44 protein-coding genes (2 of these 44 only partly in view) are annotated in these 57,671 nt (G+C 54.5%); 37 read left to right on the forward strand and 7 right to left on the reverse strand.

What is annotated here, in order from left to right:
- From pilQ to FIU95_RS01100, 7 genes are all read left to right on the forward strand, one after another.
- Window positions 1-970: the final stretch of a type IV pilus secretin PilQ gene (gene pilQ / locus FIU95_RS01070; RefSeq protein ID WP_152450683.1), read on the forward strand. Its footprint begins 1,220 nt before the window's first position; 970 of the gene's 2,190 nt are visible here — the last part of the coding sequence; its start codon lies beyond the left edge, outside the window; its stop codon occupies window positions 968-970.
- Window positions 967-1,491, forward strand: coding sequence for a shikimate kinase AroK (gene aroK / locus FIU95_RS01075; RefSeq protein WP_256366399.1), 525 nt, complete (start codon window positions 967-969; stop codon window positions 1,489-1,491). The genes pilQ and aroK overlap by 4 nt, the downstream gene beginning before the upstream one ends.
- 78 nt (window positions 1,492-1,569) lie before the next feature.
- Entirely contained in the window at window positions 1,570-2,655 is a 1,086-nt protein-coding gene (aroB, locus tag FIU95_RS01080; protein WP_152450685.1) for a 3-dehydroquinate synthase, read from the forward strand.
- A gap of 344 nt (window positions 2,656-2,999) precedes the next feature.
- On the forward strand, window positions 3,000-7,448 hold the full coding sequence (gltB, locus tag FIU95_RS01085; RefSeq protein ID WP_152450687.1) for a glutamate synthase large subunit: 4,449 nt from the start codon (window positions 3,000-3,002) through the stop codon (window positions 7,446-7,448).
- Window positions 7,449-7,468: 20 nt separating this feature from the next.
- Window positions 7,469-8,887 carry an FAD-dependent oxidoreductase gene (locus tag FIU95_RS01090; protein ID WP_152450688.1) on the forward strand — a complete coding sequence of 473 codons (1,419 nt, stop codon included), beginning with the start codon at window positions 7,469-7,471 and terminating at the stop codon, window positions 8,885-8,887.
- 159 nt (window positions 8,888-9,046) lie between these two features.
- Window positions 9,047-10,126 (forward strand): uroporphyrinogen decarboxylase, encoded by a 1,080-nt coding sequence (gene hemE, locus FIU95_RS01095; RefSeq protein ID WP_152450690.1) that lies wholly within the window; start codon window positions 9,047-9,049, stop codon window positions 10,124-10,126.
- Window positions 10,127-10,298: 172 nt separating this feature from the next.
- Window positions 10,299-11,654, forward strand: coding sequence for an HD-GYP domain-containing protein (locus tag FIU95_RS01100; protein ID WP_152450692.1), 1,356 nt, complete (start codon window positions 10,299-10,301; stop codon window positions 11,652-11,654).
- 54 nt (window positions 11,655-11,708) lie between these two features.
- On the opposite strand, the gene asd is transcribed toward FIU95_RS01100, so the two are convergent.
- Genes asd through rsgA form a run of 3 tightly spaced genes read right to left on the reverse strand, consistent with a single transcriptional unit; the run spans window position 11,709 to window position 14,430 of the window.
- On the reverse strand, window positions 11,709-12,572 hold the full coding sequence (asd, locus tag FIU95_RS01105) for an archaetidylserine decarboxylase (RefSeq protein ID WP_152450694.1): 864 nt from the start codon (window positions 12,570-12,572) through the stop codon (window positions 11,709-11,711).
- A 26-nt stretch (window positions 12,573-12,598) separates the two neighbouring features.
- Entirely contained in the window at window positions 12,599-13,393 is a 795-nt protein-coding gene (locus FIU95_RS01110; RefSeq protein ID WP_152450696.1) for a sulfurtransferase, read from the reverse strand.
- Entirely contained in the window at window positions 13,390-14,430 is a 1,041-nt protein-coding gene (gene rsgA, locus FIU95_RS01115; RefSeq protein WP_152450698.1) for a small ribosomal subunit biogenesis GTPase RsgA, read from the reverse strand. The genes FIU95_RS01110 and rsgA overlap by 4 nt, the downstream gene beginning before the upstream one ends.
- An 86-nt stretch (window positions 14,431-14,516) precedes the next feature.
- Here rsgA and orn point away from each other — a divergent pair, with 86 nt between their 5' ends.
- Window positions 14,517-15,059 carry an oligoribonuclease gene (gene orn / locus FIU95_RS01120; RefSeq protein ID WP_152450702.1) on the forward strand — a complete coding sequence of 181 codons (543 nt, stop codon included), beginning with the start codon at window positions 14,517-14,519 and terminating at the stop codon, window positions 15,057-15,059.
- Between the two features lie 81 nt (window positions 15,060-15,140).
- Here orn and queG read toward each other — a convergent pair whose 3' ends face one another.
- Window positions 15,141-16,250 carry a tRNA epoxyqueuosine(34) reductase QueG gene (gene queG, locus FIU95_RS01125; RefSeq protein ID WP_152450705.1) on the reverse strand — a complete coding sequence of 370 codons (1,110 nt, stop codon included), beginning with the start codon at window positions 16,248-16,250 and terminating at the stop codon, window positions 15,141-15,143.
- A gap of 134 nt (window positions 16,251-16,384) precedes the next feature.
- On the opposite strand from queG, the gene FIU95_RS01130 reads away from it, so the two are divergent.
- From FIU95_RS01130 to FIU95_RS01190, 13 genes are all read left to right on the forward strand, one after another.
- Window positions 16,385-17,866: an NAD(P)H-hydrate dehydratase gene (locus FIU95_RS01130; protein ID WP_216646289.1), complete on the forward strand. Its 1,482-nt coding sequence runs from the start codon at window positions 16,385-16,387 to the stop codon at window positions 17,864-17,866.
- Window positions 17,867-17,868: 2 nt separating this feature from the next.
- Complete coding sequence (tsaE, locus tag FIU95_RS01135; RefSeq protein ID WP_152450707.1) at window positions 17,869-18,357, forward strand: tRNA (adenosine(37)-N6)-threonylcarbamoyltransferase complex ATPase subunit type 1 TsaE; 489 nt, start codon at window positions 17,869-17,871, stop codon at window positions 18,355-18,357.
- Window positions 18,358-18,413: 56 nt separating this feature from the next.
- Entirely contained in the window at window positions 18,414-19,724 is a 1,311-nt protein-coding gene (locus FIU95_RS01140; RefSeq protein ID WP_152450710.1) for an N-acetylmuramoyl-L-alanine amidase, read from the forward strand.
- Window positions 19,725-19,779: 55 nt separating this feature from the next.
- On the forward strand, window positions 19,780-21,669 hold the full coding sequence (gene mutL / locus FIU95_RS01145; protein WP_152450712.1) for a DNA mismatch repair endonuclease MutL: 1,890 nt from the start codon (window positions 19,780-19,782) through the stop codon (window positions 21,667-21,669).
- A gap of 70 nt (window positions 21,670-21,739) precedes the next feature.
- The gene (gene miaA, locus FIU95_RS01150; protein WP_216646337.1) at window positions 21,740-22,663 is read left to right on the forward strand and encodes a tRNA (adenosine(37)-N6)-dimethylallyltransferase MiaA; all 924 of its coding nucleotides are present in this window, start codon (window positions 21,740-21,742) and stop codon (window positions 22,661-22,663) included.
- 189 nt (window positions 22,664-22,852) lie between these two features.
- Window positions 22,853-23,137 carry an RNA chaperone Hfq gene (gene hfq / locus FIU95_RS01155; protein WP_020413623.1) on the forward strand — a complete coding sequence of 95 codons (285 nt, stop codon included), beginning with the start codon at window positions 22,853-22,855 and terminating at the stop codon, window positions 23,135-23,137.
- Between the two features lie 136 nt (window positions 23,138-23,273).
- Entirely contained in the window at window positions 23,274-24,611 is a 1,338-nt protein-coding gene (gene hflX, locus FIU95_RS01160) for a ribosome rescue GTPase HflX (RefSeq protein WP_152450718.1), read from the forward strand.
- Window positions 24,612-24,773: 162 nt separating this feature from the next.
- Window positions 24,774-25,916 (forward strand): FtsH protease activity modulator HflK, encoded by a 1,143-nt coding sequence (gene hflK / locus FIU95_RS01165; RefSeq protein ID WP_152450720.1) that lies wholly within the window; start codon window positions 24,774-24,776, stop codon window positions 25,914-25,916.
- An 11-nt stretch (window positions 25,917-25,927) separates the two neighbouring features.
- Window positions 25,928-26,800 carry a protease modulator HflC gene (gene hflC, locus FIU95_RS01170; RefSeq protein ID WP_152450722.1) on the forward strand — a complete coding sequence of 291 codons (873 nt, stop codon included), beginning with the start codon at window positions 25,928-25,930 and terminating at the stop codon, window positions 26,798-26,800.
- Window positions 26,801-26,995: 195 nt separating this feature from the next.
- Entirely contained in the window at window positions 26,996-28,189 is a 1,194-nt protein-coding gene (locus FIU95_RS01175; protein WP_152450725.1) for an ATP phosphoribosyltransferase regulatory subunit, read from the forward strand.
- A 127-nt stretch (window positions 28,190-28,316) separates the two neighbouring features.
- On the forward strand, window positions 28,317-29,639 hold the full coding sequence (locus FIU95_RS01180) for an adenylosuccinate synthase (protein WP_152450727.1): 1,323 nt from the start codon (window positions 28,317-28,319) through the stop codon (window positions 29,637-29,639).
- Between the two features lie 143 nt (window positions 29,640-29,782).
- Window positions 29,783-30,436 (forward strand): hemolysin III family protein, encoded by a 654-nt coding sequence (locus FIU95_RS01185; protein ID WP_152450729.1) that lies wholly within the window; start codon window positions 29,783-29,785, stop codon window positions 30,434-30,436.
- Between the two features lie 170 nt (window positions 30,437-30,606).
- Window positions 30,607-31,827, forward strand: a complete 1,221-nt coding sequence (locus FIU95_RS01190) for a lytic murein transglycosylase (protein WP_152450731.1) — start codon at window positions 30,607-30,609, stop codon at window positions 31,825-31,827.
- 7 nt (window positions 31,828-31,834) lie between these two features.
- Here the strand turns inward: FIU95_RS01190 and FIU95_RS01195 are convergent, their stop codons facing one another.
- The 3 genes from FIU95_RS01195 to FIU95_RS01205 form a co-directional block, all read right to left on the reverse strand.
- Complete coding sequence (locus FIU95_RS01195; protein ID WP_152450733.1) at window positions 31,835-32,857, reverse strand: succinylglutamate desuccinylase/aspartoacylase family protein; 1,023 nt, start codon at window positions 32,855-32,857, stop codon at window positions 31,835-31,837.
- An 82-nt stretch (window positions 32,858-32,939) separates the two neighbouring features.
- Complete coding sequence (locus tag FIU95_RS01200) at window positions 32,940-36,020, reverse strand: DUF6531 domain-containing protein (RefSeq protein WP_152450735.1); 3,081 nt, start codon at window positions 36,018-36,020, stop codon at window positions 32,940-32,942.
- Window positions 36,021-36,043: 23 nt separating this feature from the next.
- Entirely contained in the window at window positions 36,044-36,907 is an 864-nt protein-coding gene (locus FIU95_RS01205) for a Stp1/IreP family PP2C-type Ser/Thr phosphatase (RefSeq protein WP_152450737.1), read from the reverse strand.
- Between the two features lie 190 nt (window positions 36,908-37,097).
- Between FIU95_RS01205 and FIU95_RS01210 the strand changes: the two genes are divergently transcribed.
- The 16 genes from FIU95_RS01210 to tssF form a co-directional block, all read left to right on the forward strand.
- The gene (locus FIU95_RS01210) at window positions 37,098-37,817 is read left to right on the forward strand and encodes a transposase (protein ID WP_152450738.1); all 720 of its coding nucleotides are present in this window, start codon (window positions 37,098-37,100) and stop codon (window positions 37,815-37,817) included.
- 70 nt (window positions 37,818-37,887) lie between these two features.
- Window positions 37,888-39,387, forward strand: a complete 1,500-nt coding sequence (locus tag FIU95_RS01215) for a type VI secretion system contractile sheath domain-containing protein (RefSeq protein ID WP_152450740.1) — start codon at window positions 37,888-37,890, stop codon at window positions 39,385-39,387.
- Between the two features lie 148 nt (window positions 39,388-39,535).
- Complete coding sequence (gene tagH, locus FIU95_RS01220) at window positions 39,536-41,320, forward strand: type VI secretion system-associated FHA domain protein TagH (RefSeq protein ID WP_152450742.1); 1,785 nt, start codon at window positions 39,536-39,538, stop codon at window positions 41,318-41,320.
- A gap of 23 nt (window positions 41,321-41,343) precedes the next feature.
- On the forward strand, window positions 41,344-41,961 hold the full coding sequence (tssJ, locus tag FIU95_RS01225) for a type VI secretion system lipoprotein TssJ (RefSeq protein WP_253868788.1): 618 nt from the start codon (window positions 41,344-41,346) through the stop codon (window positions 41,959-41,961).
- Between the two features lie 66 nt (window positions 41,962-42,027).
- Window positions 42,028-43,365 (forward strand): type VI secretion system baseplate subunit TssK, encoded by a 1,338-nt coding sequence (gene tssK / locus FIU95_RS01230; protein ID WP_152450746.1) that lies wholly within the window; start codon window positions 42,028-42,030, stop codon window positions 43,363-43,365.
- A 1-nt stretch (window position 43,366) separates the two neighbouring features.
- On the forward strand, window positions 43,367-44,233 hold the full coding sequence (gene icmH / locus FIU95_RS01235; RefSeq protein WP_152450748.1) for a type IVB secretion system protein IcmH/DotU: 867 nt from the start codon (window positions 43,367-43,369) through the stop codon (window positions 44,231-44,233).
- A gap of 53 nt (window positions 44,234-44,286) precedes the next feature.
- Entirely contained in the window at window positions 44,287-47,826 is a 3,540-nt protein-coding gene (gene tssM, locus FIU95_RS01240; protein ID WP_152450750.1) for a type VI secretion system membrane subunit TssM, read from the forward strand.
- 6 nt (window positions 47,827-47,832) lie between these two features.
- The gene (gene tagF / locus FIU95_RS01245; RefSeq protein ID WP_216646290.1) at window positions 47,833-48,513 is read left to right on the forward strand and encodes a type VI secretion system-associated protein TagF; all 681 of its coding nucleotides are present in this window, start codon (window positions 47,833-47,835) and stop codon (window positions 48,511-48,513) included.
- Between the two features lie 23 nt (window positions 48,514-48,536).
- Window positions 48,537-49,262, forward strand: coding sequence for a SapC family protein (locus tag FIU95_RS01250; RefSeq protein ID WP_152450752.1), 726 nt, complete (start codon window positions 48,537-48,539; stop codon window positions 49,260-49,262).
- Between the two features lie 229 nt (window positions 49,263-49,491).
- On the forward strand, window positions 49,492-50,274 hold the full coding sequence (locus FIU95_RS01255; protein WP_152450754.1) for a hypothetical protein: 783 nt from the start codon (window positions 49,492-49,494) through the stop codon (window positions 50,272-50,274).
- Between the two features lie 187 nt (window positions 50,275-50,461).
- Window positions 50,462-51,754 carry a type VI secretion system protein TssA gene (gene tssA, locus FIU95_RS01260; RefSeq protein ID WP_152450756.1) on the forward strand — a complete coding sequence of 431 codons (1,293 nt, stop codon included), beginning with the start codon at window positions 50,462-50,464 and terminating at the stop codon, window positions 51,752-51,754.
- Between the two features lie 44 nt (window positions 51,755-51,798).
- Window positions 51,799-52,320: a type VI secretion system contractile sheath small subunit gene (gene tssB, locus FIU95_RS01265; protein ID WP_152450758.1), complete on the forward strand. Its 522-nt coding sequence runs from the start codon at window positions 51,799-51,801 to the stop codon at window positions 52,318-52,320.
- A complete protein-coding gene (tssC, locus tag FIU95_RS01270; RefSeq protein ID WP_152450760.1) occupies window positions 52,317-53,804 on the forward strand; it encodes a type VI secretion system contractile sheath large subunit in 1,488 nt (495 codons plus the stop codon). The genes tssB and tssC (FIU95_RS01270) overlap by 4 nt, the downstream gene beginning before the upstream one ends.
- A 108-nt stretch (window positions 53,805-53,912) precedes the next feature.
- Window positions 53,913-55,424: a type VI secretion system contractile sheath large subunit gene (tssC, locus tag FIU95_RS01275; protein ID WP_253868790.1), complete on the forward strand. Its 1,512-nt coding sequence runs from the start codon at window positions 53,913-53,915 to the stop codon at window positions 55,422-55,424.
- A 7-nt stretch (window positions 55,425-55,431) separates the two neighbouring features.
- Complete coding sequence (gene tssE / locus FIU95_RS01280; protein ID WP_152450762.1) at window positions 55,432-55,905, forward strand: type VI secretion system baseplate subunit TssE; 474 nt, start codon at window positions 55,432-55,434, stop codon at window positions 55,903-55,905.
- Window positions 55,905-57,671, forward strand: partial view of a type VI secretion system baseplate subunit TssF gene (tssF, locus tag FIU95_RS01285; RefSeq protein WP_152450764.1) — the 5' portion only. Its footprint extends 63 nt past the window's final position; the window shows 1,767 of its 1,830 coding nt (coding positions 1-1,767); its start codon is at window positions 55,905-55,907; its stop codon lies off the right edge, out of view. The genes tssE and tssF overlap by 1 nt, the downstream gene beginning before the upstream one ends.

Below are 57,671 nucleotides of genomic sequence, written 5' to 3' on the forward strand. Positions count from 1 at the left end.
CTCAGGTCAAGGCGGCTTTACCGGTGGGGGAGCTGATGGAGCCAATAACAATGCGACTATTCTTTCACAGAGAGGTAGCGCCATAGTTGATGAACGTACAAACACAATTATTCTTACTGACACAGAAGAGAAGATTGCCCAGTTTCGCGAGTTGATAGAGGTTATTGATGTCCCAATCCGTCAGGTCATGATTGAGGCTCGGATCGTCACTGCTAATACTGATTTTAAACGAGAGCTTGGTGTGACCTGGGATTATATTGGTACAACTGAGCTCACTGACGAAGCCCTCGGAGTTGTTTCAGGAAGTCAAAATGGAGTAGGGGTAGGCGGTACAGGGCAGAATCTTTCGACAACACTAAGCGGACATGATCCTCTAATGGTAGACCTAGGGGTTGCATCTCGAGCGGGTAACATTGCATACGCAATATTAAAAAATGATTTCTACTTGGGCCTGGAGCTCTCTGCGATGGAAGATGTGGGTATGGCAGAAATCGTATCACAGCCGAAAGTTGTAACGGGAGATAAGCAGGAAGCAACGATTCAATCAGGGGTGGAAATACCTTACCTTGAAGCTACCTCTTCAGGCGCCGCTTCGGTAACATTCCGTGAAGCGGTACTTGAACTTCAGGTTCTTCCCCAAATTACCCCGGATAACAATATTATTATGGCGTTGAATATTGAACAGAATTCCGTTGGCGATTACTTTAGCGTTAGTAGCAGTAACCAAATTCCATCTATTAATGTGAATACTTTACAAACCAAAGTGCTGGTGGGTAATGGAGAAACCATCGTCCTCGGTGGAGTTTTTGAGAGTAATATGCTCGAAGGGGAAACTAAAGTTCCTCTATTGGGAGATATTCCATATCTGGGTAATTTATTCAAGAAAACTATTAGAACCGATGATAAGCGCGAGATACTGATGTTTATCACCCCGCGAATCATAGAAAACGAGACTTTTTTATCTAAGTGATTAACCGCTCCATCTTTCTAGTCGGCCCTATGGGGGCCGGCAAATCTACGATCGGCAAATTGTTGGCGGCTCAATTACAGCTGCCTTTTGCCGATACCGATAAGGTGCTGGAGGAGCGCACAGGGGCGGATATTCCCTGGATATTTGATGTCGAGGGCGAAGCTGGTTTCCGTCGCCGCGAAAGTGAAGTACTGGAAGAGCTCTGTCAGGGCGTCTGCCAAGTTATTGGCACCGGTGGCGGGATCGTGCTTTTAGAGGAAAACCGGAGGCTGCTACAAAAGTTTGGTCATGTGGTTTACCTGCAGGCTGGGGTGCAGCAGCTGCTTGAGCGCACTTCCAAGAACAGCAATCGGCCTCTTTTACGAGTGCCCAATCCACGCGCGCGCATAGAAGAAATTTTGCAAGAGCGCGCCCCCCTTTACCGCGAAGTGGCGGATGTTATCTGCGACACTGATGACCTGACCCCCAAGCAAGCATCAGCTCTGGTTGCTGAACGTCTACTGGAAAGCCTCTCCCAATAACCTCTTTTCACTCTGTGCTAAAGTGCGTCTCATTAACTCAACGCGTTAACTATCGGCGCTAGTGGGAAGGAGAGTATTGTGCACTGTTTTAATGTGGAGCTGGGGGAGCGCAGTTACCCTATCGTGATTGGGTCCAAGTTACTCGGAGACTCTCAATACCTGTTGCCTTATATACGCGGGCGCCAGATATGTGTGGTGACCAATGAGACTGTAGCCCCCTTGTATTTATCCCGCTTACTGCAGGGGCTCTCTGATTTCGACAAGGTGGATGTGGTCGAGCTACCCGATGGGGAAGCCTTCAAATCCCTGGATACCATTAATCGAATTTTTGACACGCTATTGGAGCAGAGGCACAACCGTACCACTACGCTGATTGCTCTGGGTGGCGGTGTCGTTGGAGATATGTGCGGTTTTGCGGCGGCCTGTTATCAGCGGGGCGTCGATTTTATCCAGGTGCCCACCACGCTCCTCGCCCAAGTGGATTCCTCTGTCGGAGGAAAGACCGGCGTTAATCACCCTCTGGGCAAAAATATGATTGGGGCTTTTTACCAGCCCCGATTGGTACTTGCCGATATGGATACCCTGACGACTTTGCCAGACCGGGAGTTCTCTGCAGGTATTGCGGAAGTGATTAAATACGGCTTGATTTGCGATGCACCATTTTTTCACTGGATTGAGGCCAATATCGATGGGTTGTTATCTCGGGACCCCCAGGCCTTGGCTTATGCGGTGGATCGATGCTGTCGGGACAAGGCGGAAGTTGTCGCCAGTGACGAACGAGAGGCCGGTCGGCGCGCCATATTGAACTTTGGTCATACCTTCGGGCATGCGATAGAGGCTGTGCAGGGCTATGGGCGTTGGTTGCATGGTGAGGCGGTGGCTGCCGGGATGATGATGGCGCTGGAGCTCTCGCATTTACTGGGGAATGTGGACAGCGAATTAGTTCAGCGAGTCCGTATGCTGCTGAAAAAGGCACAGCTGCCTCAGGAGTCTCCTGCCGATATGAGTGCCGATGACTTTCTCCAAGCTATGCAGTTAGACAAGAAAGTATTGGATGGCAGGTTGCGTCTGGTGTTGCTGAGGTCTCTGGGGGATGCAAAAGTTGTTGATGATACTCCCCGAGAGAAAGTTATAGGTGCGCTAAGGAACTGTGGTGCCAGATGACAGGCGCTTCGCGAATGCAGCTTCTTAGGGAGCGCGGTCATTTATAATTTAGCGTATAGGAAATAAATCTGCCTTATTTTTGTTTGACAGTTAAAAAAACTGTAAAACATTGAAAATGTAGTGACAAGCAAGTAATATTGCGCGCCCCCCGGAAATAATGGCGGGGCTAGATGACCGCCAATAAGAACAATAAAGGAAGCCCCATTAGAGGGCTTTTTTTATCTCGGGATCTTTTACCTTGGGACCGCAGGAGAGCGTAGCGCGAGCGTTAAGCCATTTTTGCCCATGACAGGCCGCTATCGACAGTGCCTGTGGTCCCCCAATCGATAGTGACGAGGAATTCTATGGGTAGCAGTCTGTATCAGTTGGATGAATTTAAGGACAACTGTGGTTTTGGTCTGATCGCTCATTTACAGGGGGTGGCGAGCCATAAATTGGTACAGACGGCCATTGAGTCCCTCACCTGTATGACTCATCGCGGCGGTATCGCCGCCGATGGCAAAACGGGTGACGGCTGTGGTTTATTGCTGCAGAAACCCGATAAATTCCTGCGCGAGGAAGCGCGAAAGTTGTTCGCATTGGAGCTTACAGAGGCCTATGCCGTAGGTTCTGTAATGTTGCCGTTGGATGAAGGTGAGGCGCAGAGTGCGCGCCAAACCCTTGAAAGCGCACTGCAGGCACAGGGTATGCGCATCGTTGGCTGGCGCACAGTGCCCACCAATCCCGAGTGTCTCGGCCCTATTGCTCGGGACTGCCAGCCTCGTTTCGAGCAGCTGCTAATCAACGATGCAGAGGAGCCATTGGGTGAAGCCTGTTTTAATGCGCGGCTGTATGTGGCCAGGCGCAAGGCCGAGCTGCAGCTGAGCGGCGATGTTTATATCGCCAGTCTCTCCACTAATGTGCTCTCCTACAAAGGGCTGATGATCCCGGCGGATTTGCCGAAATTCTTCCCCGAACTGGCCGATCCGCGCCTGGAAACCGCTATCTGCGTTTTCCACCAGCGTTTCTCCACCAATACCATGCCGCGCTGGCCCCTGGCCCAGCCGTTCCGCCTGCTGGCTCACAATGGCGAAATCAATACCATCACTGGCAACCGCAACTGGTCGGTGGCGCGGACCAACAAATTCGTCACCGAGCTGATTCCCGAACTGAACGAGCTGGTACCGCTGGTGAATCGCGAGGGCTCCGACTCCTCCAGCCTCGATAATATGCTGGAGATGCTACTGGCGGGTGGCATGGAACTGCACCGGGCGGTGCGAATGCTAGTACCGCCGGCTTGGCAGAATGTTGAGGGTATGGATGCAGACCTACGCGCTTTCTATGAATATATCTCCATGCATATGGAGCCCTGGGATGGTCCCGCCGGCCTGGTGATGACTGATGGCCGCCACGCGGTGTGTACCCTCGACCGCAACGGCCTGCGCCCGTCCCGCTGGGTGATTACCAAAGACGATATTATTACCGTGGCTTCGGAAGTCGGTGTTTATAATTATGCACCGGAAGATGTGGTGGCCAAAGGGCGCCTCGGGCCCGGGCAGATGCTCTCGGTGGATACGCAGGAAGGCAAGCTGTATCACACGTCCGATATCGACAATATGCTCAAACGCGCCCAGCCGTATAAGCGCTGGTTGAAGGACAAGGCGCGTCGTATCCGTTCGACTCTGGTAACTGCACCAGTCGATAACAACTTTTCCCACCAGCAGTTCAAGGTCTACCAGAAACTGTTCAGCTCTTCGTTGGAAGAGCGCGATAAGGTGGTGCGTCCGATGGCGGAAGCCGGCCAGGAGGCGGTGGGTTCCATGGGCGATGATACGCCGATGGCGGTGCTGTCTCGCTACAACCGCTCACTCTACGATTACTTCCGCCAGCAGTTTGCCCAGGTGACCAACCCACCTATAGACCCATTGCGGGAAACGGTGGTGATGTCTCTGGAAACCTGTCTGGGACGTGAGAAGTCCGTGTTCGAGGAGACGCCTGAGCACGCCGACCGCGTGATCCTCTCCTCGCCGGTGCTCTCCCATATGAAATACACCGCGTTGCTTTCGCTGGATCGTCCCGGCTTCGACGCGGAGATATTCGACCTGAATTACGACCCGGCAAAACTGGATCTGCACGGTGCTATTGAACGTTTGTGTGCCAAAGTTGAGGCTTCAGTGCGCGCTGGTACCGTGATTGTAGTGCTGTCCGACCGGGATATTCGCCAGGGCCATTTGCCCATAGACGCACTGCTCGCCACAGGCGCCGTACACCATCATCTGGTGCATGCGGGTTTGCGCTGTGATTCCAACGTAGTGGTGGATACTGCCAGTGCGCGGGATGCTCACCAGCTCGCCTGCCTGGTAGGTGTGGGAGCTACAGCTGTGCATCCCTATTTCTCCTACAGCATTATTAATCACCTGATCGACCGGGGTGAATTGCTGCTGGATGCGGCGGAAGCGCAGAAGAATTACCGCAACGGCATTATCAAGGGCCTGCTGAAGATTTTGTCAAAAATGGGCATCTCCACGGTGGCCTCTTATCGCGGCGCACTCTTGTTTGAGCTGGTTGGTCTTTCCAAGGAAGTGGTGGACCTGTGTTTCCCTGGCGCACCGACCCGTATCGAAGGCGCCGGCTTTGCCGAGTTGCAGGCAGATATGGCCGCGCGCGCGGAAATCGCCTGGAAAGCGCGCAAGCCGGTGTCCCCCGGCGGTCTGCACAAATATGTGCACGGCACCGAATACCATACCTTTAACCCGGATGTGGTGACGGCCTTGCGCCGAGCGGCCAGCACTGGCGATTACTCCGCCTGGCGCGACTACTCCGAATTGGTCAATCAGCGCCCGGTGGCAACCCTGCGGGATATGCTGGTTTTCAAAGAAAACCTCGAGCCGGTGCCATTGGAGGAAGTGGAGCCGGTCGAGCAGATTGTGCGCCGCTTTGACTCTGCGGCTATGTCCCTGGGCGCTCTGTCTCCCGAGGCGCACGAATCCCTGGCCCTGGCTATGAACCGTCTGGGTGGCCGCTCCAATAGCGGAGAGGGCGGTGAAGATCCGGCCCGCTTTGGCACCGACAAGGTCTCCAAAATCAAACAGATTGCCTCCGGCCGTTTCGGCGTGACGCCTCACTATTTAGTCAATGCCGAAGTGCTGCAAATCAAAGTGGCTCAAGGCGCTAAGCCCGGAGAGGGTGGTCAGTTGCCCGGTGGCAAGGTGAATGACCTGATTGCTCGGCTGCGCTACTCGGTGCCCGGCGTCACCCTGATTTCACCGCCACCGCACCACGATATCTACTCCATCGAGGATCTGGCCCAGCTGATCTACGACCTCAAACAGGTGAACCCGGATGCACTGGTATCCGTGAAGCTGGTGTCCCGTCCAGGGGTCGGCACTATCGCCGCCGGCGTGGCAAAGGCCTACGCGGATTTGATTACCATCTCCGGCTACGACGGTGGCACCGCCGCAAGCCCCATCAGCTCTATCCGTTATGCCGGCTCACCGTGGGAACTGGGCTTGGCGGAAACTCATCAGACTCTGCGTGCCAATGATTTGCGCGATAAGGTACGGGTGCAGACCGATGGCGGTCTAAAAACCGGTTTGGATGTGGTCAAGGCGGCAATCCTCGGCGCGGAGAGCTTCGGCTTTGGCACAGCTCCGATGGTTGCTATCGGCTGTAAATACCTGCGTATCTGCCACCTGAACAACTGCGCCACCGGTATCGCTACCCAACGCAAGGATCTGCGCGACGGGCACTATATTGGCACCGCCGAGATGGCGATGAACTTCTTCCGCTTTGTTGCCGAAGAGACCCGCGAATGGATGGCGAGTGTCGGTGTTCGCTCCATGGAGGAGCTGGTTGGCCGCGTGGATTTGTTGCGAATCCTGGAGGGCGAAACCGACAAGCAGAAGAAACTGGATCTGTCGCCGTTGTTACATACCGATGCGCTGCTCGACAGCAAACCGCAAACCTGTCAGCAGGCCAAGAACGAGCCCTGGGATAAGGGCGAGTTGGCAGAGCGCATGGTGGAAGAAATCCTACCTGCCATCGAAAGCCTGTCTGGTGGTGAGTTCAGCTTTAAAGTGACCAACTGCGATCGCTCCCTGGGCGCGCGCCTCAGTGGTGAGATTGCCAAGCGCCATGGCAACCAGGGCATGGTGGAGGCGCCGATCAAACTCAACCTCATAGGGGTTGCCGGGCAGTCTTTCGGCGTCTGGAACGCCGGAGGCCTGGAGATGTATCTCGAAGGGGATGCCAACGATTATGTGGGTAAAGGCATGGCCGGCGGCAAGCTGGTTATTCGCCCGCCTGAGGGCAGTGATTTTGCCTCCCAGGACACCAGCATCGTCGGTAATACCTGCCTGTATGGCGCCACTGGCGGCAAGTTGTTCGCCGCAGGCCGCGCTGGCGAGCGCTTTGCCGTGCGCAATTCCGGTGCCTTTGCCGTGGTGGAAGGCGCCGGTGATCACTGCTGTGAATATATGACCGGTGGAATGGTCGCGGTGCTGGGGCGTACCGGCTACAACTTTGGCGCCGGTATGACCGGTGGTTTTGCCTATGTACTGGACCTGGAACGCGATTTCTTCGACCGCTGTAACCACGAGCTGATCGAATTGCGCCGTATCAGTAGTGAAATTCTCGAGCCGCACCAGAGTCACCTGCGCGAGGTGATCGAAACCTATGTCGCGGAGACCGGCAGCGCTTGGGGTGAAGAGCTACTGGATAACTTCGATGATTACCTGAGCCGATTCTGGCTGGTTAAACCCAAGGCGGCGAGCCTTGCGGATCTTCTTTCTGACGTGCGCAAGCGCGGCGAATAAGGCTGGGGTGGAGAGACAGTATGAAAGACAGACTGAACAACGATTTCCAGTTTATTGACGTTGCCCGTATAGATCCGCCGAAGAAAGATATCATCGCGCGTACCAGTGAATTTGTGGAGATTTACCAGCCATCCAGTGAAAACCAGGTGGCGAGCCAGGCACACCGCTGCCTGGACTGCGGCAACCCCTACTGTGAGTGGAAGTGCCCGGTGCATAACTACATTCCCAACTGGCTGAAATTGATCAGCGAGGGGAATGTGATTGAGGCGGCGGAGCTCTGCCACGAGACCAACACCCTGCCGGAAGTTTGTGGACGCGTTTGTCCCCAGGACCGGTTGTGTGAAGGCGCCTGTACCCTTAACGATGGTTTCGGCGCCGTGACCATCGGTAATGCAGAAAAATACATTACCGATACCGCCTTCGCTCTGGGTTGGCGTCCGGATCTCAGCCATGTGGAAAAGACCGGTAAAAAAGTCGCGATTGTGGGCGCAGGCCCCGCCGGACTCGGATGCGCCGATATCCTGATACGCAACGGTGTGCAGCCGGTAGTCTTCGACAAGCACCCGGAGATCGGCGGCCTGATCACTTTCGGTATTCCGGAATTCAAGCTGGAAAAGTCGGTGATGGAAAAGCGCCGCGAGGTGTTTGTCGAGATGGGGGTGGAGTTCTGCCTCAATACCGAGGTGGGCAAGGACATCAGCTTCGAGCAGTTGCTCAATGACTATGATGCCGTCTTCCTGGGGATGGGCACCTACAACTACATGAAGGGCGGCTTCCCCGGTGAGGACCTGCCAGGCGTGCACGACGCCTTGCCGTTCCTGGTGGCCAACGTCAATCGCAATATGGGTTGGGAGAAGGATCCCGCGGAATTTGTTTCGGTGGAAGGCAAGCGCGTAGTGGTGCTGGGTGGTGGTGATACCGCCATGGATTGTAACCGCAGCTCTATTCGACTGGGAGCCAAGAGCGTGACCTGTGCCTACCGTCGCGATGAGGAGAATATGCCGGGCTCCCGCCGTGAAGTGGGCAACGCCAAAGAGGAAGGGGTGCAGTTCCTGTTCAACCGCCAGCCGGTGGAAATTGTCGGCGATGGCACGGTCTCTGGGGTGAAAGTGGTCACTACCGAGCTGGGTGAGCCCGATGAAAACGGGCGCCGCCGCCCTCAGGTGGTATCCGGTTCCGAAGAGATCATTCCGGCAGATATCGTGCTGGTTGCCTTCGGTTTCCGCCCGAGCCCGGCGGAGTGGTTTGCCGAGCACAATATCGAAGTGGCGGACTGGGGCGGTGTCGTAGCCCCGGAAGAACAGAAGTACAAGTTCCAGACCTCCAATGAGAAGGTCTTTGCCGGTGGCGATATGGTGCGCGGATCCGACCTGGTGGTGACGGCCATTTGGGAAGGGCGTCAGGCCGGCGAGGGTATTCTCGATTACCTGGATATCTGATTTCCCTGGCTGCGGATGGGAGGCTTAGTGCCTCCCATTTTTATACCTTTGTATATCAGCACCAGCTCCCAACTTGCCTGAATGATATTTTTGCCACGCTGTATCTAGTGGCCCCGCCCCCTGTACAATGGCCGTTTTTTTAGCCCGCTCGGTGTGCCTATGTCTGATACCAAACCGTCCGAATTGAAAAACGACCGCTTTCTCCGCGCCCTGCTGCGCCAGCCCGTGGATCGAACACCAGTGTGGATGATGCGCCAGGCGGGTCGCTACCTACCCGAGTACCGAGCCAGCCGTGCCGAGGCTGGTAGCTTTATGGATCTGTGCCGTAATACCGAGTTGGCGTGTGAGGTCACCCTGCAGCCATTGGAGCGCTACCCTCTCGATGCGGCCATTTTGTTCTCCGATATCCTCACCATTCCCGATGCTATGGGCCTCGGTCTCTATTTTGCCGAGGGCGAAGGCCCTAAATTCCATAAGCCACTGCGCACTGCCGCTGATATCGAGGCATTGGAAGTAGTCAACAGCGAACGGGATCTGGACTATGTGATGAATGCGGTGTCCACCATTCGCCGCGAGCTGAATGGTCGTGTGCCACTGATCGGCTTCTCCGGCAGCCCCTGGACTTTGGCCACTTACATGATTGAGGGCGGCTCCAGCAAAGACTTTGCCCGCAGCAAGGAAATGCTCTACAACCGCCCCGAGCTGATGCACCAGCTGCTGACCGTACTCGCCGATTCGGTGACCGACTACCTGAATGCACAGATTCGCGCCGGTGCCCAGGCGGTACAAATTTTCGATACCTGGGGCGGCGCCTTAAGTCACAGTGCCTACCGCGAATTCTCTCTGCAATACATGCAGCGTATTCTCAGCGGTCTGATCAAAGAAGCTGATGGCCGCCGGGTGCCCGCTATCCTGTTCACCAAAGGGGGTGGTCAGTGGTTGGAAGCGATGGCGGATACCGGTGCCGATGCCTTGGGGCTCGATTGGACCACCGATATCGGCAGTGCCCGCGCCCGAGTTGGGGATCGCGTTGCCCTGCAGGGTAATCTGGATCCCTCCGTGCTCTACGCCAGCCCGGAGCGCATCCGCCAAGAAGTGGAAGCTGTGCTGCAGTCCTTCGGCCAGGGTAGTGGCCATATTTTCAACCTTGGCCACGGTATTACCCCGAAAGTCGACCCAGCCCATGCCGGCGCCATGATCGAGGCAGTGGTAGAGCTTTCCGCAAAATATCACGCTTAACTGTGGCATCTAGTGTCTGAGTCTGTGAATACAGTCTCACTTTGTATAGGTGCTCGCCAATATCTGTCCGTGATATAAATGTGCGCTTGCCCGAGGGGCCCCAGAGATAGAGCGGGGGCCCTTGTTGAGGGCGGTCTCCAGGCATTTATCACAGTGGTCGGTACCTCCCCAAGTGGCACTCGAACAGGCAAAAATCTCCGTCGGTGATCTCCAGCGCGGTATGTTTGTGTCCAGGCTAGACAAGCCCTGGGCCCAGACGCCATTCGCGCTACAGGGGTTTTATATCCGCGATTTGGAGGAGATTCGCCAGCTGCAGAAATACTGCCGTTTTGTCTATGTGGACGTGCACAAGACGGTAGGTAGTGCCGGAGTCACCTTGCGTCGCCTGGTCGGCGCCAGTGGTGCAGGCTCTAAAAGGCATGGTCGAGCTGCCATGCGCGTCACTATTCCCTGTCGCCCCGTTGCAGTCTCACACAAAGCTTATCCACCCCCTCAGCCCGCCCAGCGCGAGGCCGGCAATGCGCGCAAGTTGCATGGTCAAATACTGCGCGGCATGGGTGAAGTTATGGGACTGGTAGCCAACAATCGACCACTGCCAGTGCCACAGATGAACCGGGTGGTAGAGGATCTGGTTGAGAGCGTGCTGCGCAGCCCGGATGCCTTTGCCTGGCTGGCGCGAGTGCGCGACAGGGATGAGCACACTTACAGCCACTCGGTGCGTGCCAGTATCTGGGCGGTGTTGTTTGGCCGGCATATCGGCTTGGCTCGGCACGAGCTGGTGCAGCTGGGGGTGGCCACCCTGTTAAAGGATGTGGGCAAGTTATCAATTCCGGCAGAAGTGCTGCAGATGCTCCAGCGCGACCCGCGCAGCGAACTGGAGTACCGCAAATTTGTGCAGCACAGTGTGCAGATGCTATCGGCGGATGCCCAGGTTGACCCCCAGGTAATCGATATTGTGCGCGCTCATCGCGAGCGCCACGACGGTGGTGGCTATCCCGGCGGTTTACGCGGTGACAAAATCCCTGTATTGGCACGCATGTGCGGCATCGTGACTTTTTACGATGAAGCAACGAATCCCCGTGGCGTCAGCCAGCCCATTGCGCCTTCCAAGGCCGTGGCGGAACTCTATGATCTGCGTGGCATCGCCTACCAGGAACAGCTGGTTGTCGAATTTATTCAGGCGATAGGTCTCTATCCCACCGGTACCCAGGTAGAACTCTCTAGCGGCGAAGTGGGTGTCGTGGTAGAGCAGACTTACGACCGTCGTTTGCGCCCGAAGGTGATGATTGTGCTGGACGCGCACAAGCGCCAACTGAGCAAACCGCGCCTGTTTGACCTGGCAGCTGCGGAAGACCGCGCGGAAAAGCTGATTGAGCGGGGCAAGATGCGCCCGGAGGAAAAGATCAGCATAGTGCGGGATATAGAGCCAGGGGCTTACCCGGAGGTGAATACCTCGGCGGTGCGGGACGATTACCTTTTCAATAGTGGCGGGCAGTTGTCCCGGTTTTTCTCGCGGCTGGCCAGGTAGTAATTCCTTGAGGGAAGCCTTGAGAGCGGCGCAGCTTACCGCTCTCACGGAAAATTAGCCGGCGTCGGCTATCATGCTGCCGAAATACTCACCCATGCGCACAGGGGTTTCCGCCTCAAGGCTGTCCAGCCAGCGTACCTGATCTGCTCCAAACAACATGACCACTGTGGAACCCAGTTTAAAGCGACCCATCTCCTCGCCCTTTTTCAGCTGAACAGGTGCATTCTCCAGATAGTTGGTGGTGCGTACATCGCGAGTATGGGGAGTCACTTGACCGGCCCAAACGGTCTCGATTCCGGCAACGATCATGGCGCCTACCAAAATCATGGCCATAGGCCCGGCGACGGTATCGAATACACATACCAGGCGCTCGTTGCGGGCGAACAGGCGCGGCACATTTTCCGCGGTCACTGTATTGACCGAGAACAGCTGGCCCGGCACATAAGTCATGCTGCGCAGTGTGCCGTCGATAGGCATATGCACCCGGTGGTAATCCTTGGGTGACAGGTACACGGTGGCGAAGTGGCCGTCGTCAAACTGGGCCGCCAACTCGGGATCACCGCCCACCAGTTCCAGCAGGCTGTAGTCGTGCCCCTTGGCCTGGAACACGCGGCCATTGTGGATAGCACCTAGCTGGCTAATAGCGCCGTCTGCCGGGCAGGCCAGGCTATCTTCGCTACTGACAATCGGCCGTGCGCCCTCTTTGAGTTCACGGGTAAAAAAGTCGTTGAAGGTGCGATAGGCGGTGCAATCGGTCTCTTTGGCCTCCTGCATATCGACACCGTACTTCTCGACGAACCAGCGGGTAAAGGGGTCCTTGATCGACTTGATCTCGGTATTCGCCAGCCAGCCCGCAGCGCGGGAAAGAGCGTGCTGCGGAGTCAGGTACTGCAGGGCGGTAAAGAGTTTTGGATTCATACGGGTACAACGTTTTCCGGTAATGCTTACTGTTCGACGGGCGTATTGGGCAGGTTGCCCCACTCACTCCAGGAGCCTGGGTAGGCGCGAATATCAAAACCCAGGGACTTACCCACCAACCAGGTAAAGCCGGAGCGGTGATGACTCTGGCAGTGGGTGACGATTTTATGCTCTTCAGTTATGCCGAGCTTGGCGAGTAACTCGCGCGCATCGGTGCGGATACGCAGGTCGCGCTGAGGGTCCATCAGCTGGGTCCACTCGCAGTTGATCGCGCCGGGAATATGACCACCCTTGGTAGCCAATACCCTTTCTCCGCAGTATTCCTGGGGGGAGCGGGCATCCCAAACGAGGAAGTCGGGGTTGCCCAGATGCTCCTGGATTTCCTGGGCATTCATGGCGGCATCGGTATCGATCGAGATCTCGATATCGCTTGGGGTAACCTGTGATTCTTCATTGGTAAGCGGCAAGCCGGCGCCGCGCCAAGCGTGCATGCCGCCGTTCAAGTAGCTGTAATTGCGGTGGCCAACACACTCCAGGGTCCACAGAAAGCGTCCGGCCCAGCCGCCGCCCTCATCATCACAAGCCACTACGTGGGTTTCCGGGCGCAGGCCAATAGCGCGAAAAACTCGGGTCAGCTGCTCGGAGCTGGGGAGTTTACCCGGCGCAGGGGCAGTACCCGCCATCAGTGCCTGAAATGGCAGGTGCAGGGCGCCGGGGATGTGGCCGTTCACATAGTTTTGCAGGGAGCTGAGGTCGACAACCAATAATTCCTCGTGCTCCAGCTCGGCGGCGAGCTCTTCCGCCTCAATAATCAGGTTCAAAATTTATTCTCCGATTCCAGGCTGTTGCGCAGGTGTAAAAAGCTGTTCATACGGCGCTCACTGATGTCGCCGTTGGCCAGTGCCTCGTGAATGGCACAGCCGGGTTCGCCCTGATGGCTGCAGTCGCGAAAGCGGCAGTGACCGATAAAGGGGCGGAATTCCACAAACCCTTCCAGTAGCACGGCCTCCTCCATATGCCAGAGACCAAACTCGCGGATGCCGGGAGAGTCTATCAGATCGCCCCCGCTGGGCAGGTGAAACAGTTCCGCCGCGGTGGTGGTGTGAGTGCCCTTCATGGTTGCCTCGGACAGGGCGCCGGTACGGGCGCCGGCGCTGGGTAGCAGGGCATTGACCAGCGAAGATTTACCCACACCGGACTGTCCGACAAAGACGCTGCTGCCCTTGGCCAGAGTTTCGAGCAGATGTGGCAGGCCCTCACCGGTTTTAGTGGAAAGACGCAGCACTGGGTAGCCGAGGTCGGGGTAGGGGGCCAGTAGGGTTTCGAGTGCCTGGCGGTTGCCATCGTCGATCAGGTCGATCTTGTTCAGCAGCAGGATTGGCGCTATGCCGGTGGTCTCTGCGGCGACCAGGTAGCGGTCGATGGCATTGGCGAAAGGCTCTGGGTAGGGGGCTATTACAATCACAATGCGATCGATATTGGCCGCTACGGTTTTCAGGTCGCCGTAGCGATCCGGGCGCTGCAGCTCTGAGTTGCGCGGCAACCGCGCACCCACAACCCCATAGCCGCCATCGCTATCACTGGTGGCGGGACGCCAGGCGACGCGATCGCCGGTTACCAGGGTGTCGATATTGGCGCGCATGTGGCAGCGCTGGCGCAGGGAGGCATCGCTCTCACTTTCCACCAAAATCTGGGTGCCATAATTGGCGATGACCAGGCCAGTCTGTTCCTGGCCCAGCTGACCGTCGTCCAGGGCCTGCTCTGCGGACTCTTCGCGCTTGCGCGCGCGGGCCTCGCGTTCCTGCTGGATCTTGGCGACGCGCCACTGTTGGCGGCGGTTTAATTTGCGTTTACTCATGCACTGGCACCTGGAGATTAGCGGCGGATTATAGCCATTGCCGGGTAGTTGCGGTAACTTGCGCGGAAAGTTTGAGGAGACCCGCTGTGGATCAGAACAACCTGATCTGGATAGATCTGGAGATGACCGGCCTCGATCCGGACAAAGAGCGCATTATCGAAATCGCGACCATTGTGACCGATTCGCGGCTGAATATACTCGCCGAGGGTCCGGCGATGGTGATTCACCAGAGTAATGCCCTTCTGGATGCCATGGACGACTGGAACACCGAACAGCACGGCGGTTCTGGTTTGGTGGCAAAGGTAAAGGAGTCGAATATTTCCGAGCGGGAAGCGGAGCGGGAGACCCTGGAGTTTCTACGCCACTGGGTGCCGGAGGGTGCCTCGCCCATGTGTGGCAACTCTATCGGCCAGGACCGTCGCTTCTTGGTGAAATATATGCCGCAGCTGGAATCTTACTTCCATTATCGTAATCTGGATGTGAGCTCGGTGAAAGAGCTGGCCAGACGCTGGCGCCCGGATGTATTGGATGGGGTGAAAAAGCACAGCAGTCATTTGGCTCTTGACGATATTCGCGACTCCATCGAAGAGTTGCGCCACTACCGCGAGACCTTCTTCCGCCTCAGTTAAGCTTTCGATTTAGCAAAGTACTCGGCTGAGAGGAGCCTCTTTCTGCCGTCCCGACTCTTTATCTGCGCCTCGTTTAGGGGCTCAGGTTTCACGCTTGATCTTGCGCTTGCGCTTGCGTTTGCGTCCACTGCGCAGCCGCGCCAGGGCCCAATCGATATGTTCTAGCACCAGAGGCGTGGCTATTTGCCGCGCCTTTTCGAGACAGTCGAAAACCTCTTCGTTGGCCGCGCCGTTGCCGAGCGCCACCGCCAGGTTGCGCTGCCAGCGCTCGTAGCCGATGCGACGGATTGGCGAGCCCTCGGTCTTGCGCAGAAACTCCTCCTCGCTCCAGTTGAACAGCGTCAGCAGCTCGCCGTTGTCGAGGCCGTGACGCGGGTGGAAGTCCTGCTCTGCAGTGGGTTTGGCAAACTTGTTCCAGGGGCAGATTGTCTGGCAATCGTCGCAGCCAAAAACCCGATTGCCGATGGGCTCGCGGAATTCTTCCGGAATAGGCCCCTTGTTTTCGATGGTCAAGTAAGAGATACAGCGCCCGGCATCTAAGGTGCGCGGGCCGATAAAGGCATCGGTTGGGCAGACTTTAAGGCAGGCCACGCAATCGCCGCACTCGTCGGCAAAATCGCCCTTATCGACAGGCAGGGGCAGGTTGGTATAGATCTCGCCGAGGAAGAAAAAAGAGCCAGCCTTAGAATTGATCAGCAGGCAGTTCTTGCCGACCCAGCCGAGGCCGGCCTTGCGCGCCAGTGCGCGTTCCATCACCGGTGCGCTGTCAGTGAAGGCGCGGCCCTTGGAATCGATACCCTGTTCGGCACAGAAGGCATCAATCTTCTTGGCCAGGCTGGCCAGGCGCTTGCGGATCAGCTTGTGGTAGTCGCGACCATTGGCGTAACGGGAGACATAGGCCTTACTGGAATCCTTGAGCACTTTGATCGGCTGGGTATCCGGTGGCAGGTAGTCAAGGCGCACACTGATGGCGCGCACGGTTCCTTCCTCTAATAGTGCCGGGCGCCAGCGTTTTTCCCCGTGGGCGCCCATCCACTCCATATCCGCGTGGTAGCCCTTATCGATCCAAGCGCGCAGGCGCTCACCGTCCTCCTCCAGCTGGCAGTCGGTGATACCAACCTGCTGGAAGCCCAGTTCCCGTCCCCAGAGTTTGATCAGGTCGGCTAATTCGGCGAGCAGTGATTCGGTCATAGATAAAGCGGCTCGATATCCCATGCAAGCACAATGACTGGCCGGGGCGGTATACTTTGCTGTCAGTGCAGGTGGCAGCGATACAATCGCCCATTTTGCCACAGATGACATCTTCACCACATTGCGGGAGCCGCATGGATACGCCACAACCTTTGTACAGTGCCGAATCGGTACGGGAACTCGACCGACAAACAATCGCCGCGCTGGAAATCCCTTCGATACAACTGATGAAGCGCGCGGCGCGCGCCGCCTTCACCCATTTGCGCGCCCGCTGGGCGGATATTGGCCGCATCCAGGTGTTTTGTGGCGGTGGCAACAACGGCGGTGATGGCTATGTGATTGCGGCTCTGGCTGCGCAGAAGAAGATACCGGTGACGGTGTTTGCCTGTAGCGACCCCGAACTCTTGAAGGGCGATGCCCGCGAGGCCCATGCCTACGCCGTTCGCGAAGGGGTGCAGGTGCTGACCTCACTGACCGAGCTGGACAGTGCCGACGGCAACACCCTGATCGTGGATGCACTGCTGGGGACAGGGTTTAGCGGTGAGTTGCGTCAGGATGTTGCTCATGCCATTGAGCGAATTCGCAAGAGTCCCGGTCCGGTTTTTTCCGTGGATATTCCCTCGGGTTTGAGTGCCGATAGTGGCGGCGCCGATCTGGCCGTTCAAGCCGATATGACCGTGACCTTTATCGGTCGCAAGCTGGGCCTCTACTGTGGACGTGGCCCGGCGCTTTGTGGCGAGGTGATCTTTGCCGATCTCGGCGCCCCCGCACCGGTTTATCAAGCAGTAGAGCCCCTGGCGCAACGGTTTGAGCACTCCAGCCTGAAACGCCTGCCCGAGCGTGCTGCGGACAGCTACAAAAATATGTTTGGCCATATTCTGGTGGTTGGTGGCGACAGCGGTTTCGGTGGCGCAGCGCTGATGGCGGCGCAGTCCTCTGCGCGCAGTGGTGCCGGTCTGATCTCCCTGGCAACCCGCCCGGAACACTTAACTGCCGCTTTGACCCGTTGCCCTGAGGTCATGGCTCATCCGGTTATTTCTGGCCAGGAACTGGAACCACTTTTAGAGGGGCCCGATGTCATCGCAGTGGGTCCGGGTCTTGGCCGCTCTCCCTGGAGCGAACAGTTACTGGCTCGTGCCGGCCGCGCTCAAGTGCCGCTGGTGGTGGATGCGGATGCACTGAATATCCTCGCCGCTGGGCGGGTACTCGCTGGCGTAAAACGCGATGATTGGGTGCTGACGCCCCATGTGGGTGAGGCGGCGCGCCTGCTCGGCTGCGATACCGCCGAGGTACTGGCGGACCCCCGCGCGGCGGCGGTGGCAGTTCAGCAGAAATTCAGTGGTGTGGTGATACTAAAAGGCGCCGGCACTCTGATTGCCCACGAAGGCGGTGTCGATCTGATCAACAGCGGTAATCCGGGTATGGCCTCGGGAGGCATGGGAGATCTGCTCACCGGAATAGTGGCGGCCTTGATCGGTCAGCACCTGCCATTGGTAGATGCGGCGCGCCTGGCAGTCTGGCTGCATGGCGAAGCGGGTAACCGCGCCGCGGAGGATGGTCAGCGCGGCTTACTGGCCACAGATTTATTGCCCTGGATTCGACGGTTGGTGGACTGATAGTGAGTGAACTGAAATTGCATTTAGCGGACGAAGAGGCAACGGTGGCCGGCGGTGAAGCGCTGGGCCGCGCCTGCCTGGCCAGTGGCCTACAGCGGGGGCTCACCCTGTATCTGAATGGCCAGCTGGGCGCCGGCAAGACCACTTTTTGTCGCGGAGTATTGAGAGCCTTTGGGCACCAGGGCGCGGTGAAAAGTCCGACTTACACACTGGTTGAGCCCTACGAACTCGGCCCCCAGCGGGTATATCACTTCGACCTCTATCGCCTGGGAGATGCCGAGGAGTTGGAGTTTATGGGGGTGCGGGACTATTTCGCCGCGCATAGCCTGAGCCTGGTGGAATGGCCGGAACGCGGCGCTGGCGTTTTGCCCGAACCAGATTTGGAATTGACTCTGCAAGTGCCGGACAGCGGCCGCCAGCTGCTGTTGAATACCCACTCCAAACAGGGAGAAGCGGTGCTCGATACCCTGGCAAAGATGCTACATAAATAGGAATTGGCCTGAATTCAGGGACGTGTAAAAACAATAAGTGAAAGGGTTGGGAAGTAATGAGTAGGATGTGGCGCTCGCTAGTGGCCCTGGTAATCGGGCTGACAATCGCACTGCCGTTGACAGCGGCAGAAGTAGAGGGCGTGCGCCTGTGGCGGGCGCCGGACCACACGCGTCTGGTCTTCGACCTGAGCGGCCCGGCGGAGCACAAGTTGTTTACCCTGAGCGGGCCGCACCGTGTTGTGGTGGATATTGCCGATACCCAGTTGAAGGCACAGTTAGATACTCTGGACCTGAAGGGTACTCCCATCGCCCAAGTACGCCACGCCCGCCACAACAAAAAAGACCTGCGAGTGGTCTTCGATTTGAAGCAGCAAACTAACCCGCGCAGCTTTGCCTTACGTCGCCACGAGCAGATGCCGGATCGCCTGGTGATCGATCTCTACGATGAGGTGAAAAGCGAGGAGAAAACCTTGCAGCAGGTGGGCGGCGAGCGGGATATCGTGATCGCTATCGACGCCGGCCATGGAGGTGAGGATCCGGGTGCGCTTGGGCCCGGCAGGCTGCGGGAAAAAGATGTGGTGCTGGCGATTGCCAAGCAGTTAAATAAACAGATCAACCAGAGACCGGGCTTTAGCGCCAAATTAGTGCGCTCCGGCGACTATTACGTTGCTCACCGGGATAGGGTAAATTTTGGCCGCAAGATTCGTGCAGATCTCTTTGTCTCGATACATGCCGACGCCTTTACCCGCAAGGATGCCCGTGGCGCCGGTGTCTATGCGGTATCGACTCGCGGCGCCACCAGTGAAACAGCGCGCTTTCTGGCCCAGCGGGAAAACGAGTCGGATCTGATCGGTGGTGCAGGCAGCCTGAACCTGGGCGACAAGGACGATACCCTCGCCGGAGTCCTGCTGGATCTCTCTATGACTGCGACCATGAATGCCAGCCTGGATATCGGTGCCAGTGTACTGTCCCAGCTGGGAACCGTGACGCATCTGCACAAGAAGCGTGTGGAGCAGGCCAATTTCGCCGTGTTGCGCTCTCCAGATGTGCCCTCAATTCTTGTAGAGACTGGTTTTATTACCAACCCCTATGAGTCAAAGCGTCTGCGTGACCCGAAATTCCAACGCAGGCTGGCACAAAAACTCAGCGAAGGTATAGTGGCCCACTTCGAGAGCCGCCCTCCGGCGGGCACTTGGGTTGCCGCCAATCGCGGTGCCGAAGCGCGCCGACATGTCATTGCCCGCGGCGAGACACTGTCAGGAATCGCCGCGCGCTACCGAATTTCCGTGGCGTCCCTGAAGGAAGCTAACGGCATCAACAGCTCGGTCATCCGTGTCGGCCAGACACTGAGTATCCCTTCCGGTTAATCGGTTTTTACGAATTAGCGCCCCACGGCCACAGCAGCAATAACAGGCCAGAGTTATGCACGAACGTATCCAGCAATTATCTCCGCGTCTCGCCAACCAGATCGCTGCCGGTGAGGTGGTCGAACGCCCCGCCTCTGTAATCAAGGAGCTGCTGGAAAACAGCCTGGATGCTGGCGCCACGCGGCTGGAAGTGGATATTGATAACGGCGGCATCAAGCGCATGAAAGTGCGGGATAACGGCAAGGGTATCGAGAAAGAGGATTTGCCCATGGCGCTGGCGCGCCATGCCACATCTAAAATCCACGTGCTGGAAGATCTGGAGGCGGTGGCCACCCTGGGGTTCCGTGGTGAGGCCCTGGCCAGTATTTCCTCTGTCGCGCGATTGAATCTGATCAGCAGCCGCGATGAGAGCGGCAAGGGCTGGCAAGTGAGTGCCGAGGGCCGTGACATGCAGGCACAGCTGGCGCCGGCGGCCCACCCCCGCGGCACTACCGTGGATGTGCGCGACTTGTTTTTCAATACGCCGGCAAGACGCAAATTCCTGCGCACCGAGAAGACCGAATTTAATCGTATCGACGACACCATCAAGCGCCTAGCGCTGTCCCGCTTCGATGTGTCTATCAGTCTGCGCCACAACGGTAAGGGCGTGCATAACCTGCGCGCCGGCAGCGGCCGTGTGGAGATGGAGCGCCGTGTGGCGCAGGTGTGCGGTCCGGCGTTTATGCAGAATGCCCTGCATATCGATGTGGAGCGCAGTGGTCTGCGCCTGTGGGGTTGGGTGGCCGAGCCGGCTTTTTCCCGCTCCCAGGCCGATCTGCAATTCTTCTACGTCAATGGGCGTGCTATTCGCGACAAAGTGGTGAGTCACGCGGTGCGCCGCGCCTTTGCCGATGTGCTCTATCACGGCCGCCATCCAGCGTTTGTGCTCTATCTGGAATTGGACCCGGCATCGGTGGATGTGAATGTGCATCCCACCAAACACGAGGTGCGCTTTCGCGATGGCCGCCTAGTGCATGATTTCCTGTTTGGCAGTTTGCACAGAGCCCTAGCCGATGTGCGCCCAGGGCAGAAAGATGAGCAAGCTGAAGAGGCTGATGGGCAAGAGAATGGTGCCGCAGAAAGAGTCAGCGGTATCCAGGCGGGAGAATTCTCCGGCCAGCAAAAAATGCCGCTCTCCAATCGCCCCTCACCGTCGAGTTTGCAGCAGCAAATGAATGCCTACGGCGCCCTGCATCAACCCTACCGGGAGCCGGCGGGTGTTGCCGAATCTGCAGCCACAGCCGCGCCTCAGCCTGGCGTTGCAGTTGCGCCTATGGCAGTGCAGATGCCAATGGCCAGTGACAATGCCAGTGGGGAAGAGATCCCGCCGCTAGGCTTTGCCATTGCCCAGCTGCACGGTATTTATATTCTCGCGCAGAACGAGCAGGGCATGATCGTGGTAGACATGCACGCTGCTCATGAGCGTATTGTTTACGAACAGATGAAAACGGCCCATGCCGCCGGCGGCATTCAGGCGCAGCCATTGCTGGTGCCGGTGAGTTTGGCGGTGAGCCAGCGCGAGGCGGATTGCTTTGAGGAGCGCAGTGAGGTTTTCACTTCTCTCGGCTTTGTGCTGCAGCGCGCCGGCCCGGAAACCCTGCTGGTACGCCAGGTGCCCACCATGTTGCACGGTGCCCAGGTGGAGCAACTGGTGCGCGATGTACTGTCGGATTTACTTGGGCAGGGCGACAGTGAGCGCATTGGCGAGCGCATCAACGAAGTGCTCGCTACCATGGCCTGTCACGGTTCTGTGCGCGCCAACCGCCGCCTGACGGTGCCGGAAATGAATGCGCTGCTGCGGGATATGGAGCGCACCGAGCGCAGCGGCCAGTGCAATCACGGCCGCCCGACCTGGACCCAGGTTAAACTGGCGGATATGGATAAGTGGTTTATGCGCGGTCAATAACCGCGTTTGGGAAGTAGGTGTTGATTTGAGCGAGCGCACTCTGGACGATAAACCCCGCGCGATTTTTTTAATGGGCCCCACCGCATCGGGCAAAACGGATTTGGCTATGGCCCTGGCCGACCATCTGCCGGTGGAGTTAATTAGTGTGGATTCGGCCCTGGTCTACCGGGGCCTTGATCTTGGTTCGGCCAAACCCAGTGCAGAGGAGTTGGCCCGCTACCCCCACCGTTTGATTGATATCTGTGACCCCAGCGAGTCCTATTCCGCCGGTCGTTTTCGCAAAGATGCTCTTGAAGCTATGGACGAAATCAGCACAGCCGGTAAGATCCCTTTACTGGTTGGCGGAACTATGTTGTATTTCCGTGCTCTCCTAGAAGGAATGGCAAAATTGCCAGAGGCCGACCCGCAACTGCGTGCGGAAATTGAAGCGCGTGCCGAGCGCGAGGGCTGGCCCGCGTTACACGCGGAGCTGGCACAGGTCGATCCACAGTTGGCGGCAGAATTGCACCCCAATCACTCGGTGCGCATCGAGCGGGGACTTGAGGTTTATCGGCTTACCGGTGTGCCTCTGTCCCAGTTGCGTCGCGAGCAGGCTGGGGGTGGTGTGCAGGAACGCTACCGGTTGAGTCAGTTGGCGATTATGCCTCGCGATAGGTCGCTGCTTCATGAGCGTATCGAACTGCGTTTTCGGCGGATGCTTGAAGCCGGATTTGTGCAGGAAGTGCGCGGTTTGTATGGGCGCGGCGATCTGCACGAGGACCTGCCGGCAATTCGCGCAGTGGGCTATCGTCAAGTGTGGCAGTACCTGGATGGGCGCTGCGATTACGACGAGATGGTTGCCGCGGGAATTGCCGCCACCCGCCAGCTGGCAAAGCGCCAGCTGACTTGGTTGCGGCGCTGGCCTGAGCTGGAAATTTTGTACACTCAGGATAGTGAGGGCGGGGTGCGTGAGAATGATGAAATATTGGCCGAAGCCTTGAAATTTCTCGCTTAAGCATCCATAACGTGGTTGGGCTATAAAACGACAAGCTCAGTCAGTCAGTTTTCACAGAGCCGGCCTTTTCCGGCTCGCTACTACACTACTTATACGCGTATTCGACCTCAGTCGTTTTTTGATCCGCGCTCTTCGCGGATGCGATTGCGGCCTGCATCCGCATTCAGCTTTTTGACAAGGAGAAAAAAGATGTCAAAAGGGCACAGCTTACAAGACCCTTACCTCAACGTACTGCGCAAAGAGCGTATCCCGGTTTCTATCTATCTGGTAAACGGCATCAAGCTCCAAGGGCAAATTGAATCTTTCGACCAGTTTGTGGTGTTGCTGAAAAATACCGTTAGCCAAATGGTATACAAGCACGCTATTTCCACTGTTGTACCGTCCCGCGCTGTGCGCGTTCCACTGTTGAACCCAGCCGCACAGCATGGCGGAGAGGGCAATGGTGAAGGCGGTGAGCGCGAATCTTTCAGCTGATTGCGTTGCGCGTTATCGAGACTCGCGCCCCATTGCCGGGGCGCTAGCAGCCGTGTGAATCTGATATTAGATTTCCGGCTGCCACTTCAACCAGGGAGCCGGGTAGGCGTCCACTTCCTCATACAGAGATTTCCCATTGTTTTTCGATCGACCGGAATCCGGTGAACTGGCAGTACTGGTACACCTTGAACTCTCCGCTATAGACAGCCCAGATGATCCTCGCGAATTTGAGGAGCTTGCCCTCTCTGCCGGAGCAGACCCGGTCAGTTTTATCTTTGGACAGCGCGCCACTCCAGACCCCAAAACTTTTGTCGGCCGGGGCAAGCTGGAAGAGATTCGCCAGGTGGTGAAAGAGCAGGGTGCGGAATTGGTGATCTTTGATCACACCCTGTCCCCCAGTCAGGAGCGCAACGTTGAGCGCGAACTCAAGTGTCGGGTGTTGGATCGCACCGGCCTGATCCTCGATATTTTCGCCCAGCGTGCGCGTACCCACGAAGGTAAGTTACAGGTGGAGCTTGCGCAGTTGCGCCATATGGCCACCCGGCTGGTGCGCGGCTGGACCCACTTGGAACGGCAAAAAGGCGGTATCGGCTTGCGCGGTCCAGGTGAGACCCAGCTGGAAACTGATCGCCGCCTGCTGCGCGCGCGTATAGATTCCATTGAGAAGCGCCTGGAAAAAGTCCGCCGCCAGCGGGAACAGGGCCGGCGTGCGCGCTCCCGTGCCGAGGTGGCCACGGTTTCCCTGGTGGGTTATACCAACGCCGGTAAGTCGACCTTGTTTAACCGACTTACCGACGCCGATGTATACGTGCGCGACCAATTGTTTGCGACCCTCGATCCGACCATGCGCAGGGTTGAATTACCCAATGTTGGCGCCATGATCCTTGCAGATACGGTAGGTTTTGTTTCGCACCTGCCACACAAATTGGTTGAGGCTTTTCGTGCGACTCTGGAGGAAGCCGCCCAGGCAACACTGCTACTGCACGTAGTGGATGCCGCCGCAGAGGATCGCCTGCACTTGATGGAAGAGGTACAGACCGTGCTCGAGGAAATCGGTGCATCGGATCTTCCACAGCTGCTGGTGTACAACAAAATCGATCTGCTCGCCGACTTTGAGCCCCGCATCGATCGCGATGAACAGGGCGTGCCACGCGCGGTTTGGCTGTCCGCGGTGACAGGCGCCGGCTGTGATCTTTTGGTGGAGGCGATTGCGGAGCGCCTGGGCGAACAAATGGTGCAGGGCCTGCTGGTAGTGAGGCCACAGCAATCCCGCTTGCGCGCCCAGCTCTATCAAATCAATGCAGTGCAGAGCGAACAATACCGGGATAATGGCGACTGCGAGTTGCAGTTATTGTTGCCGCGTAGTGATTTCCAGCGTTTGCTGGCTCCATTTTTAAATGCCGGTGAAGAGCCGGAGTGGTTGCCACAAGAAAATATTCGTGGCGACAGCAGTAGCGACAACGAAGCGCAGTAGCCTTAGCTTCAGCCTCTTGTAGATGAGTCTTTATACGGCTGAGGCGGCCGCGATTTCGACAAAATTGCCTTTGGCAGAGGTTTGGCGGCAATATTTTGCCGGCGGGGAATGCTAGAATCCGCCGGAGTAAAAGCTTAAATGATCAGAGTTGGAGTAATTTAGATGGCCTGGAATGAACCGGGTGGTAACAACGGCAAAGACCCTTGGGGTGGTGGCGGTGGCAACCGCAATAACGATGGCCCACCGGATCTCGACGAGCTGTTCCGCAAAGTCCAGCAGAAACTCGGCGGATTGTTTGGCGGTAGCCCAAGCACCGGAACGGGTAAATTCCCATGGATGCTGGTGATTGTTATCGCGGTATTAATTTATGCGGGACTCGGTATTTATCAGGTTAACGCCAACGAACAGGCGGTGGTGTTGCGCCTGGGTAAATACCATTCGACTGAGTCCGCCGGTCTGCACTGGAACCCACCGCTGATCGATCATGTCACCAAGGTCAATATGACTGAGGTGCGTACCGAGCGCACCACCGGACAGATGCTGACCGAAGACGCCAATATCGTGGAAGTGGTATTGACCGTTCAGTGGCAAGTGAGTGATGCGGAATCTTTTGTGCTGCGTGTGCGCGAGCCGGTGAAGAGCCTGCAGGAGGCCACTGACAGTGCCCTGCGCCATGTAGTGGGCTCTCTCACTCTGAACGGTGTGATTTCGCAAAACCGGACCCAGGTATCCACTGACACCCAGCAGCGTCTGCAGGAATACCTGGATCTCTACCAGACGGGCATCCGCATTGATGTGGTGAACCTCACTGACGCTAAGGCGCCCCGCGAAGTGCAAGATGCCTTCGATGATGTGACCAAAGCCCGCGAGGATGAGGTGCGTCTGCAAAACGAAGCCCAGGCCTATGCCAATCAGGTGATCCCGGTTGCCCGCGGTCAGGCTCAGCGCATTATCGAAGAAGCGGAGGGTTACAAGGCCCGGGTGGTAGAGAGTGCCCGCGGTGAGGCGGTTCGCTTCGAGAAGCTGCTGACAGAGTACGAGCGCGCGCCGGAAGTGACCCGTGAGCGTCTTTACCTGGATGCGGTGCAGGATGTGATGTCCAGCACTTCCAAAGTGATGGTCGATGTCGAGGGTGGCAACAACATGATGTACCTGCCGCTGGATAAGCTGGCGCAGGAGAGCACGACTCAGGCTGCCCAACGCAAAGACACCTCCCCGATTGTAATCGAAGAGGTCTACCAGCGTATCGTCGAGCGCCTGCGTCAGGATGCTGCCGGCAACCGCCGCAGCCAGACTGTTCGCTAGGAGGTGATGGAATGAATAACAAAACTCTGGGAATTATCGTCGTACTGCTGCTCGGTATCCTATTGGTTTCCTCCAGTGCCTTTGTGGTGAAGGAAACGGAAAAGGCCGTATTGCTGCGTTTCGGTGAACTGGTGCGCACTTATACCGAGCCGGGCCTCTACTTCAAGATCCCGTTTGCGGAAAAGCTGCGCAAGTTCGACGCACGTATCCAAACTGTGGATTCGAGCCCGGTGCGCATGCTCAACAGCGAAAACAAGTTCATGATGGTGGATTCCTACGCTAAGTATCGTATCTCCGATGTGAGCAAGTTCTACATCGCCACCCGCGGTGATCAGCGCAATGCGGTGCGTCTGCTGTCGGAGCAAATCAACGACCGTCTGCGTAACCAGTTTGGTGTACGCGATCTGCACGAGGTGGTCAGTGGTGAGCGCGATGAGTTAATGTCTGAAATCACTAAAAATCTGAATCAGATAGCGCAAAAGAACCTTGGAGTGGAAGTGATTGATGTGCGCGTCAAGCGTATCGACCTGCCGCCGGAGGTCTCCGAGTCCGTGTTCCAGCGTATGCGCGCAGGTCGTGAGCTCGAAGCGCGGGATCATCGCGCCAAGGGTCAGGAAGCCAGTGAGCGTATCAAGGCCAATGCTGATCGCCAGAAGGTGGTCATCGAGTCCGAGGCCTACCGCCAGGCCGAAGAACTGCGTGGTGCCGGCGATGCGGAGGCAGCAGCTATTTACGCCGCGGCCTATACTAAGAACCCCGAGTTCTACCGCTTTACCCGCAGCCTGCAGGCCTACAGGGAATCTTTCCGCAGTAAATCCGACATGATGCTGGTGGATCCAGATAGTGAGTTTTTCCGCTACCTGAAGGATCCCAAAGGGCAATAAACCAGCTCGCAGGGCAAATGGCAGCGGATTATCCCTAACCGCTAACCGCTAGCCGTTTACCCGAGGTCGCGGCTGTCCTTGCGACAGCCCTACCTTCCTGCCGGCAGTTGGTGCTAAAATCACGCAAACCGGGCCTCGCCCGGTTTTTTTGTGGAAGCCGACGCGCCTCATTAACTCTGAAAAGTCCGTTACACCATGACTCAAGCCGATCGTTGGATGCTGCCGGATGGCATCGCGGAGATTTTGCCCGCGGGTGCCGTTCAAGTTGAAACCCTGCGCCGCCGACTGTTGGACCTCTACCATTGCTGGGGGTATGAGTTGGTGATACCGCCAATGCTGGAGTTCACCGAATCCCTGCTGGTTGGCATGGGGCGCGATCTCGATTTGAGTACTTTCAAGGTCACAGACCAGATCTCCGGGCGTACACTCGGCATCCGCGCTGATATTACCCCGCAGACCGCGCGCATCGATGCGCATAGTTTTCCCCGCGCGGGGGCCAACCGCTTGTGCTACGCGGGCCAGGTCCTGCATACCCGGGCACGCACCGCCATGGGCTCCCGTGCGCCCATCCAGATAGGTGCGGAATTGTTTGGTGTGGACAGTCTCGCCGGGGATATCGAGGTGATCTCCCTGATGCTGGAGAGTCTGCAGGTTGCCGGGGTGGAAGATATTTATTTGGACCTCGGTCACGTCGCCATCTACCGAAGCCTCGCCGAGGCGGCCGGGCTCGGCGACAGTGCGCGTGAAGAGTTGTCCGCGCTGCTGCAGAACAAGGCCAGTGCCGATGTCCACAGTTGGGTGTCAGAGAATATTAGCGACTTGCAGGTAGCAGCCTGGTTGCAGGCTCTGCCGGGTCTCGCTGGTGGCCTCGATTGCCTGGAGCGGGCCGCCACGCAGTTGGCGGGGGCACCGCAGCCACTGCTGGATGCATTGTCTGACCTGCAGCAGGTGGCCGAGGCTCTAGGGCAGCGCTACCCGGCAGTGACGCTCTTTTTCGATTTGAGTGAAGTGCGCGGCTACGACTATGAGACCGGTTTGGTATTCGCCGCTTACACGCCGGGCCACGGGCAGGCGCTTGCCAACGGGGGCCGCTACAACGGTATTGGCGCGGTATTCGGTCGGGATCGGCCGGCAACAGGATTTAGTAGTGATTTAGTGGCCCTCAATACCCTGGGTATAAGTGCAACACCTAGTGAAGGCGCCATACTCGCGCCGGAAGTGAGCGGCCCGCAAGGCGCCGAGCTTTGGCGCAAAGTTGACGAGCTGCGCAAGCGGGGAGAGGTGGTGATAGCCACCCTTTCCGATAGCGCAGAGAGCGATGTCTATTCGCGCTGTGATCGCGAACTGGTATTGGAAGGCGATTCCTGGGTGGTGAAGCCCCGGGATTGAGCACAGGCGGGCGCAGTGGATGTGCCGATAATGTGCCTATATTGGTGCGGTGAACTCCGCAAGATCCATTGATGTAGGGGCCACTTGGCCTCCCGCAGAACGAAACCTGAGTTAGAGATTGATACAGATGGGCAAGAATGTAGTAGTGCTGGGTACCCAGTGGGGCGATGAAGGCAAGGGTAAGATTGTCGATTTGCTGACAGAGCAGGTCTCCCTGGTGGTGCGCTTTCAGGGCGGACACAACGCCGGCCACACCCTGGTGATTGACGGTGAGAAAACCGTACTGCACCTGATCCCCTCCGGTATCCTGCGCCCCAGCGTCACCTGCCTGATCGGCAACGGTGTGGTGTTGTCACCGGAAGCACTGCTCAAGGAGATGGGAGAGCTGGAAGAACGCGGTGTTCCAGTGCGCGAGCGCCTGCGCCTGTCACCGGCCTGCCCGCTGATTCTGCCGGTGCATGTGGCCCTGGACCAAGCCCGTGAGAAGGCCCGTGGCGACAAAGCCATCGGCACCACCGGTCGTGGTATCGGTCCCGCCTATGAAGATAAGGTTGCCCGCCGCGGCCTGCGTCTCGGTGACCTGTGCAACTGGGAGAACTTCTGTAATCAGCTCAAGGAGCTGATCGACTACCACAACTTTGCCTTGACCGAATACTACAAGGTTGATCCGGTAAGCTATGAGGATACCCTGGAGCAGGCCAAGATCTGGCGTGAGCAACTGGTGCCAATGATCATTGATGTGGCCGATCAGCTGCACAAGGCCCGCGAGCAGGGCGAGCACATCCTGTTCGAGGGTGCCCAGGGCTCCCTGCTGGATATCGACCACGGCACCTATCCGTTTGTGACCTCCTCCAACACCACTGCCGGCGGCACCGCCACCGGTTCTGGTTTTGGTCCCCTGTACCTGGACTACGTGCTGGGTATCACCAAGGCCTACACCACCCGTGTTGGCGGCGGTCCTTTCCCCACCGAGCTCGACTGTGAAGTAGGGCGTCACCTGGGCGAGAAGGGGCATGAATTCGGTGCCACTACCGGGCGCCAGCGCCGCACTGGCTGGTTCGATGCAGTTGCCGTACGCCACGCTATTCGTATCAACAGTATCTCCGGCTTGTGTCTGACCAAGCTGGATGTGCTCGATGGTCTCGAGGAAGTGAAGATCTGTGTGGGCTACCGCAACAGCGCTGGCGAAGAAGTGCCGGTGCCTTTCGACGCCGCCGGTTGGGAGGGTGTCGAGCCCGTATACGAGAGTATGCCCGGTTGGACAGAGAATACTTTTGGTGTGCGCCGCGAAGCGGACCTGCCGGCCAATGCCAAGGCCTATATCGCCCGCATTGAAGAGCTGGTGGGTGCACCGGTAGATATTGTTTCTACAGGCCCCGATCGCAATGAGACTATTGTTCGCGCCTCTTCCGCACTTTGCGAAATGGGAATCCATAACGCGAGTGTTTAAGCCCTAGTGGCCCGGTTGTGAATCTCCGGTCTGATCCTGGCCTTGCTATTTTTAGTGAGGCCTTTGATCATTAGACCTGATTCCAGTTATCGGTCGAGTGGTTATTGGAGCCACTCAGTACCAGAATTTAATCGGGCCAATCTATGACCTCATCCGTTTCCGTTGCCAGCCGCTATAGCTTTGCTGAAGAAATTGCCAATAGCGTAACTCATGGTGTCGGAGCCGTACTGGCTATCGCCGGTCTAGGTGTTCTTATTGGTTTTGCCGCGTTGCGCGGGGATGCCTGGCACATCGTCAGCTCCAGCGTCTACGCCTCCACCCTGATCCTCTGTTTCCTCGCCTCTACCCTGTATCACGCTGTTAGCCACATAGGCGCCAAGGCGATTTTGCGGACTCTGGACCACACCTCGATATTTCTCCTGATTGCCGGCACTTATACCCCGTTTACCCTGGTGACCCTGCGCGGGCCCTGGGGCTGGTGGTTGTTTGGCATTATCTGGGGATTGGCCCTGTTGGGGCTGATTATCCAATTCACCCCTTTGAAAAAGATCCGCGCCCTTTCGATCACTCTCAGCGCCCTGATGGGGTGGGTGGTTATCGCCGCAATCAAACCCCTGGCGAATAGCCTCGAAACCGGTGGCCTGTGGTTGTTGGTGCTGGGTGGCCTCTGTTACACAGGTGGTATCGCCTTTTACTTGTGGCGCAGCCTGAGGTTTCATCACGCCATCTGGCATTTGTTTGTGCTGGCGGGCGGTATCTTGCACTTCTTCGCCGTACTCTTTTACGTGATTCCCTGATTTTGTGGCCCTGGTCACAGGGTCCAGCAATTCTCAGAACTTCCCTTTCAGTCCAGTGTCCCCATTAATGACTGATCGGGCGGATGACACCATTGGAGAAATCCGCCTTTCGGAAGAGAGAGGCTCGTTCTAACCTTGTGCGAGCGAAATGTCGTGTCAAAGGTACTCCCATGCCCAGATTGCACCGGTTCCCCACGCTGTTCTATGTTCTCACCCTTTGCTTAGCCTTTATGACCCAGGGCGCCCGGGCTGCTGATAAGCCGGACCCGGCCTTTGAAAAGTGGGTAAAGGAGTTTCGCCAAACCGCCATTAAGAATGGGATTTCTCCCAAGGTTTACGACCAGGCCTTTAAGGGGGTTACCTCTCCGGACCAGTGGGTGCTGGATAGGGCCAGCTACCAGCCTGAGTTCAAGGCGCCGGTATGGCAGTACTTCGACAACCGGGTGCAAAAGCGCGCTATCGAGCGGGGTAAGCGTGAGAAGGAGAAAATGAAGCCCTGGCTCAACAAGATTGAGAAGCGCTTTGGTGTGGACCCCAATATCCTCCTGGCGATCTGGTCGGTGGAGTCGAGCTTTGGTGGCATCCTTGGCAACGAGAAGGTGATGCGTAGCGTAATCCGCTCCCTCGCCACCCTGGCCTATGCAGACCCACAGCGCAAGAAGTTCGGGCGGCAGCAGCTGTTGGCGGCATTGAAGATTCTGCAGGCCGGTGATATCGAAGGCCAGCACCTGCTGGGATCCTGGGCGGGAGCTATGGGGCATACGCAGTTTATCCCCACCAGTTACCAGGCCTACGCGGTGGATATCGATGGCGATGGCAAGCGCGATATCTGGAATTCAGTGCCGGATGCCCTGGCTACCGCAGCCAACCTCTTATCCAGTAATGGCTGGCAAAAAGCGAAGCCCTGGGGTTATGAGGTTTCCATTCCCGCCAACAAAATGCCGGGGGGCAAACTGACGGTAGCGGAGTGGGAAAAGCTCGGGGTCAAGCGTGCCAATGGCGAGGCTTTCCCAAGTAAGAAGGCCGTGGCGGAGCTGAAGTTGCCAGATGGGCGCAATGGCCCGGCTTTTCTGGTGTTTAAGAACTTCTTCGTTCTTAAGCGTTACAACAACTCGGATCGCTATGCCATTGCGATCGGTTTGTTGGCGGATCGTATCGGCGGCGGTCCCCCCCTGGTAAAAGACTGGAATCGCCCTTTTACTCCCCTCGACGGCAACCAGGTTGAGCAGCTGCAAAAGCTGTTGAAGCAAAAGGGCTTTTACAGCGGCGAGATTGATGGCAAAGCCGGTCCGGGGACCCGCAAAGCCATCAAGGCATTCGAAAAGAGCGCCGGTGTGGAGGAGAAGGGCTTCCCCAGCAAAGAGGTGCTGGAGTTACTCCAGAAACAGTAGGGCGCCCTTAGAAATTTTCGTCCGGCAGCAGGCTGTCCTGCAGTAACTCGAGGTTCTCAACCACCTCCTGGGGCTCATGGAAATAGGCGATGTGATACATCGCCTCGCCCTCTTGCACCAGGGGGATATTCTGTTTGCCGATTATGATTCCCTCGCCATTACTGCGCACTTGGTCGAGCTCGTTGCCGTAAGGGTCGGCAATCGTGGCGAGCAGATCTCCCGCATAGACTTGATCTCCCAGCGCTTTGAGATGGGTGGCAATACCGCTGTCGCCGGCGCGTAACCAGCCACTGCTGCGGGCGATAAAGGGTTCTATCAGGCTGCGTCTGCGCCTCGCCGGCAACATACCCAGGTGCCTGAGTACGTTGGTGACCCCCTTCAGGCCAGCGCGGATACACAACTCATCGAAGCGCAGAGCTTCTCCGGCCTCATACAGTAGGATTCTCACCCCCCGATCTGCAGCTGCCTGGCGTAGGGAGCCATCGCGAATCGATGCATTGAGCAGTACCGGTACACCGAATGCCTTGGCCATGGCGCGGGTCACATCGTCGTCGAGATTGGCGCGCACCTGGGGCAGGTTGCTGCGGTGGGCGGCTCCGGTGTGCAGGTCTATGCCGTAATCGCACTTGGCCACTATCTCGCGCAAAAACACATGGGCCATGCGTGCAGCCAGGGAGCCTTTGGCGGAGCCGGGAAAGCTGCGGTTGAGGTCGCGGCGATCAGGCAGATAGCGGGTATGCTGGAGAACCCCGTAGACATTGACCATGGGCACGGCGATCAGCGTGCCGCGCAGAGACTTCAGACTGCGGCTTTGAATTAGACGGCTGATGATTTCGATGCCGTTCAGCTCATCACCGTGCACTGCGGCACAGACAAATATGGTGGGGCCCTCGCGCTTACCGCGCTGTACATAGACGGGGATAGCCATCTCTGTGTTGGTATAGAGGCTGACCACGGGCAGGTCGATATGGCGGGATTCTCCCTTGGCCACTGCGATACCGCCGATTTCAAAGTCCGGGGATGCTTGCATAATTTTTCTACGCAATTGATTGATACGGTGTAGGGATAGGCACAGGCCCGGATGGCCCCGGGTCGGGGCGCCGACGAAGGGTTCAGAGCCTGGTCAGTGGAACATTGGATGTGATGTGAGTAAAAATCCTCGGGCCATTGAGCCACATGTGTAGAGCCGGATTCCAATACCTGGAGGGGCTGTACCAGAGTCCGGTCTCGATATCGGCAATTATGTTAGTGCCGCGCCAGGGGCCGGGGGTCTGCCCGAAACCTCTGCCATCAACGTCTTCAGCATCATTTCCCTGTGACCACTGTACAGTACCTTGAGCGTCGAAAATGGCCAGGGGTTTTCCCTGTGGGTCTGTATGGTAGTGCTTGCAGTGGCCGGAACTCCAATGACACAGTACGTACCCGTGCAAAGGGTGGGTAATCCAGTGGCCGATACCCCGGGATTTTCCGTCGACCTGGTGCGCCTCTGCCCAGATGCCCAGGCCGCTCCAACTGGTGGTGACCCGGCGTTGGCGGGATGATTTGCGGTGAGTACAGGTTTTGCTCAGCCGGCGCCCAAATGGATCATAGCGGAAATAAGTTTTGAAATCGCCACATTCCGCTGTGCTCATCAATCCCCAACCATCGTACTGATATTGATAATCTCTGCGCCCGGGAATTTGCCGCTCGGCGACCACATTGCCGCGCTTATCCCTGTCGACCTGCGCCTGGGTAAACCCTGACTGTCGCATAGGATTTGTGAGCTGCAATGGGGGCTGTTTGTCGAATTGCCAGGCGAGGGCGAGGCCACTTTCCAGGCTTACGGGGCGACCGAACAGGTGTTTGAAAGTGCTGCGCACTTCTCCCTGTACATGGATTGAATTCTGCCCCTTGAGTTCGGTGCGCAACACCGGTTTACCATTGGCGTCCACTCCATAGAGTGTGCCGCAGGGTGTGAGGGTATAGGCCAGATCGAGGTTGTCGGAGCTGGCGCTTTTCAGCCAGCCGCGCGAGTCATATTGGTATCTCAGGCTGAAATCGCGCACGTCATTACTGTCGTGATTCTCGGCGATAACCCGGCCGCGTCGATCGTATTTGAAGCGGACTGAGGAGTGTAAATTATTGGCCTGAATCAGACGCTTTTGTGCGTCGTAGTGGAATTCACTAATTTGGCCGCTGTTATTGCGTATGCTGGCGAGACTGCCATCGTCGTTATAGTGGAAGTACCAGCGGCAATCGTTATCGCAGTATTCACTGAGGCTGCCGTCAATATTGTAGGTCCAGTTGATGCAGCGCTTGTCTGGGGCGTGGTGACTGGTTAACTGGCCGAGCCCATCGTATTGCCACAGATAATCTCCGCTTGGAGTTTGCAGCTGGGTCAACTGCCCCTGGCCATTAGAGTGCAGTGCCCACTGGTTGCCATCGGCAAAATGTATCTGGCAAATACGGCCGCATTGATCGTATTCCCACTGAAGACTCTGGCTGTTGCTGGCATGGATGGCGTGAGGTTGGCCGCGTTCGCAGTAATCAATCCCGTATTGATAGCTACCAATGTGACACTCGCGCAATTCGCCGGCGGGTCCATAATGCCATTCGCGCCAGGTTTCCCCGTTTACGATCAGTGTGGTTATACGCTGCCAGTGGTCGTACTCGAAGCCCCATTGTTTTTCACCGCGGCGAACGGTTTGTAACTGCCCCTGGCCATCCCAGGAAAATTCCACTGAGCCGCCCTCGGGGTCGGTGATTTGAGAGAGCAGGCCGCGTTCGCTGTAACGGAATTTCCACTCCTCTTGTTCTGGATCGATTATTGCCTGCGGCCGCCCCTTACCGTTGAAGCGGAAGATCCACGACAAATCCTCTTTGAGTAGGACTGCCTGGGGATAACCGTTTTCGTCGTACAGATAGCGTTTGCTGTTGGCTCCCTCGGTGCTGCGCCGCAGGCGTCCGTACTCATCGTAGCGGAAGAAGCTGCGTCGTCCATCACCGTTAATGTATTGGCACAGGTTTCCGTAGCAATCGTAGAGCCAGTTTTTTTCTCGCTGACCCTGCCGCTCTTTGGTGAGCTGGCCGAATTGATTGAAGTGCAACTGTTGTGGGGTTAGATCCGTATCTTCCACCAGGCAATTACCTTGGCTGTGCTGCCAGGTTAGCAAGGTCTCGGATTCCTCTTGTATCAGCCTGTGGCAATGCCCCTGCAAATCGTATTCAAATTGACGTTTGCCCTTCACACCGCTGTGTGCTTGCACCAGAAATAAATCGTGATACTGGTAGCGTTCCCGATCGTGGTTGCTGCTAACTTCAGTCAGTAATCCGCCCTGGAATTCGTAGGAGCACAACGTGCGCTGATCATCTGGAGCGTGATTGTTGAGCAGTTTTCCGATGCGGCCGCCGCGAATTTCGAAGTCCAGCACCCGCCCCCAGGAACTGACGATTTTTCTGGGCAGCCCTTCGCTATAGTCGATCGTCAGTGCGTTGCCGAACTGATCGCGAATTTCAGTGAGCGGGAGAGCGCTGTTGACTCCATCTGCGCGAAAAATTTTATCGGGCTCGTTAACAGATGAGATCCGGTAGCTGTGCAGGCTCTGCCGAAATAGTAGTAAGCGTTCGAAGCGGTTGTAGCAGCTGTGACCAATTGCGGGTAACAGGAACTGCACCTTGCGCCCTTCGGCGGTATACAGTTCTATCTGGTTATCCTGCACCACTAGCTGTTCGCTCAGCGAGTGGCGCCAGCCCGCCCCGACTCCGCAATCCTCACTAATGCTAGAGCGATAGTAGCGTTTCCAAACAAATGGCAGTGGCCCCGGGATCGTGAGGTCCACCCGCTCGAAGTTCAGCTCGCCGGTTGCGGCGATGACCAGGTCCTTTACCAAGTGACAGCGCTGAAGTGACGGAACTTGAGTGCCCTGCGCATTGGTGCCCGGGACATTCACAAATTGAACTGGGCCCTCACCGATTCCGGGTAACAACTCGACTTCCGGCGCTGAGGCGATAGTGAAGGCATTGACCTCGACTGCCGGTGGCTCTGGCCATAGAGGTAGGCTGCAGTCGCTTGCAGTTTGGGCCTCAGGTAACTCTTCAATAGCCTCCAACCAGCGGCATATTGCCGCGGGGTTTCCCTGGGGGAAGGAGGCTGTGGAGGGACTGAGGATCTTGAGCAGGTTGGGGACCAGCTGGGTGAGACGTTCCGGTGTCATTCTTCAGCTTCCGGCAAACGGGTTTAGCGTTGCGCTTTTCGGATGGTTACATCGGGTGATTTTGGTCTTTGGGTTGCGCTTTGTTCTTGCGCTAGTAATTGTGCTGCGGGTTGGGAGGAGTATTCGAGAATCCCCGCGCTAATATTATCGCGCCCCCCCATTCTGTTGGCATCGTCGATAAAACGATAGACACACTCTAGCGCGGGGCGGTGAGTGGCTAGCACACGCTCAATCGCGTGGTCATCCAGATATTCGGTCAGACCATCAGTACAGAGTAATAACAGGGCGTTTTCTGTTAATTTCCAGCTGTTAATTTCTGCTTCTACGGTATTGGAAACGCCCAATGCGCGGGTTATGTGGTTTCGCACACTAGAGTGTTGTGCCTGTTCTTCAGTTATTTGTCCGCTATCTATCATTTCCTGAACAACGCTGTGATCTCGTGTAAGGCGCTGTAATCCGAAGTTATTCCACAGATAAGCACGTGAATCACCTATATGCGCAACAATTAAAAAGTCGTGCCACATGACTGCAACAACAATAGTAGTTCCCATTTTTGCAAAGTGGGGATTGGTACTTTTGGTATTCAGGAGGGCGTTGTTGGCACTGTTGATGGCGTCGATTAAAGTCGCGCGTAAAATTAATTGTTGCTGCTCTGGAGTGCAGGATAGAAAGGTGTGTTTTAAGAGGTCTTCTAAGTGGAATTGGACTGTTTCTGCCGCTATTTTGCTGGCTGTGGCACCACCTGTGTACCCCCCCATACCATCCGCTATTACGATATAAGCGAAAGGTTGGTCGGCACTGGCATACCAGCGAATACTATCCTCGTTTTCCTCGCGAACTTGACCAATGTCAGTGCGTCCGTTGACCGCCAGACTTATCTGATCCATGTCTGGTGCAACTCCCCTTTATTTAAATAGCAATAAAATGCAGCGTAACATGATTACAACCACTAACCAGGGTTCATGTTAACTTGGCATCAGATGATGTTTGAAATTTTTTTCCCTGATTTGCGATAATAAAACCTTTAATCATCACTAGAAAGGCATCGCGCCTTATAAATAAGGATTTGCTGGCAAAATGCCTCGTCTGCCCAGGCTCAATCTAATAGATATCCCCCAGCATATTGTGCAAGTCGGTCACAACAATTTGCCGTGCTTCTTTGATGAAGAGGATTATCAATATTATTTGATTAGTTTGCGAAATGCTGCTGATCAGTACCGTGTGGACGTACATGCATACGTCTTACTGCCCAATATGATTCAAATCATTGCCACCCCGAGAGTCCCGGATGGCATACCCTCAATGATGCAGTCTTTGGGTCGCCGCTATGTTCAGTTTGTCAATCACCGTTATAAGCGTTCCGGCACAATTTGGCGCGGGCGTTACAAGTCCAGTCTGATCGACTCCGATGCTTATTTGTTGACCTGTTACCGCTATGTGGAGCTGCGCCCGCTCTATCTGGGGCTTGCGGACTCCTTGGGTAATTACCGGTGGTCAAGTTTTAATCATCATGTGAATACTGAGCATAATCACTTGATTAAGGATCATCGCCTATATACCGACCTGGGTGAGAATGCAGCCCAGCGCGCCCAGGCTTATCGGAAGCTCTTTCGCTATAGCTTCGATAGCCGTCTACTCGATTACATCGCTGAGACCATCAAGCTGGGGCATGTTCTCGGTGGTGACGCCTTTAAAGATAAGATCGAACAAATCGCCAACCAAAGGGTTCGTCCACTTAAAAGAGGGCGCCCGAGAAAGCCAAAAAAAGTCGAAAAACAATTGGTGGAAACCAACTAGATAAAAACGCATGATGAGTACAGGTGGTTTCGCCGTGCTGCGTATTTTTTTTACCTGTGGATAATTGACTGTGAGTAGAGCCACGATAACTGCCGGATTTCAAATCCACGGCGATAACAATAAAAAGGAACAAACCATGGACCTTGGCAGTGAAAGCCTGAAAGTCGCAATCCTGGGTGATTTTAGTGGTCGCTCAAGCCGTCGCCAGTGTGAGCCGGAAACCATTGCCCAGCGCAGGGTATATGTGCTGAATCGCGATACCTTCGAGGGTGTATTTAGCGATTTGGGGGTGAGCCTGCAGTTGCCGGTGATGGATGAGCCCCTGCAGTTGCCCTATTTCGACGATTTACACCCAGATTATCTCTACAGCCGCCTGCCACTTTTTAAACAATTTATAGCGCTCGGCCAACGCCTGCGCGATCCTGGGCAATTCCAGCAAGCCGCCGAGGAAATTCGCCAGTGGAAACCGGAGCTGGCTGAAACAGCGCGAGAAACTGCGGGTTATTCTGCCGAGCAGTCCCTTCTCGATGAAATCCTCGCGGCGGGGCGCGAGCGCCTGGCCAGGGAGAGCGGTAGTGCTTTCCAAGTGGATCAGTTGATCAGGGATATCGTTGCGCCCTATGTGCAAAAGAGTGCGGACCCCATGCAGGGGGAGTATTTAAATGCTCTGGCCGAAGCGACCTCGGACACTATGCGCAAGGTGATGCACCACAGTGATTTCCGCCAACTGGAGGCGAGTTGGCTCAGTCTGCACTTTTTAATGAGACGGCTGGATGAGCACCCAAATTTGCAGCTGCATTTGATTGATGTCAGCAAGGAGGAGCTGCTTGCCGATTTTGCCAGTGCCGAGAGCGACCTGGAAAAGTCCCAGGTATTTAAACTGCTGGTCGAGCGCGAAACCGTTGCCGGTGACCGCCCCTACAACCTCGTTCTGGGTGATTTTTTTATCACCGATGAAGAGCGGGATCTGCACCTGTTGATCGATCTCTCCACAATCGCAGAAGCGGCTGGTAGTGCGCTGCTCCTCGGTGGTGATACCAAGCTGGCCGGTTGCCCCAACTTAGCCGGTTCGGTCGATCCGGATGACTGGTATTACCCCTTGAGTGAGCGCTTTGCCGAAAGCTGGCAGGCGGTGCGGGATTACTCCGCGAGTGAATATGTTGCTCTGGCTGGGCCCCGCTTTATGCTGCGCTTGCCGTTTGGTAGAGAGACCTCCACCACCGAGCACTTTGATTTTGAAGAGCTGACACCTGAACAGGGGCATCAGTATTACCAGTGGGGCAACAGTGCCTATCTGCTTGCCCTGGCAATCTGCCAGGGTTTTTCCACAACCGGCAGGCTCCAAGCCCCCGCCTCGGCTACATACGAAAGCCTGCCTCTGCACTTGCGCAAGCTGCCCCAGGGGCAGTGGATTACGCCCTGTGCCGAAGCCTTGCTCACCGACCGGGTAGCTGCAGAATTTGATCGGGCCGGGCTGAGTACTATGCGCTCGGTACAGGGGCGCGATCAGATTCTCCTGCCCAGTTTAAGGTCTCTCGCTGGTGGTGCTTTAAGGGGGCCTTGGAGATAAAAAATATTTTTCCGGCACAGCAATCTCTGCGAGCCGGATTTGAATTTGTTATGTGAAAGGCCTGTGCGCCCGGATCATTTCGTACTGATCTCTGTAGTTTGCATCCGGCGAAAGTGCGAAGTACATCAACTGTGTGAGTCAGGAAGACATGGATCTAATACTCTCAGTGTTGGCCGACCCCGCAGGGGCCAATATGCTCAAGCACACCAAACTGTTCACCAAAGAAGGGGGCAGTTTGGGGCGTTCCGCCGATAACTATTGGGTGCTGCCCGATCCCGAGCGAGTTGTCTCATCGCAACACGCGCAAATTTCTTGCAGTGATGGACAGTTTTTCCTGACTGATACCAGCACTAACGGTACCTATCATAACGATGGGGATACTCCCTTGGGTAAAGGGAATAAACTCCCTTTGAATGAGGGGGATATTATTAATGTGGGGGATTACCGCCTCAAGGTGACGCTGCGACAGCCTCAGGCCGAAAGTGACCTTCCGAAAGGATTGGACAGTGCCGACTTCCTCGATACTTCCGATCGCACCACCTTCAATGCCAGCGCTATGGCCAAGATGCAGAGCCAGGCGGAGGCAAAGCAGCTGGATAATTGGTTGGAGCCTGGTGGCAACAGCGATATTTCCCAGTCCGGCGAATGGGGATATATCCCTCAGAGTAACCAGAATACTCCCGCTCAGGATAATCTACTGGGCGCAGACTCGGGTCCCCTGGACCCTATGTCGGCCTTTGGACAACCCCAATCTTTTGGGGCGTCGGATGTACAGGGTTTCGGCTCTTTTGCTGCTGAGCCACAGGGACAGGCCGCTCAAGGTCAATGGTCTGATTCTGATGATGAGTGGTGGAAAGATGGCAGCGACCAGGACCATGTGCCGGCAGATCAACACGCTGTGCGTATTTCCCCACAGGCTCCGCCGCAACAGTCGATCGAGCCCCCTTCCTCTGTAGAGCCCCAGGCACCTCAAGCGCAATCTTTCCAGGCGCCTCCCCCACAGCCCCAGGTAACTCCTCAGCCACCAGTTGCGCCCCCTCAGCAGCAAGTTGCCCCGCAGCAATCTGCGTTCGTTCCGCCGCAAGCACCAGCAGCGCCGCCGCAGCAGCAAGTACAACCGCAAGCTCAGCCCCCGCAGAGCCCGCAGGATAACCCTTTTGCAGATTCTTTTGCGGTGATGCAGGGGCAACAAGTGGCCGGCGCGCCGGGTTTTGATGCCGGGCAGGCGCCTCCTGCTGGCCCCATGGGTTTTGCCGCTCAAGGGCAGAGCTTTTCCCAATTGCAACAGCCGGCTCCTGTCCAACAGGCCCCAGCTCCGCAGGCCCCGGTACCACCGGTGCAGCCCCCCCCGGCTACCCCGGTATCCAGTGTGCTGGCTGCAACCTTGGGCCTGCATATGAGCCCCGCTCAACAACAAATCGCGGATCAACAGGCTACAGAAATTGTTCGAGAAACCGTCGCTCGCCTTATTGATCTCCTGCGTGCGCGCAGCAGTATCAAAAATGAGCTGCGGGTGCAGCGCACCATGATCCAGACAGAAGCGAATAACCCGCTGAAATTTAGTGCCACCGAGAGGGATGCATTAGAGGCGATGTTTGCCGGTAACGGTGCGTTTTTACAGCCTAAAGAAGCAGTGCGGGATAGCTTCGATGATCTCTCCGATCATCAGGTCGCCGTGCTGGCGGGAATGCGCGCTGGTTACAATGCGATGCTGAGGTATTTCAGTCCGGATAATATCGAGCGCCGCCTGGGCAATACCTCCGGCGTATTCGGCAGCAAGAATGCAAAAAAATGGGAGGGCTTCAGCGCGATGTACCGGGAATTAGTGGGCGACCCAGATGCCTGTTACCGCAAGCTCTTCGGTGACGAATTTGCAGAGACTTATGAAAACCAGTTGTCTGAGCTGAAGAATGCCAGACAGCTGAAAAATTAATAAATCGAAAGAGGGAATTGGTCGTGACGATATCTAAGCTACTGAAATTCACCCTGCTCGGCGTACTGGTGGTCAGCTTGGCGGCCTGCCAGACTACCAGACGCACTCTGAACCTGGACACCAGTGTCGAGCTGTCGGTGGATATCCGCAAGGACGTTAATCCGGATGATGACGGTCGCGCATCGCCGGTGGTTGTGCGTGTGTTTATGCTGGCAGACGATCGCCAGTTTGCCCGCGAAGACTTTCTCAACCTGTATGAAAATGCAGAATCCCGTCTCGGTAATGATCTTCTCGATACCGTTATCTTGAAAGAGTTCGCTCCCGGCGAGCAGCGTGTGGAAGAGCTGCCTTTGACACCGGAAGTGAAATATATCGGTCTGCTGGCGGAATTTGTTCAGTATCAAAAAGCGGATGCACTGATGGTGTTGCCGATCACTGACCACAAGAAAAATACTTATCAGGTCGCCCTAGCGGATACCCGCATTGGCACACCGGAGAATATTGCCAAACGGCGCCGGGGTATTGTTTCGCCTCTGTCGCGCAATGATGATGGCGGCAAGGACGGCGATACGGTCACACTCTCCAGTGAAGATTATGAATTGATGAAAAAGCGCCTTCAGGAAGCGGAGCAATCCAAGTAGAGCGTCGTTCAGGCCAGTTTTAATTAAGCTCCATTCCAATTGAGTTGGGCTTTGCAAGGAAGACATATGTCGGTTAACAACAAGGTGATCTGGAGTGAGGGCATGTTCTTGCGCCCTCAACACTTCCAACAACAGGATCGCTATCTCGAGCAGTTGGTCGAAGCGCGCACGGCTTCGTTGGGGCCCTATACCTGGGGTGTGCTGGAGCTGGCGATTGATAGTGAACCGCTCTCTATGGGCAAAATATCACTCTCCCGCGTGAGGGCGATATTTCCTGATGGTACGCCCATCCTGGCACCCGAAAATGAAATTCTGCCTGATGTCCTGGATGTGCCGGTTAACACCCGCGATGAGGTCGTCTACCTGTGTGTACCGATGAAGCGCCCCGGCAGCCAGGAATCGATTCGCGACCAGGAAGATTTCCCCCAGGCACGCTACCAGACCGCAAACTTCGATGCGCGCAATAGTGCGGCGGCTTCCGGTGAATCCGCCCGTATCCAGGTAGGTAAACTGCGCGTGTGTCTCAAACTGGAGAGCGACGACCTCAGCGGTTATGCGTCTATTGGCATTGCCAGAATACGCGAACGCCAGCCGGAAAAACCGGTTGAACTGGATTCGGACTATATTCCCCCGCTTTTGAATGCAGAGACTTCGGCGGTCATCAAAGCCTACATTGAAGAAGTTAAGGGACTGCTGGATCACCGTGGCTCAGCCCTGGGGCATCGCCTGAGTGACAGTGGTCGCAGTGGCTCCGCAGAAATTGCCGATTATCTGTTACTGCAGGTTATCAACCGTTTTGAACCTCTGTTAAAACAGATTACTGCTCAGCCGCGCCTGCACCCACACAGCTTGTTTGTGGAACTGTTGCAACTGGCTGGTGAGTTATCGACATTTACCTCATCGACCAAGCGCCCGCCGGAAATCCCCAATTACTCGCACGAAAACCTGCAGCTCAGCTTCTCCGGTTTGTTTTCTGCCTTGCGTCAGTCCCTCTCCACGGTCCTGGAGCAGACCGCTATTGCGATGGAACTGGTGCAGAGAAAATTCGGTATCTATGTGGCTCCGGTTTCCGATCCGTCACTGCTCAAGACGGCGAGTTTCGTGATGGCCGCCAAAGCGGATATGCCAGGAGACCTGCTGCGCAGCCGCTTCCCCACGCAAGCCAAAGTGGCGCCGGTGGAGGCCATCCGCGAGTTGATTTCCGCCCAGTTGCCTGGGTTGTCACTGCGCCCACTGCCGGTAGCGCCAAGACAAATTCCCTATCACTCGGGTTTTACCTATTTCGAAATGGAGCGCAGCGGTGAGTTGTGGCAGGCCATGCAGAGGTCTGGTGGTTTTGCTGTGCATCTCGGAGCGGAATTTCCAGGGCTGACCATGGAGCTCTGGGCCATAAGGAATAACTGATATGAGCAATGACAGCTTCAGCCCCCCGCCGGCACCTAACGCGGGTGACAGGACAGTAATGATTCCTACCCCAGGCGCGGCAGCTCCGGCGCAGCCCGGTCCGGCTGCGCAGCCGCAGTTCTTCGCCAATCCCGGCAGTTCTGCGGATATGCAGATTCGCAACAGTTTGAACCCGCTGGTATCCGCCGCCTCCAAACTGCTGGGGGTGATTATCAAACTGCGCACAACCATGAATCACTCCAATGTGCCGGACCTGCACAAACGCCTGACCAAGGAAATCCAGGCATTTGAGCGGGAGTCCAAACAGCTGGGGCTGGCTCCGGAAACGGTGCTTACTGCCCGCTACTTGCTGTGTACCGTAGTGGACGAAGTGGTGTTAACCACCCCTTGGGGAACGGCGAGCGGCTGGAGCCAACATTCTCTGCTCAGCCTGTTCCACAAGGAGACGTTCGGCGGTGAGAAATGCTTTGCCATTCTGCAGCGCATGCTGGAAACACCAGCTTCACATCTGGAGTTGTTAGAGCTTTTCTACCTCTGTCTCAGTCTCGGCTTTCAGGGTAAATATCGCCTGGTACAGCGGGGCCACGAGCAGATTGAGCAGATTCGCGATGAGCTGTACCGGACTATAGAGCAGCATAAAGCGGCGATGGACCGGGACCTCTCCCCGCACTGGCAGGGCTGTGTCGAGCGCAAGTCCGGCCTGATTCACTATGTGCCTCTGTGGGTGATTATGAGTGTCGCGCTGGGATTGTTGGTCGCTACTTATAGTGGCTATCGCTGGTGGCTGTACGAAACGACCACGCCCGTGGCAGATCGTGTAGTGGAATTAACAGGCAGTGACAGCGAGCCCCCGCAAGGGGAAGGGTGACACTCGGACCGAATTGATCCGGTGCCGCTTGAGCCCGGGAGATGGAGCTATTCATGAAACGCTTGCGCGACTTTTTTACCAATAAATGGGTGCTCGGCATTATCGGCCTCGCAGCCCTGTCGGTTCTTATCTGGTTTGGGGCGGACTACATAAAGTTTGGCAGTGACAACGCCACGCTCTCCCACACGGTTCGCATCACTATCATTGTATTTATTTTTGCCATCTGGCTGGTGTGGAACCTGAGCCAGTGGCTGGTGGAGCGGCGCCAAAACCAGGCACTGATTAAGGGCATTGAGGAGTCCCAGGAGGATGCCCAGGACCCGGATGAAGAGCACTCCCGTGAAGAGCTCGAGGCCCTGTCGGGACGATTCCGCGAGGCCATGGATGTGTTGCGAAATGCCCGCTTTAAATCCGAGAAGGGCAAGGTTTCACTATACCAGTTGCCCTGGTACGTCATTATCGGCCCTCCCGGCTGCGGTAAAACCACCGCGTTGGTCAATTCCGGACTGGAATTCCCCCTGGCGCAAAGTCACGGCAAAGAGGCCCTCGGAGGCGTAGGTGGTACACGCAATTGCGATTGGTGGTTCACGAATGACGCAGTGCTGATCGATACTGCTGGCCGCTATACCACCCAAGACAGCCACCGGGTGTACGACAACAGTGCCTGGCGCGCATTCCTTGGGCTGCTTAAACGCTATCGCCGTCGTCGGCCGATTAATGGTGCACTGGTTGCAATCAGCTTGCAGGACTTAATGGTCCAGACCGATGAGCAGCGCCAGCATCAAGCCAAGACAATCCGCCAGCGGGTAAATGAACTCCAGCAGGAGCTGGGTATCCGTTTCCCAATCTATCTCACCTTTACCAAGTGTGACTTGGTAGCGGGCTTTAGCGAATTTTTCGACAACCTGTCGCAGGCTGAACGCGAACAGGTTTGGGGTATGAGTTTCCCTCGCGAAGCGAACGCAACAGTCGGTGCACCACTGGATAATTTCAGGGCCGAATACAATCAGCTGATTGAACGCTTGAATCAGAGAGTGCTGTGGCGGGTGCATCAGGAGCGCAATGTCGAGAAACGTGCTTTGCTGCAAGGCTTTCCCGCCCGCATGGAGAGCCTGTCGGAGATTTTGGCCGACTTTATCAAGCAAACCTTCGAGCCAAACCGCTATGAAACCATCCCTATGGTCCGCGGTATTTACTTTACCAGTGGCACCCAGGAGGGGAGCCCGGTAGACCGCATGATGGCCTCGGTAACGGCGGATTTTGGCCTGGAGCGCAGCGTTGGGCCCAAGTTCCAGGGCGTGGGGAAAAGTTTCTTCCTGCACCGCCTGCTTAAAGATGTGGTATTCCCCGAGGCCGAGCTGGTTGGAGTCAATCGCAAAGTAGAAAGTGTCAATCTGTGGTTGCGCAGAGGAGTGTATGCCACCTTAACCGCGGCATTTGTTGGGTCGATCTTTCTTTGGAGTGGCAGCCTCGCTTCAAACAAGCTGTCCATGGGCGAGGTCAATGACAATCTGGCGGCTTATCGACAGGCCGAAGAAAAGCTCAAGGGTAAGCGGCCCACACCTGCGAACGTTCTGCAAATGCTTGAACCGCTGCGGCAAGCCACTTCGGTATATGACCGGGAGGAACACCCCTGGATTTCCAATCTGGGATTGTATGACACCCGTATAGATCAGGCATTGGATAACCTCTATCAGCAAAAGCTTGAAACAGTTTTCCTGCCGGCATTACTGCGGGATATTGAGAGTAACCTCAGTCGCTTGGGCAGCGATGATCCGGCACTGGTGAGTACCCTCAAAACCTATCTGATGTTCTTCAACCCGGATAAATTGGATATTGCCACTGTTGAGAGTTATTACAGCGGCCGCTGGGAGCGTCAGTTACCAGGCGAGGCCCAAGAGCAGGATAAGCTGCGTTTTCACCTGGGCCAGGTGTTAGCTCGCCCAATCCCCGCCAGTGTTCAGCAAAATGAGCGCGTAGTGGCCCGCGCCCGCCAGCAATTACGACGCATTCCTGTACCGCAAAGGCTCTTTGCGCAATTGCAAAATAGCGACCTGGGTCAGACCTCTGTGGATCTGTATCAGGAGATCGGCGGTGACACCCAACAGGTATTTGGCGTGAACGCTGGTGATTCGCGTTTCAATATCCCCTTCCTGTACACGAAGGCGGGCTATAAGGAGATGGACTTTGGTGCCGACTCCCAATTGATGAGCAATATGGCGGAAGAGCGCTGGATCTATGGTGGTGACCTCAGTGGCGAGGACTTTACCGAGGCCGACCGCGAGAAGCTGGGTGAGGATGTAAAGCGCATTTATCTGGGGGAATACCTGCAACAGTGGCAATCTTTCCTTGGCGGTTTCAGTATTCGCAGATTCAATAGCACCTCCCAGGCGCTTGAGGTTCTCTCGACCCTGTCAGACCCTATTTATTCACCACTGCTGGCGATCACAGAAATTACCTCGGATAACACCCGCCTGACGCCGCGGCCGGAGCTGTCTGTGGATGCCAAAGGTGTACCGCTACCGGTGTCTAGCACGACACGTCGCTTAGGTGGAGCGGCATTGGATAGTGCTGCAGGGGCCCTCAAGGATCATTACAAGCCCAATATTGTCGATGTGCGTTTCGAGGAGATACAGCGGATCACTCAAAGTGAGAAGGGCAGACCTGCAAGGGTTCAGGAGTATCTCCTGACCATCAATAAGATTCAGGAGTACCTGACTGAAATTGATAGCGCCCCGGATTCCAATGAAGCTGCATTCGCCAGCGCCAAGGCGCGTTTTGCTGGAAGCGGTGATGCGATAAAACAGCTGAGAGTAAAAGCGGCCAATGCGCCGGCACCTTTTGACCAGTGGCTGACCGATATTGCCGATAGCACCTGGGCGCTAGTGATGTCTAAGGCCAAGAGTCACCTCAATCGAGTGTGGCGCGAGCAGGTTTATCAAAGCTATGCCAATAGCCTGGCAAACCGCTACCCACTGCGCAGTGATCGCGATCAGGAAGTTCCGGTTATTGAATTTAATCAATACTTTAAGCCCGGCGGTATTGAGCAAAAATTTGTCAATGAATATTTAAAGCCCTTTGTGGACACAAGAACCTGGCAAGTGAAGTATGTCGAAGGGCAGGGCATGAGTCTTTCCAAAGAGTCGTTATCGCAGCTGCGCAGGGCGGAGAAAATCCGCAAGACTTTCTTTAAGTCGGGTGAAAGCGCTGCTTATTCTTTCCGTATTGAGCCAACGAAGCTGGATTCCAGTGTACGCCTGTTTGAACTAGAACTGGGAGACCAACGTGTCCCTTATTCACACGGGCCCAAGACCAGCAAAAAACTTACCTGGCGCGGTGGTGAGAGCAATAGGGTGCGGATAATTTTCGAAGACCTCAATGAAACCGTACACCGCAAGCACTTTGAAGGTGACTGGGCGTGGTATCGACTGCTTGCAAGTTCAGACCTTGAGACAGGGCGAAGCAATGCGGAACGCTTGGTGACTTTCTCAGAAGAGGGGCGCAAAGCGCAGTTCAAATTGGTGGCATCGAATGTTAACAATCCATTCGATCGCAGTTTGTTGCGTGGTTACCGGTGTCCGGAAACTCTGTAGTAAGGAGTGAGTGAGTTGCAAAACACCATTGGTATCTTTGGCAAGCTCCCTGGACATGGAGATTTTGTCCAGCGTCAGCTTCCTGCTAGTTTCGTCAGAGTGTGGGACGAATGGCTACAGCGTGCAGTACATGGATCCCGTGAAATTATGGGAGAAAGCTGGCTTGACTATTACTTGACCAGTCCAGTTTGGCGTTTTGCCCACAGCAAAGGGGTTATTGATGAAAACCCTTGGGTTGGGGTTCTAGTCCCGAGTGTGGATAGTGTTGGGCGCTATTTCCCACTGACAATAGCCGCACCGTTGCCAACTTCGGTAGACATCATCTCTTTCATGTCTGAGGCCGATGGTTGGTATAGGGAGCTTACAGAGCTGGCCGTTAGTGCATTACAAAATATGTTGCATGCTGATCAGCTGTTTGAGGCCTTCAGTGCTGTACCTGCAGAGCTGGGGCGGCAGTTGAGTGCGCCAACACAGAGTGACTTTTTTGTAGCCAGTAATGATGTTACGGGTAATGAAAAACGTTATGCGGGATTGCTCGGACAGGTATGTCGCAAGCAATTTGCCAGTTTCAGTCTCTGGTCTTGTGAGGGATCGCAACACCTGGCACCGACCAGCGTGCTCTGTCCTACATTGCCCGGCCCTGAGTTCTACTGCTCAATGCTTGGTGGCAGTCAGCAGAGACAGTGAAAAATAGGTAAAGGACAGCGAGTGTGAGTCAAATAGTTACGTTAGATAGAAATAAGCACCGCAAGTATAACGTTTTGACTGGCGATATTTCGCACAGTGAAACCCGGCATGTCTGCCAGGTATATCTATCTGAGTTCTCAATGTTAGCTGGGCAATGTCCGATCATATTTTTGAAATCCAAGGGGGAGAATTCCCTGGATAGTTGTGCATTACTGGGTATAAAGCCGGGACAAAATCTCTTTTGGCAGCAAGGAAAGTGGCAGGGTAACTATATCCCGGCGACCTTGAGAGCCTATCCTTTTTACTTACACTATAAGGATATTGCTAGCACAAGCCCTGTTATCTGCGTTGATTCCTCCTCGCTCTCACTTGGTAATTTTGATGGTGAAGGAAAGAGGCTTTTTGACGACGAGGGTGAGGTGACCAAAACCTTTTCGCAGGTCAGCAATTTATTGAGTGGAATTCATCAACAGAAAATAAAAAGTAAAGAGTTTATCCATTGCCTGACCGAGATGGAGCTTTTTCAGGAGCAGGTGGTGGTAGTCGATCTACCGGGTAATACAAAGCATCGCTTAACCGGGGTTTTTTGTGTGACCGCCGAGCGACTAAATGCGCTGAGTGATGGGGACTTTCTCAGGTTAAAAGAGCTTGGCTACTTATCGGCTATATATGCCCATATGCTTTCTCTACAGCAATCGGCGAATCTGAGCCGGTTATTTAAGAGATATCATGCAAAATTACTTCACTAGCGGTGATCTAGTAAGAGATCGTCCCAGCTTGGCTATAGCTCTTTAGCTGCGCAATTTTGTATCTGGGCAATAAACTATCGGCAGATTAATTGGCTTGTTCAGAGCTTCACCGTTAGCAAAGAAATTCAATAAAGAGACATCTAAGGTAAAAACCGCCTATTGGCAGGGCGCTCAGGTTACTCTCAATGGGGTCAACCTATCAATCACTGCAGGAAGCAAGGGTTAGGGTATGTCGTATATCGTGGTATTCACGGGAGAAATCCGCACACATTTTGAGCGGCGAAAGGCAATAGCCGCGTTGGGTGGTGAGTTTGGATTGAGTTTTTCTCAAATAAAGGCACTTATGGCCAGTAGCCGCTCCCAACTCAAGAAAACCGTTGATAGAGCCGAAGCCAGTCGTTTTATACAAAAATTGTGGAACGCAGGTTGGCACTCCAGGCTGTACTTGGATTCTGAACTCATACATTGCTCAAAGACGTCGGTAGAGAATGGCGGCTCCCCACTACCCGTAGTGATGGACAAACTCCACTGCGGTGACCCCCAGCTTTTATTGTGCGCACCACGAAACTGGGTACCCTGTGATAACTTGAACCCCAATGCAGAGATCCAGGTCGGTAATACCGATTTAAATCGCTACCTGATCGTGTTGGCTCAGAAGCGTTCTGAGCTCCCTGTAACGCTTAGCCTGACAGATTATGCCGATGCTCAGATGCAACAGTGTTTGGCTAAGGTGTCCGATGGACAGTTAGTAAGTGGGCCAAAGGTCTTGGAACGTGAATGGCAAACAGGCTTGTTGTATGAAATGTGTGCGAATGTAGGTAATGATTCAGTCCAATATATGGTAGCTTTTTTTCAGGGGAAAATGAGTTTCTATACCCTGTTCCTGTGGACGTCTTTGCAAAGCTTTGCACAGGCAAAAGTAGAATTTATTCAAATAGTGGCAACTTTCCAGGCCCCAGAAGAAGGAGTCACTACTACAGAAAATAAGGGCTCAGCTGTAATTGCCGTGTAATGGGCCTGTCAGGATCAAGAAAATATAAAAAAATAACAAAGATAGTTCGTTTAATATTGTGAGCTTTGCACTTTTTTTTGGCTATTGCGGATACATTGTGTCATTTGCCTTGATTAGATCTTTACAACGTGTACTCTTCTCGGAATTCTTATTGAAGGAATGGATTGGGTAGAAGGGACTTATTTTCATGGCATTCCCAAATACAATAAATATCGAAGAACTCACAGCTCCTGTTTCCGCAGAGAGTCCTGTCGGTGAGGATATTCGAGAGGATCGATCACCGACTTCTGATTACTACTCCATCAAAGATGCGCGAAATAGTGCTAGGGCCGCAGAACGTTCGGCCATGTTTGATGATACGGACTCTGATCTGCTCGCACCCTGGCGGGATGTGGCAAAGGCTGCAGAAAAGATCCTGAGCAAGAAAAGTAAAGATCTGGAAGTTGCCAGCTGGTACACAGAGGCTCTTATTCGTCTTCATGGTTTTAGTGGTTTAAGAGATGGTTTTCTCTTAATAGAGCAGCTGGTCACCAATTTTTGGGACGGTCTCTATCCACTTCCCGATGAAGATGGTATTGAAACAAAAGTAGCACCACTGACGGGCCTCAATGGTGATGGCGGTGATGGTACTTTAATGATGCCGATCCGTAGTGCGCCAATAACCCCGGAAGGGGATTATGGAGACTTTTCATTCTTTCAGCACCAACAAGCCAGAGATGCAGATCGCATTGCCGATGACGATGCTAAAGCTGCCCGCATTGAGACTTTGGGTTATAGCCTAGAAGATGTAAACCAATGTGTGAACAGTGCGAGTAATGATTGGGCCAATCATCTCATTGAGACTATAGAGGCTACTATAAGCAGCTATAAAAATATCAATGATGCCCTGCGCTCTAGTTGTGGTCACGATGCCCCGCCATCAACAAATATTTCATCTCTGCTTGATGAAGTTTTGCGTACGGCAAGATTTATCTATAAGAGCCAATTGGATGCGATAGCCCAGAGTGAGGCTCCTGTAGCACCCGAAGAGGAGCAGAGTGCGTCTACTACAGACGAATCGGTGCCTAATGTGGCAGCAACAATCCTTGCAAATGCCATTGCTGCTCCCACTGGACCTGTGAGTTCTCGAGAAGATGCTCTTAAACTGCTAGAACAAGCCGCTAAATATTTTCGAACTTACGAGCCTCATACGCCCCTGGCGCCGGGTTTGGAGAGATTGATTGGTTGGGGGCGCATGACAGTCTCTGAGTTGATGACCGAGTTACTGCCTGATGAGCAGTCCCGTGCACTCTACTCCCAGCTTACTGGTGTCCGGCTCGATGGCACGGATACCCAGCGCTATGTTGCACCACCGTCAATGAGTAACACCCCCTCACCAGCTCCAGCTGCATCTGAGCCACCTTCAAGCCCCACTGAATCTGCGCCTGCAGCTGAGGAGAACTGGGGTGGCCAAACACAAGTAGACAGCACGGGTTGGTAATTAATTAAGAATAGCAGTCCCTAAATCTAGGAAGGAGAGCTGAGATGTCTGAGAGTATTCACAATAAACTTAAGCGTGTGCGCAAACCACGTGTACATATTACCTACGATGTTGAAACCAACGGCGCGGAAGTTAAAAAGGAACTTCCCTTTGTAGCTGGTGTTATGGGCGACTACTCAGGGGATAACGCAGAGAATCGCAAAGCGCTGAAAGATCGTAAGTTTGTACAAATTGATCGCGACAACTTCAATGACGTAATGGCGAAGGTAAATCCTAAGCTGAACTTACAAGTAGAAAATACCTTGTCCGGTGATGGCAGCAAGATTGGTATTGATCTTGATTTCAAACACATGGAAGACTTCTCACCGGAAAAAATTGTCGATCAGGTTGAGCCGCTGAAACAACTCCTGGAAGCTCGTAGCAAATTGCGCGACCTTCTCAGTAAGGCTGACCGCTCTGAAGAGCTGGAAAAAGTATTAGAAGATATCCTGAAGAGCACGGAAAACGTCGGTGCTATTTCCGAGCAACTAGGGTTGAACAAGGATAAAGGAGAGGACTCAGAATGAGCACAGAAGTAGAAAATGTTGCGGAAGGTGAAGCTGAGGAACAATCGGTTAATCTTCTGGAGCAGGCAATTGCCGCAACCAAGCAAACAGAGCCGCAGGAAGCGCAGGACCTGATCGCCAACCTGACCGAGCAGGTTTTAAAAGGCACAGTTTCCTGGGACCGCAACCTGACCCAGACGATTAAGAAAGCGGTTAGTGCTATTGACCAGGCTATGTCCAAACAAATGGCCGCTATTCTGCATGATGAGAAGTTCCAGAAGCTTGAAGGCTCCTGGCGTGGCCTTAATCACCTGGTGATGAATTCTGAAACCGGTGCAACCATGAAAATTCGCATGCTCAATTTGAGTAAGCGTGAGTTGTTCCGCGACCTGGACAAGGCCGTTGAATTTGACCAGAGCCAGACCTTCAAGAAAATTTATGAAGAAGAGTTTGGTATCGCTGGTGGCGAGCCTTATGGTTGCATGATTGGCGATTTCGAGTTCACCAGCCACCCTGAAGATATTGAGTTGCTGAGCAAAATGTCCAATGTTGCCGCCGCGGGCTTCTGTCCGTTTGTTGCAGCAGCTGGTGCAGGCATGTTTGGTTTTGATGACTTTACTGAGCTATCAAAACCTCGCGACCTCGGCGGTATTTTTGAATCTGCGGAATACATTAAATGGCGTAGCTTCCGCGATAGCGAAGATTCTCGCTTCGTTACCCTGGTTATGCCACGTACTCTGGCTAGAACGCCTTATGGAGCAAACACCAAGCCGATCGAAGCATTCGACTTTGAGGAGTTTGAAGTTGATGAGTCTGGAGCATCGCGCCCTGCCGATCACGATCAATACTGCTGGATGAATGCTTCCTATGTAATGGGCACAACCATGACAAAGGCATTCGCTGAGAACTCTTGGTGTACTGCCATTCGTGGTGCTGAGGGTGGTGGTAAAGTGGAAGGCCTGCCTTCACATGTGTTCAAGAGTGATGACGGTGATATGGATCAGAAGTGTCCGACAGAGATCGGTATTACTGATCGCCGTGAAGCCGAATTGAGCGCTCAGGGTTTCCTGCCGCTGTGCCACTATAAGAATACTGATTACTCAGTATTCTTTGGTTCTCAAAGTGCACAGAAACCAAAAGCTTATGATGACCCGGATGCAACCGCGAACGCGGCTATTTCCGCGCGTCTTCCCTACTTGATGGCCACCTCCAGAATTGCTCATTACCTGAAAGTAATGGCGCGGGACAAAGTGGGCTCTTTTATGGAAGCAAGTGACTGTGAGCGCTGGTTGAACAAGTGGATTACCCAGTACACTAACTCTAACCCGGATGCGAGCCCTGAAATGAAAGCAAAATACCCGCTTTCTGAGGCCCGAGTTGAAGTTAAGGAAATTCCGGGTCAACCTGGCTGCTACAGTGCTGTTGCCTACCTTAAACCATGGCTGCAAATGGAAGAACTGACCACTTCTATGCGTATGGTTGCCAATATCCCGTCTGCTGGATAAAACTCGATGCCCGCTTCTTATTAGGAGCGGGCGTTCTTATTTGAAAGGTCTTGTTCAGGACCTGAATACAATTAGATTTCTCAAGAAAATGCTAATGGGAGTTTTCCGGTGCCCGGCGCAATAAAAAATGCATTTACGGAAGATTATTTAGATATTTTGCCGGAAAAGTTAGCGAGCGAAAATCAAGCTGAGCTGAAGAAATTCTTACGCGAGCCAGATGAATTATTTTCATTTGAATACTGGCTGACGGAAATATGTCCGTGCCCTAAAAAAGAAAACTTCTCTGTTCGACAATACTTAAGTCGTATTATTGTTGAACTTGATGAACTTATCTGCGATCAAGTTAACCGGATTCTCCATAACCCCCGCTTTCAACGTCTTGAAGCAAGTTGGCGTGGGCTCGCCATGTTGGTTTTTGATACGCCGCACTCAGACAATATCAAGATAAAGTTACTAGATGCCAACTGGAAAGATTTAAGTAAAGATATTGAAAGAGCTCCAGATTTTGATCAATCTGGACTTTTTCATTTAGTCTATAACGAAGAATTCGGCACCCCAGGTGGGGAGCCTTTTGGCTTGTTAATGGGAGATTATTATATTTCCCATAGGCCCTTGCCTGACCATCCTTATGATGATGTTTTTACCTTGCAGGGTATCGCCCATACGGCAGCAGCCGCGTTCGCACCATTTGTTTGTGCCGCTACTCCTCAGCTGTTCGGTGTCGATCACTTCGATGACTTGGCCAAGCCCATTCGTTTTTCAGAGGTTTTCCGCCAGAAGGAGTATATACGGTGGAATAGCTTACGGGATTTAGAAGATAGCCGTTTTCTGGCCATTACTTTGCCTCAGGTCCTTATGCGTGAGCCTTACAACCTGAGCTTTTCAGAATATCGTGGGTTGAGATTTGCAGAGCAGGTGACCGGATCTCATAACCGGCGTTATCTGTGGGGTAATGCCTGTTTTGCAATAGGTGCTGTACTTTTACGTGAATTCAGTGAGGTAGGTTGGTTTTCACATATCCGCGGTGTTGCTCGTGATCACTTTGGTGGTGGATTGGTTACGCAATTGCCTGTTATGCCCTATAGGCCGGATAGTCGCCCAGGCATGGTGAAAATGTCCACTTCAATTCTAGTTACAGATTTTGTGGAACGAGATCTTTCCGAATTAGGCTTTGCTTGCCTGAGTCACTGTTACGATACGCCTTATAGTGCTTTTAACAGCGTGCCCTCTTTACAAAAGGCTAAACAATATAGCTCCAAGGCGGCCACAGCGAATGCGCGAATTAGCTCGATGTTACAACAAATTCTTTGCGCATCGCGTTTTGCACATTATATCAAGGTCATGATCAGGGATAAGGTGGGCGCCTATATGAATGCTGCGGACTGCGAACGTCAGCTTCAACACTGGTTGGATCAATATACAACTGGCCGAGATGACTTATCTTGGGAGATGTTGGCACGTTACCCTCTGCGTGAGGCTCGTGTGCGAGTGGCCGATGAGCCAGGCAAGGTTGGCAGCTACCAAAGTGTTATTCACCTAAAAAGCCACTATACAGTGGATCACTTAGTATCTGAACTAAAGCTCACAACGGCATTGGCAACGATTGGTGTCGGGGCTTAATAGGATTATGGCAAGAGAAAAACGGCTATTGGCTCCAGTGCTAGATCGATTACTGGAATCATCTAGCAAAGTAAATATGCACCAATCCCATCAGATTCTTCGCCAGTTGCGTGAAGGGGTGCGGCGCGATCTAGAATATTTGTTTAATACACGCTACCGCTGTATTTCTCCTCCTGCTGCTTTGCGACATCTTGAAGAGTCGAATATTAATTATGGTCTTCCGGATTTATCTACTGTCAACTTATCCTCGTTAGAAAGCAGAAAACAATTTTGCCGGGATATTGAGAAGACTATTCTTCATTTTGAGCCAAGGATTCGTTCGGTAAAGGTTACCACCCAGGATAAAGTAGATGTGGAGGATCCCAGTATACGTTTCCGTGTAGAGGCGGTACTGCATGTCAACCCTGCTTCGGAAGTCATTGTTTTTGACTCCGCTTTAAATCCGGTGACACAAATGGTAGATGTTTCTGAGATTATGTGATGAGCGAAAAATTAATAGATCTCTATGAGCGTGAGCTCGCTTTTATTCAGCAAACCTCTGCTGAGTTCGCACGCATGCATCCTGCAGCTGCATCACGCCTGCAACTGGATGCAGATACCGTAGATGACCCACTTGTGGGCCGTTTGTTGTCTGGTTTTGCTTATATGAATGCCAGGGTTCAGCAAAAACTCAGTGATGACTTTCCTGAGCTGACAGATGCAATGCTGGAAACACTGTATCCGCATTATTTACGTCCAATTCCCTCTTGTGCCATTGTACAATTCGAGCCGGATTCAGATCTGGATGCAATCACTCCCGTTGAAGCAAAAACACTATTAGAGAGTGATAGCTTTCAGGGGCAAACCTGCAGGTTTACCACCTGTTATCCAGTAGAAATTAATCCTTTTCAGCCTGTCAGTGCTAGCTTGATGCCACGTCCGTTTATTGCGCCTGGCTGTAATGAGGTTCAGGGAGCAAACGCAGTCCTCAAACTGTCTCTTAAGGCATTAAGCCCTGATCTTAGCTTTGCAGAAATGAAGCCGGAAAAAATTCGCTTTTTTTTGCGAGGTCAAGCAACCCATGTTTATAGTTTGTATGATTTGCTCTTAACCAAATGTGTAAAATTGGTTGTGGCAAATGGAGAGAGTGACCCCAAGCCTACGTTCCTATCGCCAGAAGATATTCGACAAGTGGGAATGGAGGCGGAGGAAGGTTTGCTGCCTTACCCCGATACCGCTTTTATCGGCTATAGATTATTGACTGAATATTTTGCTTTTCCGGAAAAATTTCTTTTCCTGGATATTGCCAATTTGCAGGGCGCATTGAATGATAGTTATTCAGATACACTAAATTTATATTTTTATCTTTCCGAAACTCACGAGGAGCTGGAAAAACAGCTGGTGCCGAGTATGTTTGCTCTCGGCTGTACACCTGCCATCAACCTATTTAAGCAGAGTGCGGATCCTATTCCACTGACGCACACTCAATATGAATATCATATTGTTGCCGATGCGCGCCGCAGTGATGGGTTGGAGATTTACTCCATTGATGAAGTTGCTGCAACAGATGGAGATGGTGAGACAACCAGATATAGACCCTTCTATGGTATTAAACATAGTCAACATCATGCAGAACAGTCTGCTTTCTGGTTTAGTCGACGTCGTGAAACTATTGAAGGCGAACACCGTAATGAGCAGGCTTCTGAAGTCGATATAAGTCTTGTAGATTTAGATTTTAATCCACACAGAATTAATGACCAGACACTCGATATCAAGCTGACCTGCTGCAATCGGAACCTTCCTAAAAAATTACCCAGTGGTAATTCCCAGCCATATCTCGACGTCGTTGATGGTGATGTTCCGGCAAGCCGTATTAGTTGCGTCGTTGCGCCAACGGCAACCTTGCGGCCTCCTAGAAGAGAGAGAGGCTATTGGAAATTAATTTCACACCTGAATCTTAACCATCTTTCTCTGTCAGGAAGTCAGGGGTGTGATGCCCTCAAGGAAATTTTCAGGCTTTATGATTTTAGAGATTCAGCGAGTACTCGAAATTTGATCGAGTCTTTATTAAAACTGAATACCAAGCCAATCACGGCACCTATTCAGATTGATCAAAGTGTAGTTCTTTGTCGAGGGACTGAAGTCGAAATTGAGCTTGACTCAATGATGCTTACTGGAACCAGCCCATTGCTATTTGCCAGCATTATTGAGCGATTCCTCGGTCTTTATTGTTCTATTAATTCATTTACTAAATTGATTGCTACCATG

This window comes from Microbulbifer sp. THAF38 (assembly GCF_009363535.1).
Taxonomy (GTDB): Bacteria; Pseudomonadota; Gammaproteobacteria; order Pseudomonadales; family Cellvibrionaceae; genus Microbulbifer.

Bases quoted from the DNA above. Each gene is read 5' to 3' on its own strand.
- gltB (WP_152450687.1), top strand. From the start codon at position 3,000: ATGGGTAGCAGTCTGTATCAGTTGGATGAATTTAAGGACAACTGTGGT.
- FIU95_RS01090 (WP_152450688.1), top strand. From the start codon at position 7,469: ATGAAAGACAGACTGAACAACGATTTCCAGTTTATTGACGTTGCCCGT.
- hemE (WP_152450690.1), top strand. From the start codon at position 9,047: ATGTCTGATACCAAACCGTCCGAATTGAAAAACGACCGCTTTCTCCGC.
- asd (WP_152450694.1), bottom strand. From the start codon at position 12,572: ATGAATCCAAAACTCTTTACCGCCCTGCAGTACCTGACTCCGCAGCAC.
- rsgA (WP_152450698.1), bottom strand. From the start codon at position 14,430: ATGAGTAAACGCAAATTAAACCGCCGCCAACAGTGGCGCGTCGCCAAG.
- queG (WP_152450705.1), bottom strand. From the start codon at position 16,250: ATGACCGAATCACTGCTCGCCGAATTAGCCGACCTGATCAAACTCTGG.
- FIU95_RS01130 (WP_216646289.1), top strand. From the start codon at position 16,385: ATGGATACGCCACAACCTTTGTACAGTGCCGAATCGGTACGGGAACTC.
- FIU95_RS01140 (WP_152450710.1), top strand. From the start codon at position 18,414: ATGAGTAGGATGTGGCGCTCGCTAGTGGCCCTGGTAATCGGGCTGACA.
- mutL (WP_152450712.1), top strand. From the start codon at position 19,780: ATGCACGAACGTATCCAGCAATTATCTCCGCGTCTCGCCAACCAGATC.
- miaA (WP_216646337.1), top strand. From the start codon at position 21,740: ATGGGCCCCACCGCATCGGGCAAAACGGATTTGGCTATGGCCCTGGCC.
- hfq (WP_020413623.1), top strand. From the start codon at position 22,853: ATGTCAAAAGGGCACAGCTTACAAGACCCTTACCTCAACGTACTGCGC.
- hflK (WP_152450720.1), top strand. From the start codon at position 24,774: ATGGCCTGGAATGAACCGGGTGGTAACAACGGCAAAGACCCTTGGGGT.
- hflC (WP_152450722.1), top strand. From the start codon at position 25,928: ATGAATAACAAAACTCTGGGAATTATCGTCGTACTGCTGCTCGGTATC.
- FIU95_RS01175 (WP_152450725.1), top strand. From the start codon at position 26,996: ATGACTCAAGCCGATCGTTGGATGCTGCCGGATGGCATCGCGGAGATT.
- FIU95_RS01180 (WP_152450727.1), top strand. From the start codon at position 28,317: ATGGGCAAGAATGTAGTAGTGCTGGGTACCCAGTGGGGCGATGAAGGC.
- FIU95_RS01185 (WP_152450729.1), top strand. From the start codon at position 29,783: ATGACCTCATCCGTTTCCGTTGCCAGCCGCTATAGCTTTGCTGAAGAA.
- FIU95_RS01190 (WP_152450731.1), top strand. From the start codon at position 30,607: ATGCCCAGATTGCACCGGTTCCCCACGCTGTTCTATGTTCTCACCCTT.
- FIU95_RS01195 (WP_152450733.1), bottom strand. From the start codon at position 32,857: ATGCAAGCATCCCCGGACTTTGAAATCGGCGGTATCGCAGTGGCCAAG.
- FIU95_RS01200 (WP_152450735.1), bottom strand. From the start codon at position 36,020: ATGACACCGGAACGTCTCACCCAGCTGGTCCCCAACCTGCTCAAGATC.
- FIU95_RS01205 (WP_152450737.1), bottom strand. From the start codon at position 36,907: ATGGATCAGATAAGTCTGGCGGTCAACGGACGCACTGACATTGGTCAA.
- FIU95_RS01210 (WP_152450738.1), top strand. From the start codon at position 37,098: ATGCCTCGTCTGCCCAGGCTCAATCTAATAGATATCCCCCAGCATATT.
- tagH (WP_152450742.1), top strand. From the start codon at position 39,536: ATGGATCTAATACTCTCAGTGTTGGCCGACCCCGCAGGGGCCAATATG.
- tssK (WP_152450746.1), top strand. From the start codon at position 42,028: ATGTCGGTTAACAACAAGGTGATCTGGAGTGAGGGCATGTTCTTGCGC.
- icmH (WP_152450748.1), top strand. From the start codon at position 43,367: ATGAGCAATGACAGCTTCAGCCCCCCGCCGGCACCTAACGCGGGTGAC.
- tssM (WP_152450750.1), top strand. From the start codon at position 44,287: ATGAAACGCTTGCGCGACTTTTTTACCAATAAATGGGTGCTCGGCATT.
- FIU95_RS01255 (WP_152450754.1), top strand. From the start codon at position 49,492: ATGTCGTATATCGTGGTATTCACGGGAGAAATCCGCACACATTTTGAG.
- tssA (WP_152450756.1), top strand. From the start codon at position 50,462: ATGGCATTCCCAAATACAATAAATATCGAAGAACTCACAGCTCCTGTT.
- tssB (WP_152450758.1), top strand. From the start codon at position 51,799: ATGTCTGAGAGTATTCACAATAAACTTAAGCGTGTGCGCAAACCACGT.
- tssC (WP_152450760.1), top strand. From the start codon at position 52,317: ATGAGCACAGAAGTAGAAAATGTTGCGGAAGGTGAAGCTGAGGAACAA.
- tssE (WP_152450762.1), top strand. From the start codon at position 55,432: ATGGCAAGAGAAAAACGGCTATTGGCTCCAGTGCTAGATCGATTACTG.